The 56,868-nt window shown below is 71.7% G+C and carries 50 protein-coding genes and 3 pseudogenes (1 of these 53 only partly in view); 33 read left to right on the top strand and 20 right to left on the bottom strand.

All coding sequences use genetic code 11. The features are described 5' to 3' along the window. Window positions 1–749, bottom strand: the 5' portion of a protein-coding gene (locus OJ962_RS25510) for an RNA polymerase sigma factor (protein WP_202957017.1). It extends 442 nt beyond the left edge of the window; only the first 749 of its 1,191 coding nucleotides appear in the window; its start codon is at window positions 747–749; the stop codon falls past the left edge of the window. Then, window positions 728–1,135, bottom strand: a complete 408-nt coding sequence (locus OJ962_RS25505; RefSeq protein ID WP_202957016.1) for a YciI family protein — start codon at window positions 1,133–1,135, stop codon at window positions 728–730. Before OJ962_RS25505 ends, OJ962_RS25510 begins: the two co-directional genes overlap by 22 nt. Before the next feature lie 84 nt (window positions 1,136–1,219). On the opposite strand from OJ962_RS25505, the gene bla reads away from it, so the two are divergent. The 11 genes from bla to OJ962_RS25450 all read left to right on the top strand — a co-directional run bounded on the left by bla (window position 1,220) and on the right by OJ962_RS25450 (window position 10,363). After that, complete coding sequence (gene bla / locus OJ962_RS25500; protein ID WP_407697544.1) at window positions 1,220–2,149, top strand: class A beta-lactamase; 930 nt, start codon at window positions 1,220–1,222, stop codon at window positions 2,147–2,149. 14 nt (window positions 2,150–2,163) lie between these two features. Continuing rightward, window positions 2,164–2,490, top strand: coding sequence for a hypothetical protein (locus OJ962_RS25495; RefSeq protein WP_202957014.1), 327 nt, complete (start codon window positions 2,164–2,166; stop codon window positions 2,488–2,490). 109 nt (window positions 2,491–2,599) lie between these two features. Then, entirely contained in the window at window positions 2,600–2,893 is a 294-nt protein-coding gene (locus tag OJ962_RS25490) for a hypothetical protein (RefSeq protein ID WP_202957013.1), read from the top strand. A 210-nt stretch (window positions 2,894–3,103) separates the two neighbouring features. Then, entirely contained in the window at window positions 3,104–3,961 is an 858-nt protein-coding gene (locus OJ962_RS25485; protein ID WP_202957012.1) for an MbnP family copper-binding protein, read from the top strand. Continuing rightward, entirely contained in the window at window positions 3,958–5,109 is a 1,152-nt protein-coding gene (locus tag OJ962_RS25480) for a methanobactin export MATE transporter MbnM (protein ID WP_202957011.1), read from the top strand. The genes OJ962_RS25485 and OJ962_RS25480 overlap by 4 nt, the downstream gene beginning before the upstream one ends. 58 nt (window positions 5,110–5,167) lie before the next feature. Continuing rightward, complete coding sequence (locus OJ962_RS25475; RefSeq protein ID WP_202957010.1) at window positions 5,168–5,689, top strand: hypothetical protein; 522 nt, start codon at window positions 5,168–5,170, stop codon at window positions 5,687–5,689. Between the two features lie 35 nt (window positions 5,690–5,724). Next, on the top strand, window positions 5,725–6,303 hold the full coding sequence (locus OJ962_RS25470) for a rhomboid family intramembrane serine protease (protein WP_202957652.1): 579 nt from the start codon (window positions 5,725–5,727) through the stop codon (window positions 6,301–6,303). Then, complete coding sequence (locus OJ962_RS25465) at window positions 6,276–7,535, top strand: M20/M25/M40 family metallo-hydrolase (RefSeq protein WP_202957009.1); 1,260 nt, start codon at window positions 6,276–6,278, stop codon at window positions 7,533–7,535. The genes OJ962_RS25470 and OJ962_RS25465 overlap by 28 nt, the downstream gene beginning before the upstream one ends. Window positions 7,536–7,648: 113 nt before the next feature. Further along, a complete protein-coding gene (locus OJ962_RS25460) occupies window positions 7,649–8,290 on the top strand; it encodes an ERCC4 domain-containing protein (protein WP_202957008.1) in 642 nt (213 codons plus the stop codon). A gap of 198 nt (window positions 8,291–8,488) precedes the next feature. Continuing rightward, window positions 8,489–8,947 (top strand): hypothetical protein, encoded by a 459-nt coding sequence (locus tag OJ962_RS25455; RefSeq protein ID WP_202957007.1) that lies wholly within the window; start codon window positions 8,489–8,491, stop codon window positions 8,945–8,947. A gap of 825 nt (window positions 8,948–9,772) precedes the next feature. Beyond that, window positions 9,773–10,363, top strand: coding sequence for a gamma carbonic anhydrase family protein (locus OJ962_RS25450; RefSeq protein ID WP_202957006.1), 591 nt, complete (start codon window positions 9,773–9,775; stop codon window positions 10,361–10,363). 147 nt (window positions 10,364–10,510) lie between these two features. On the opposite strand, the gene OJ962_RS25445 is transcribed toward OJ962_RS25450, so the two are convergent. Both OJ962_RS25445 and OJ962_RS25440 read right to left on the bottom strand, forming a co-directional pair. After that, on the bottom strand, window positions 10,511–10,765 hold the full coding sequence (locus OJ962_RS25445) for a cupin domain-containing protein (RefSeq protein ID WP_202957005.1): 255 nt from the start codon (window positions 10,763–10,765) through the stop codon (window positions 10,511–10,513). A 560-nt stretch (window positions 10,766–11,325) separates the two neighbouring features. Continuing rightward, window positions 11,326–11,874 carry a PadR family transcriptional regulator gene (locus tag OJ962_RS25440; protein WP_202957004.1) on the bottom strand — a complete coding sequence of 183 codons (549 nt, stop codon included), beginning with the start codon at window positions 11,872–11,874 and terminating at the stop codon, window positions 11,326–11,328. Window positions 11,875–12,055: 181 nt separating this feature from the next. Here OJ962_RS25440 and OJ962_RS25435 point away from each other — a divergent pair, with 181 nt between their 5' ends. After that, window positions 12,056–12,601, top strand: a complete 546-nt coding sequence (locus OJ962_RS25435; protein ID WP_202957003.1) for a dihydrofolate reductase family protein — start codon at window positions 12,056–12,058, stop codon at window positions 12,599–12,601. Window positions 12,602–12,685: 84 nt separating this feature from the next. Here the strand turns inward: OJ962_RS25435 and OJ962_RS34535 are convergent, their stop codons facing one another. After that, a complete protein-coding gene (locus OJ962_RS34535; RefSeq protein WP_407697543.1) occupies window positions 12,686–12,859 on the bottom strand; it encodes an Imm1 family immunity protein in 174 nt (57 codons plus the stop codon). A 255-nt stretch (window positions 12,860–13,114) separates the two neighbouring features. On the opposite strand from OJ962_RS34535, the gene OJ962_RS25430 reads away from it, so the two are divergent. Next, a complete protein-coding gene (locus OJ962_RS25430) occupies window positions 13,115–13,678 on the top strand; it encodes an RNA polymerase sigma factor (protein WP_202957002.1) in 564 nt (187 codons plus the stop codon). A gap of 107 nt (window positions 13,679–13,785) precedes the next feature. Beyond that, window positions 13,786–14,568, top strand: coding sequence for a hypothetical protein (locus tag OJ962_RS25425; protein ID WP_270006692.1), 783 nt, complete (start codon window positions 13,786–13,788; stop codon window positions 14,566–14,568). Between the two features lie 282 nt (window positions 14,569–14,850). Here the strand turns inward: OJ962_RS25425 and OJ962_RS25420 are convergent, their stop codons facing one another. Next, complete coding sequence (locus OJ962_RS25420; protein WP_202956999.1) at window positions 14,851–16,146, bottom strand: PD40 domain-containing protein; 1,296 nt, start codon at window positions 16,144–16,146, stop codon at window positions 14,851–14,853. Between the two features lie 211 nt (window positions 16,147–16,357). Here OJ962_RS25420 and OJ962_RS25415 point away from each other — a divergent pair, with 211 nt between their 5' ends. The 3 genes from OJ962_RS25415 to OJ962_RS25405 all read left to right on the top strand — a co-directional run bounded on the left by OJ962_RS25415 (window position 16,358) and on the right by OJ962_RS25405 (window position 18,263). Then, a complete protein-coding gene (locus OJ962_RS25415; protein WP_202956998.1) occupies window positions 16,358–16,888 on the top strand; it encodes a hypothetical protein in 531 nt (176 codons plus the stop codon). A gap of 221 nt (window positions 16,889–17,109) precedes the next feature. Then, window positions 17,110–17,649 (top strand): hypothetical protein, encoded by a 540-nt coding sequence (locus tag OJ962_RS25410; protein ID WP_202956997.1) that lies wholly within the window; start codon window positions 17,110–17,112, stop codon window positions 17,647–17,649. 158 nt (window positions 17,650–17,807) lie between these two features. Beyond that, complete coding sequence (locus OJ962_RS25405; protein ID WP_202956996.1) at window positions 17,808–18,263, top strand: hypothetical protein; 456 nt, start codon at window positions 17,808–17,810, stop codon at window positions 18,261–18,263. 94 nt (window positions 18,264–18,357) lie between these two features. Here OJ962_RS25405 and OJ962_RS25400 read toward each other — a convergent pair whose 3' ends face one another. From OJ962_RS25400 to OJ962_RS25390, 3 genes are read right to left on the bottom strand one after another with little or no spacing between them, the layout of a single operon-like run. Further along, on the bottom strand, window positions 18,358–18,960 hold the full coding sequence (locus OJ962_RS25400) for a DUF3995 domain-containing protein (RefSeq protein WP_202956995.1): 603 nt from the start codon (window positions 18,958–18,960) through the stop codon (window positions 18,358–18,360). Window positions 18,961–19,010: 50 nt separating this feature from the next. After that, the gene (gene sigJ, locus OJ962_RS25395) at window positions 19,011–19,889 is read right to left on the bottom strand and encodes an RNA polymerase sigma factor SigJ (RefSeq protein WP_202956994.1); all 879 of its coding nucleotides are present in this window, start codon (window positions 19,887–19,889) and stop codon (window positions 19,011–19,013) included. Beyond that, a complete protein-coding gene (locus OJ962_RS25390; protein ID WP_202956993.1) occupies window positions 19,886–20,788 on the bottom strand; it encodes an NAD-dependent epimerase/dehydratase family protein in 903 nt (300 codons plus the stop codon). The genes sigJ and OJ962_RS25390 overlap by 4 nt, the downstream gene beginning before the upstream one ends. A 114-nt stretch (window positions 20,789–20,902) precedes the next feature. Here OJ962_RS25390 and OJ962_RS25385 point away from each other — a divergent pair, with 114 nt between their 5' ends. Beyond that, window positions 20,903–21,862, top strand: coding sequence for an NAD-dependent epimerase/dehydratase family protein (locus OJ962_RS25385; protein ID WP_202956992.1), 960 nt, complete (start codon window positions 20,903–20,905; stop codon window positions 21,860–21,862). A 31-nt stretch (window positions 21,863–21,893) separates the two neighbouring features. Here OJ962_RS25385 and OJ962_RS25380 read toward each other — a convergent pair. Beyond that, window positions 21,894–22,070, bottom strand: a pseudogene (locus tag OJ962_RS25380) (IS3-like element ISMyma3 family transposase); the annotation flags it as partial. A 299-nt stretch (window positions 22,071–22,369) separates the two neighbouring features. Next, window positions 22,370–22,624 (bottom strand): RICIN domain-containing protein, encoded by a 255-nt coding sequence (locus OJ962_RS25375; RefSeq protein ID WP_202956991.1) that lies wholly within the window; start codon window positions 22,622–22,624, stop codon window positions 22,370–22,372. Window positions 22,625–22,741: 117 nt separating this feature from the next. Here OJ962_RS25375 and OJ962_RS25370 point away from each other — a divergent pair, with 117 nt between their 5' ends. After that, complete coding sequence (locus tag OJ962_RS25370) at window positions 22,742–23,608, top strand: FkbM family methyltransferase (protein ID WP_202956990.1); 867 nt, start codon at window positions 22,742–22,744, stop codon at window positions 23,606–23,608. Window positions 23,609–23,794: 186 nt separating this feature from the next. Here the strand turns inward: OJ962_RS25370 and OJ962_RS25365 are convergent, their stop codons facing one another. Next, the gene (locus OJ962_RS25365; protein ID WP_202956989.1) at window positions 23,795–24,268 is read right to left on the bottom strand and encodes a cupin domain-containing protein; all 474 of its coding nucleotides are present in this window, start codon (window positions 24,266–24,268) and stop codon (window positions 23,795–23,797) included. 88 nt (window positions 24,269–24,356) lie between these two features. On the opposite strand from OJ962_RS25365, the gene OJ962_RS25360 reads away from it, so the two are divergent. Further along, a complete protein-coding gene (locus OJ962_RS25360) occupies window positions 24,357–25,424 on the top strand; it encodes a helix-turn-helix transcriptional regulator (RefSeq protein ID WP_202956988.1) in 1,068 nt (355 codons plus the stop codon). 172 nt (window positions 25,425–25,596) lie between these two features. Here the strand turns inward: OJ962_RS25360 and OJ962_RS25355 are convergent, their stop codons facing one another. After that, a complete protein-coding gene (locus OJ962_RS25355) occupies window positions 25,597–25,959 on the bottom strand; it encodes an ACT domain-containing protein (protein ID WP_202956987.1) in 363 nt (120 codons plus the stop codon). Window position 25,960: 1 nt separating this feature from the next. Continuing rightward, window positions 25,961–26,482 (bottom strand): MarR family winged helix-turn-helix transcriptional regulator, encoded by a 522-nt coding sequence (locus OJ962_RS25350; protein WP_202956986.1) that lies wholly within the window; start codon window positions 26,480–26,482, stop codon window positions 25,961–25,963. A gap of 37 nt (window positions 26,483–26,519) precedes the next feature. Between OJ962_RS25350 and OJ962_RS25345 the strand changes: the two genes are divergently transcribed. From OJ962_RS25345 to OJ962_RS25310, 8 genes are all read left to right on the top strand, one after another. Continuing rightward, window positions 26,520–27,401, top strand: a complete 882-nt coding sequence (locus tag OJ962_RS25345; RefSeq protein WP_238932261.1) for an EamA family transporter — start codon at window positions 26,520–26,522, stop codon at window positions 27,399–27,401. Between the two features lie 62 nt (window positions 27,402–27,463). After that, the gene (locus OJ962_RS25340) at window positions 27,464–28,021 is read left to right on the top strand and encodes a dihydrofolate reductase family protein (protein WP_202956984.1); all 558 of its coding nucleotides are present in this window, start codon (window positions 27,464–27,466) and stop codon (window positions 28,019–28,021) included. A gap of 45 nt (window positions 28,022–28,066) precedes the next feature. Continuing rightward, complete coding sequence (locus OJ962_RS25335) at window positions 28,067–29,122, top strand: SPL family radical SAM protein (protein WP_202956983.1); 1,056 nt, start codon at window positions 28,067–28,069, stop codon at window positions 29,120–29,122. Window positions 29,123–29,326: 204 nt separating this feature from the next. After that, complete coding sequence (locus OJ962_RS25330; RefSeq protein WP_270006691.1) at window positions 29,327–29,989, top strand: DUF7668 domain-containing protein; 663 nt, start codon at window positions 29,327–29,329, stop codon at window positions 29,987–29,989. Between the two features lie 45 nt (window positions 29,990–30,034). Then, on the top strand, window positions 30,035–32,206 hold the full coding sequence (locus tag OJ962_RS25325; protein ID WP_202956981.1) for a penicillin-binding transpeptidase domain-containing protein: 2,172 nt from the start codon (window positions 30,035–30,037) through the stop codon (window positions 32,204–32,206). 147 nt (window positions 32,207–32,353) lie between these two features. Continuing rightward, window positions 32,354–39,265, top strand: a complete 6,912-nt coding sequence (locus tag OJ962_RS25320; protein ID WP_202956980.1) for an OmpA family protein — start codon at window positions 32,354–32,356, stop codon at window positions 39,263–39,265. A 1-nt stretch (window position 39,266) separates the two neighbouring features. Beyond that, on the top strand, window positions 39,267–42,923 hold the full coding sequence (locus OJ962_RS25315; protein WP_202956979.1) for a hypothetical protein: 3,657 nt from the start codon (window positions 39,267–39,269) through the stop codon (window positions 42,921–42,923). Continuing rightward, window positions 42,920–46,012 carry a phospholipase D-like domain-containing protein gene (locus tag OJ962_RS25310; protein ID WP_202956978.1) on the top strand — a complete coding sequence of 1,031 codons (3,093 nt, stop codon included), beginning with the start codon at window positions 42,920–42,922 and terminating at the stop codon, window positions 46,010–46,012. The genes OJ962_RS25315 and OJ962_RS25310 overlap by 4 nt, the downstream gene beginning before the upstream one ends. On the opposite strand, the gene OJ962_RS25305 is transcribed toward OJ962_RS25310, so the two are convergent. The 3 genes from OJ962_RS25305 to OJ962_RS25295 form a co-directional block, all read right to left on the bottom strand. Next, window positions 46,009–47,286, bottom strand: coding sequence for a hypothetical protein (locus OJ962_RS25305; protein ID WP_202956977.1), 1,278 nt, complete (start codon window positions 47,284–47,286; stop codon window positions 46,009–46,011). The two genes, OJ962_RS25310 and OJ962_RS25305, sit on opposite strands and share 4 nt — an antisense overlap. After that, entirely contained in the window at window positions 47,283–47,852 is a 570-nt protein-coding gene (locus tag OJ962_RS25300; RefSeq protein WP_202956976.1) for an RNA polymerase sigma factor, read from the bottom strand. The genes OJ962_RS25305 and OJ962_RS25300 overlap by 4 nt, the downstream gene beginning before the upstream one ends. A 62-nt stretch (window positions 47,853–47,914) precedes the next feature. Beyond that, the gene (locus OJ962_RS25295) at window positions 47,915–50,680 is read right to left on the bottom strand and encodes a M14 family zinc carboxypeptidase (RefSeq protein WP_238932297.1); all 2,766 of its coding nucleotides are present in this window, start codon (window positions 50,678–50,680) and stop codon (window positions 47,915–47,917) included. A gap of 160 nt (window positions 50,681–50,840) precedes the next feature. Between OJ962_RS25295 and OJ962_RS25290 the strand changes: the two genes are divergently transcribed. Further along, on the top strand, window positions 50,841–51,518 hold the full coding sequence (locus tag OJ962_RS25290) for a sulfotransferase family protein (RefSeq protein WP_202956974.1): 678 nt from the start codon (window positions 50,841–50,843) through the stop codon (window positions 51,516–51,518). Here the strand turns inward: OJ962_RS25290 and cysC are convergent. Beyond that, a pseudogene (cysC, locus tag OJ962_RS25285) lies at window positions 51,503–52,102 on the bottom strand (adenylyl-sulfate kinase); the annotation flags it as partial. The gene OJ962_RS25290 and the pseudogene cysC sit on opposite strands and share 16 nt — an antisense overlap. 70 nt (window positions 52,103–52,172) lie before the next feature. On the opposite strand from cysC, the gene OJ962_RS25280 reads away from it, so the two are divergent. The 3 genes from OJ962_RS25280 to OJ962_RS25270 all read left to right on the top strand — a co-directional run bounded on the left by OJ962_RS25280 (window position 52,173) and on the right by OJ962_RS25270 (window position 54,997). After that, window positions 52,173–53,639, top strand: a complete 1,467-nt coding sequence (locus OJ962_RS25280; protein ID WP_202956973.1) for a glucoamylase family protein — start codon at window positions 52,173–52,175, stop codon at window positions 53,637–53,639. Window positions 53,640–53,732: 93 nt separating this feature from the next. Next, window positions 53,733–53,939: a hypothetical protein gene (locus tag OJ962_RS25275; protein WP_270006690.1), complete on the top strand. Its 207-nt coding sequence runs from the start codon at window positions 53,733–53,735 to the stop codon at window positions 53,937–53,939. Between the two features lie 80 nt (window positions 53,940–54,019). Continuing rightward, entirely contained in the window at window positions 54,020–54,997 is a 978-nt protein-coding gene (locus OJ962_RS25270) for a hypothetical protein (RefSeq protein ID WP_270006689.1), read from the top strand. Between the two features lie 7 nt (window positions 54,998–55,004). Here the strand turns inward: OJ962_RS25270 and OJ962_RS25265 are convergent, their stop codons facing one another. Continuing rightward, entirely contained in the window at window positions 55,005–55,625 is a 621-nt protein-coding gene (locus OJ962_RS25265) for a glycoside hydrolase family 16 protein (RefSeq protein ID WP_202956970.1), read from the bottom strand. Window positions 55,626–55,700: 75 nt separating this feature from the next. Beyond that, window positions 55,701–56,270, bottom strand: a complete 570-nt coding sequence (locus OJ962_RS25260) for a GIN domain-containing protein (protein WP_202956969.1) — start codon at window positions 56,268–56,270, stop codon at window positions 55,701–55,703. Window positions 56,271–56,485: 215 nt separating this feature from the next. Between OJ962_RS25260 and OJ962_RS25255 the strand changes: the two are divergent. After that, a pseudogene (locus OJ962_RS25255) lies at window positions 56,486–56,868 on the top strand (hypothetical protein); the annotation flags it as partial.

The raw sequence follows: 56,868 nt of genomic DNA, 5'->3' as shown, positions 1-56,868 counted from the left end.
GCGATCGCGCGCGTGTCCCATCGGCTGCGGTCCTGGCGGTCGAGCGTGACGACCCGGCCCTCGGCGTCGAAGCGCGCCGGCCACCGAGCGTGGTTGAGCAGCATCAGCGCGAGCAGCCCGCGCGCCTCCGGCTCCTCGGTGGCGAGCGTGAGCTGGCGGGCGAGCCGGATCGCCTCGGCCGCCAGGTCCACCCGCTCCGAGTGGCCGGTCGTGTAGATCAGGTAGAGCACGCGCAGCACCACGGCGAGGTCGCCGGGCTGGTCGAGGCGACGCCCGCGCAGCGTGCGCTTGGCGCGGCTGATCCGCTGCGCCATCGTCGCCTCCGGGACGTAGAAGGCGTCGGCGATCTCACGCGTGGTGAGGCCGCCGACCGCGCGCAGCGTGAGCGCCACCTGCGAGGTGGGGGCGAGGTCGGGATGGCAGCAGGTGAACAGCAGGAACAGCGTGTCGTCGCCGGCGTCGCTGACCGGGCCGGGCGGCGGCTCGGCCTGCACCTCCTCCTCGCGGCGCGCCCGTGCGGCCTCGCTGCGGCGGGCGTCGACGAGCCGCCGGGTCGCGACCGCCGCCAGCCACGCGCGCGGGTCGCGCGGCGGGTGCTCGGGCCACACCCGCAGCGCCTCGATCAGCGCCTCCTGCAGCGCGTCCTCGGCGGCGTCGAAGGCCTCGCCCCGCCGGACGAGGCTGGCGAGCACGCGCGGGACGAGGTCCCGCAGCGCGGCCCCGTCGGTCAGTCGGTGGGACGTTCCCACAGGATCTCCCGGACGTCGATCCACTCGTACAGCGGCTCACCGCCCGGGCCCGGCTCGGAGGAGACGTAGGCCGCCAGCTCCACCGCCCGCTCGTAGGAGTCGACGTCGATCATCCACCAGCCCGCGACCAGGTCGCTGGTCTCCGGATGCGGGCCGTCGGTGGTGACGGGCGCCGCGTCCGGGCCGCCGTAGCGCACCCACGTCTGCGCCGGCGTGAGCGCCCGCGCGTCGACGTACTCGCCGCTCTCCTCGAGCAGCCGGCTGACGTGATCCTGGAACGCCATGTGCGCCTCGACGTCCTCCGGCGCCCACTGGTCGATCGGCGGCACGGGACGGTGCGGCTCTGGGCCGCCGCGGTAGTGCTTGAGCAACAGGTACTTGGGCATCGTGTTCCTCCGGGGTGGTCGTGTGGCCCTTTCACCTGGTGAGCGGAGCCGATCCGGGTCTCTCGACACGAGGATGCGGTATCCCTGATCCGCGTGCTCCGGAGACTCTGTGCCGCCGCCGCGCTGCTCACCCTGACGGCCTGTGGCGAGACCGCCGCGCCCGCGCCGACACCGACCGCCACGGCCACCGCGACCGCCCCCACGCCGACTGCGACCGCCACACCCGACACGCGCGCGTTCCGGCAGCTGGAGCGCGAGTTCGACGCGCGGCTCGGGGTCTACGCGCTGGACACCGGCAGCGGGCGTGAGCTGGCGTTCCGCGCGAACGAGCGGTTCCCGCTCGCGTCCACCTTCAAAGCGCTCGCCGCGGCCGCGATGCTGCGCGAGTACGGGCTGGACGAGCTCGACGAGGAGGTCGAGATCACCGGCCTGGTGAACGCGTACTCGCCGATCACCGAACGCGAGCTCGGCGGCAGCATGACGCTCAAGGCGCTGTGCGACGCCGCGGTGCGCCACAGCGACAACACCGCGGCCAACCTGCTGCTCGAGCGCCTCGGCGGACCCAAGGGCCTGGACGCGATCCTCGAACAGGCGGCCGGCGACAAGGCGACGCGGCTGGAGCGTGCCGAGCCCGAGCTGAACTTCTGGACGCCGGGCCAGAAGCGCGACACGAGCACCCCGCGCGCGCTCGCACGCGACCTGAACGCGTTCGTGCTCGGCGACGTCCTGCCCGGCCCGGAGCGCCGGCAGCTCATCAAGTGGCTGCGCACGAACACCACCGGCGACGCGCTGATCCGCGCGGGGGTGCCGGACGGGTGGAAGGTGGGGGACAAGACCGGCACGGGTGCGACCTACGGCGCCCGCAACGACATCGCGGTGCTGTGGCCGCCGGACCGCGATCCGATCGTGCTCGCCGTCATGACCAACCGCCCGCGCGAGGACGACGAGCACGACGACGCGCTGATCGCCCAGGCGGCCGAGGCGGTCGTTGACGCGCTCGCCGCGAGTCGATAGAACTGCGGACGGTCATGCAGCGCGCCCTGGTCATGCCGCGTCGCACCGCGTTGGCGTTCGCCGCGCTGCTGGCGCTCGTACTCGCGGCCGGGGTGGCCGATCCCGGGCTCGCGCTCGCGTTCGCGCCCGCGCTGGTCCTGCTCGCGCTGTTCACGCTCGGCGTGCGGCCGGGCGAGGCGCTGATCGAGCGCCTGATCACGCGGGCCGCGGCGCCCACTCGTGCCCGCGCGGCCTCGTCGCCGCGTCCGCCGCTGCCGCTGTTCGTGCGCCCCGTGGGACGGTCGTTCGCGACCGCGCTCGCGATGCGCCCGCCGCCGCTCGCGCTCGCCCACGAGCACTGACTCTCACGCGCCGGCGGCGTGTCGATCGCCCCTGCCTTCAACCAGCGAAAGTCCTGCAAATTCGCCCCTTGACGGCGATGTCGACAGTGCGCTAAAGCTGGAAAAGGTCATGCGGTTCCGCCGTGCTCATCTCGCCGCCCTCGTGGTGCTCGCCGTGCTCTTCGCGGCCGGCCCGGGCGCTGCGCTGTTCGCGCTGCCGCTGGTCGCGATCTTCGCCCTGCTGGCGAGCGGCCGCTACGTCGGGGAGGAGCGCCTCATCGCCCTTCACGTGCGAGCGGCGCTGCGCAGCCGGCGAGCTCCGGCGCCACGCTGGCGTCCGGCGCGGCCCGCCCCGCACCGCTCGCTGTTCGCTCGTGCGCCGCGGACGTTCCGCGGCCCGCCCAGCTTCGCGGCGGCCGCCTAAGCGCCGCCCGTCCCCACGTGCCGCCGGCCTGTGCCCAAGCCGGCGGCGCGGAGATGCGTGAACTCCTCTCCTCACGCGCTCCACGGCCCGGCGGGGCCTCATCCCCGCCGGGCACCCCGATCGCTTGCCCGGCGATCGGTTCTCCTGCGTGTCCCGCGGCGGACCTCTCACCCGCCGCGGGACACGTGCCCACTCGCCTGAAGGACATCAATGCCTCACGTTCGCGTGTGCGGCGCGCTTGCGCTCGCACTGGCCCTGTCGGCTGCGCCCGCGCAGGCCCAGCAGCAGAAGGTCGACCTCAAGTTCACGGCGGTCGCGGGGGACGAGCCCATCGCGTGCGGGACGCCCATCCCGGGTCTCGGCTCGACCGCCCAGGCCGCGCAACTGCAGGACCTGCGCTTCTTCGTCTCCGAGGTCAAGTTGATCCGGCGCGGCGGCAAGCAGGTGCCGGTCAAGCTCGCCAAGAACTCGGCCTTCCGCGTCACGCGCGACGGCGTCGGCGTGACGCTGATCGACCTGGAGGACGGCACCGGCTCGTGCTCGGTCGACGGCTCCGCCGCGATGAACGACGTCGTGCGCGGGACCGTGCCGAAGGGCAAGTACGTGGGCGTGCGCTGGACGGTCGGCGTGCCGTTCGCGCTCAACCACACGGACGCGCCCGCGGTGCCCGCCCCGCTCAACAGCGCCGCGATGGCGTGGTCCTGGCAGGTCGGCCGCAAGTTCACCAAGATCGAGTTCGCCGACCCGGGCGGCGCGACCGGCGCGTGGAGCGCGAAGACGTTCTTCATCCACCTCGGCAGCGCGGGCTGTGAGGGCAACCCGGCGACGGGCGCGACCGTCAAGTGCGCGGCCTCCAACCGCCCGGCGGTCAAGCTCAAGACGTTCGATCCGGCTGGGCAGCAGGTCGCGGTGGACGTCGGCGCGATGCTCGCCGGCAACGACATCACGCTCAACCGCGGGAACGCGCCGGGCTGCATGTCGGGCCCGGACGACCCGGAGTGCGCTGGCATCTTCAGCGCCTTCGGCCTGTCGGGCAAGCAGACCGTCTTTCGCCCGATCGACCGATGAGCGCGGTGCGGCGCCGACTGCTCCTGCTGGCCGGGATTGCCGCGGCTTCCTTCGTCGTACACAGCATGGCCTCCGCGTCGGCGCCGCCCCAGTACCGCTGGGAGCTCCCGAAGGGCTTCCCGAAGCCGAACGTCCCGAAGAACAACCCGATGAGCGACGCGAAGGTCGCCGTCGGCCGGCGGCTGTTCTACGACGTGCGGCTGTCCGGCAACGGCACGCAGTCGTGCGGCTCCTGCCACCGCCAGGAGCTCGCGTTCACCGACGGCAAGGGACAGGCGGTGGGCTCCACCGGCCAGCTGCACCCGCGCGGGGCACAGTCGCTGATCAACGTCGTCTACAACTCGACGCTGACCTGGGCGAACCCTGCGCTGGTGAGCCTCGAGCGCCAGATGGAAGTGCCGCTGTTCAGCGCCGACCCGGTCGAGATGGGGGTGACGGACGCCAACAAGGACGCGGTCCTGCGGCGGATCACGAAGGACCCGTGGTACCGGGCGCGCTTCCGGAGGGCGTTCCCGGGCCAGCAGCGGCCGATCTCGTGGACCACGATCATCCGCTCGATCGCCGCCTTCCAGCGCAGCCTGATCTCAGCCGACTCGCGCTATGACCGCTACCTGCAGGGCAAGGTCAAGCTGACCGCCGCGGAGAAGCGCGGCATGGAGCTGTTCATGGGCGAGCGCGCCGAGTGCCATCACTGCCACGGCTCGTTCATCTTCAACGACCAGGTGACCTACCAGGGCTCGCCGGCCGAGAAGCCGCTGTTCCACAACACCGGCCTCTACAACGTGGCCGGCACGGGCGCGTTCCCGGAGCTCAACCGCGGCGTGTTCGAGCTGACCGGCGAGCCGAAGGACATGGGCGCGTTCAAGGCGCCGTCGCTGCGCAACGTCGAGGTCACCGCGCCCTACATGCACGACGGCTCGATCCCGACGCTGGAGGCCGCCGTCGACCACTACGCCAACGGCGGCCGGCTGATCACCGACGGCCCGCTCGCCGGCGACGGGCGGGCGAACCCGTACAAGGACCCGCTGATCTCCGAGATCGTGCTCGAGCCGGGGGACAAGGCCGATCTCGTCGCGTTCTTGAAGACGCTCACCGACAAGCGCGTATTGACCGACAAGCGCTTCTCGGACCCGTTCCGTCAGGAATAGTTGATCGTTGTGCCCTTCTCTGGGAGGTTCGTGTGGTCAACCGCGAGGAGGGGCAGTCATGCGCGCCACGTTGAAGGTCATTGTCGGAGCGCTCGTCGCCGTGCTGCTGGTCGGCGGCGCCGGCGCGACGGCGGCCACGCTGATCACCGGCAAGCAGGTCAAGGACTCCTCGCTCACCGGCGCGGACATCAAGGACCGGTCATTGACGGCGAAGGACTTCAAGGGCTCGGTGACCGGGCCGCGCGGCGCGGCGGGTCCGGCAGGCCCGGCGGGTCCCGCAGGGCCGACGGGCCCGGCCGGCCCGGCCGGTCCGGCACCGACCGTGGCCGTCGCGAGCGTTGACGGTGCCGACGTCCCCGCGGCCCCGGGCGCCACGTCCGTGGTGGCAACCGTCGACTGCCCCGCCGGCCACATGGCCACCGGCGGCGGTGGGATCACCGAAACGGAGGTCTCCACGCTGACCGATTCCTACCCCCGCATGACGGGGCAGACGCCGACGGGCTGGACCGTCATCTACCGCAACACCACGGCCACGGCGGACACCGTGTTCGCGACCGCGATCTGCGTGCGCATGGGTTGATCTGCGCGTAAGCGTGCGCGCCTATCGTGGCGCGCATGGTGAGCACGGGCGAGGTGGAGCCGCGGCGCGACGATCGGGTCCGCGGGCTCATGGTGGTCGCGGTGATGGCCGCGGTCATGTGGATGGTCGAGATCGTCGACGTGCTGGCCGGCGATCTCGACTCGGCCGGGATCCGCCCGCGCGATCCCGAGGGCCTGGTCGGGATCGTGGCCGCGCCGTTCCTGCACGGCGGCTTCGGACACCTGTTCGGCAACACGATCCCGTTCGTGGTGCTCGGCGCTGTGATCGCGCTGAGCGGGTTGGTGCGCGTCGTGTCGGTGACCGCGATCGTGGCGCTCGTCGGCGGGCTCGGCGTGTGGCTCGTCGCGCCTGCGACGACGCTCCACATCGGCGCCAGCGGCGTCGTCTTCGGCTTCATCACGTACCTGATCGCGCGCGGCCTCTGGAGCCGTCGCGCGCTGCACCTCGTCGTCGGCGTCGTGGTCCTGTTCGTCTACGGCGGCACGCTCGCGTTCGGGTTCGTGCCGACGCCGGGCGTGTCCTGGCAGGGGCACGCGTTCGGCGCGCTGGGCGGGGTGATCGCGGCGTGGGCTCTGGATCGTCGGCGCGACTGATCGCGGTCGCCGCGGCCGCGCTGCTGGTGGGCTGCGGCGGTGACGGCGACCACGAGCGGCCGCGGCCACGCCAGGCCCCGCTCCCGCTCGGCGGCGTCGAGCAGCGGATCACCACGGAGGGCCTGAACGAGCACCTGACCGCGCTGCAACGAATCGCGGCCGAGCACGGCGGCCACCGCTCCGTCGGCACCGCCGGAGAACGCGCGACGGCCGACTACCTCGCCGGGCGCCTGCGCGCCGCGGGGTACCGCGTGCGCGTGCAGGACGTGGCCGCGTCGTCGTTCCGGGAGCGCACGGCTCCGCGCGTGACCGTCGGTTCGCGCCGGATCGAGGTGACGACGCTGCGCTTCTCCGGCTCCGGCAACGTGTCCGGCCGCGTGCGCGCCGTCGGTTTGGGCTGCTCGCGCGCGGCGTTCGCGGGACTGCGCCGCGATGAGGTCGCGCTGGTCCGGCGCGGCACGTGCTCGTTCCGTTCGAAGGCGCTGGCCGCCCAGCGCGCCGGCGCGCGGGCCGTGCTCATCAGCGACCGCACGCCCGTGCGCGGCTCGCTGCAGGACACGGGTGTGCGCGTGCCCGTGGTCGCCGTGGGCGGGCGCGGCGCGGGGCTCGCGGGCGCGCGCGTCCGGGTGCGCGTGGACGCGTCATCGGCTGAGCGGCGCTCCGCGAACGTGATCGCCGAGGCCGGGTCCGGCCGGGTCGTGATGGCGGGCGCGCACCTGGACTCCGTGCCGGAAGGTCCTGGGCTCAACGACAACGGCAGCGGCGTCGCGGCGGTGCTCGAGATCGCCGAGGAGCTCGGCGGGCGGGCGCTGCCGGAGGGCGTCGCGCTGCGCTTCGGGTTCTGGGGCGCGGAGGAGATCGGCCTCGTGGGCTCGACGCAGTACGTCGAAGGCCTCTCGCGCGAGCAGCGGCGCGCGATCTCGGCGTACGTGAACCTCGACATGGTCGGCTCGCCGGGCGCGCGGCCCGCGATCTACGACGGCGACGCGACGATCGCCGCCGCGCTGCGTCGCCAACTCGGCCCGGACGCGCCGTCCGACGACCTCGGTTCCCGCTCCGACCACGCGCCGTTCGACCGCGCGGGCATCCCGGTCGGCGGGCTCTTCACCGGCCTGGACCGCTGCTACCACCGCGAGTGCGACACGATCGAGAACGTGGACCGCGAAGTGTTGACCGCGTCGGCGCGCGCGGCCGGAGCGGCGCTCGCGGAGCTGGCGCTCGACCGGCCCTGATGTCCGTCACGTCGCCGACGGCTCGTGGAGGCGAGCCGCGCCTCCAACCGCGCCGGTGGCGGGATCGCGTGCCCGCTGAGCAAGCGCCGCCGCGGGTACACCCTGAACACGGCATGGCAGCGGTGCTCTTCGATCACGGCGAGGTACGGTCGGGAATCCCGGCGGCACTCGACGCAGCCGGCCTGGAGGTCGCCCCGGCACGGTTGCCGGCCGGCGACTACCTCGTCTCCGACCGGCTCGTGGTCGAGCGCAAGACGGGTGCCGACCTCGCCGCCTCCATCAAAGACCGCCGGCTGTTCGAACAGATCGACCGCCTCCGTGACGCGTACGCCTCGGTCGTCCTGATCGTCGAAGGCAAGCCCGTGCACATCGCGGAGGCGAGCTGGAAGGGCGCGCTCGCGCGCGTGCTGACCACCGGCGTGTCCCTCCTGCAGACCACCGACCGCGCCGACAGCGCCGCATGGCTGGAGCGCCTGCACCGGCTCGAAGGCAAAGGCCCCAGCGAGCCTCGCGGGCTGCCGCGCATCCGCCGCCCGACCGACGATCTGCACCAAGTCGCCGGCGACGTCCTGAGCTGCCTGCCCGGGATCTCCACGGTCACCGCCGGCCGGCTGCTCGAGCACTTCGGCTCGCTCGCGGCCGTGTTCGCCGCCGACGAACGAGAACTTCGAGCGGTCGCCGGGATCGGACCAGTCCGCTCCGCCCGTCTCGCACGCCTGTTTCACCACAGCCGGAAGCTCTCGGCCTGCTGCTAGAGACGCATCGTGGCTAGACTGAGCAAATCGACGTATTGATCGCCACGCGCCCAATGCTTCTCAGCGAGGCGCGAGCCTGGTGACCCACCCGACTGTGATTCGTACTGTTTCGGGGCACGCGTGACGCTGGCCCGGGCTAGGCAGCGTCCGCGACGAGGAGCGCGGGAGCTGGCACGCGCAGTCGACGACGGTCGCCACGTGGGCGAGGCGCTTCGGCACCTGGACAGGTATGGGTCGCAACCCGGCGCGATCGTCGTAGCGGAGGCGCTCGCGCGCTTTCTGGTCGCCCGCTGCCAGTCCCACCACGCGGGCTGGCGCGTGGTCCGTCAGGTTGTGGTGGATTCCGCCGCGGACGCGCCATGGGAGAAGTGCGCGCGGCGCGCGGTGCCGCAGGTCGCCGCAGACCTCATGGAGCTCTCCGCCCAAGAGGGCAACACTCCCCTGCACCGTGCTCAGCACCTCGCGGCTCGTCGCCGCGCTGAGCAGATCGCCGACCATCTCGACCAGGCAGCGGTCCTAACCGATCTCGGCCTCGAGCCGATCGCGGTCACTGACGGTCGCTGGCGCGAAGCGCTTGGCGCAGCGGTCGTTGCTCGCTCGCGCGAGCAAGTCTCGCGAGCGATCGCGAACTCCCTGGGTGCGGCCTCAGCGAACTGAGGTCGCTCGGTCCGTACTGTCGACTCGCGCGCGAAGGAGTCCCCGCAGCGCGGGATTCAGCCTGCAAGCTGGGCGTGGCCGGCCGCTTGACGGCACGACGGTGTTCTCCCTGATGCCGACGTTGCGGAAGCCGGTGAACACGCTGTTCCGGGCGGCCGTGGCATGCCTGGCCACGCTTTCACAGTCGGAGCGCGCTCGAACACCCGTCCAGAGGCGTTTGGTCCACCTCGGGTTGCGGCAAAGCTTGCGCTGCGCCCGTGCGGTCGTCCCGTCGTCGCTGGCCCCCTGAACCGGCACACGACCCGCCCCGCGAGCTTCAGCGGCCTGACCACCGCTTCCGCCGGCAAAGACCGCACGGGCGCACCTTGTCTGTCGAGCGGCGCTGGATCGCGACGATCGCGAAGGGGGCCGAACTATGGGCGGTGAGCCCGTTCGCGCCGCACTGGTTCCCTACTGCTGTTCGTTTGAGGCGCCACTCGGTGCGTCGGCTGTCCGAACGCCTGGTTGATCCATCCGTCGTTGGGCACGAATCGCGACGACGTGCAGCGCGAAGAAGACGACCAACGCGACGAGCGGCCACGGCGGATCGACTTCTGCGCCTGCAGTATCCCGGCTGTTGCAGCCGCGGCACCCGCGGCCAGCGACCAGGCGAGCGCGGGGCCCCGCTTACCGCGTGCGAACGCGTCCCAGCCGAGCGCCAGCACGATGCCGACAAGGAGCACCGTAACGACCCACTGCATCACGGCGCCTATTCAATCAGGGGATCAAATGACGCCCAACGGCGAGTCTCCCTTTGCGGACCCGGCGCCTGGGAACATCACCAGCATGTTGATCGAGCACCGAGGGGCCAGCCCGACCGTTGATCCGTCCGCGTATGTGGCACCGAACGCGGTCTTGTGCGGTGACGTGCACGTCGGTGCTGGCGCTCGAATCCTCTTCGGCGCGGTCCTGAGTGCCGAGGACGGCCGGGTCGACGTTGGCGAGCGCACCGTGGTCATGGAGAACGCGCTCGTCCGTGGCCGGCGTCGCACCCCGGCCAAGCTCGGCGACGACGTGCTGGTCGGACCGCACGCGCACATCAACGGCGCCGTCGTCGAGGACGGGGCGTTCCTCGCCACAGGGGCCGCGGTCTTTCCCGGTTCGACCGTCGGCGCAGGCAGCGAAGTCCGCATCCATGCCGTAGTTCACGTCAACACGAAGCTTGCGCCCGGGACCACCGTGCCGATCGGCTGGATCGCAGCGGGCGACCCGGCCCAGCTCTTCTCGCCGGACCGGCATGAGGCCCTCTGGGCCGTGCAAGAGCCGCTTGACTTTCCGGGCACGGTCTACGGGCTTCCCCGCGAGGCCACGGCACGCGACCGCATGAGCCGGCAGAGCGCGTGGTTCGGTGCCCACCAGGACGACCGCGTTCTCTGAACACGCGCGTCGCACGCCCTCCGCCTGGTGTCGTGGACCGAAGGCCAGGTACTCGATGCCGTTGGGTCCCGTGGCGCGCGTCCGCACAAGTCGCTGGTGCCCCCATCACGCCTGCTCACTGTTGCATGGAGTCTGCAGCGCTCGTGTTCAGTGCGCAGGGACAGACACGCAGACCAGCGTGGTGTCGGCAAGCGCCTCGACGTGACCGGGCGTGTGCTCGGGGACATGCACGAACTCGCCGGCGTGCACGGTCACGGGGTCGGCGGCTGCGCCGATGCGGAGGGTGCCGCTCAGCACCACCCACAGCTCCGCGTAGGGAGCGGGGAGGTCAGCCCGTGCCCCGGCGCGCAGGAGCGCCGTGTACGCGCTCAGCGACTCGCCGTCTTCTTTGCTCAGCAGCAAGCTACAGCTTCAATCGCACTTGAAGTCAAGCCGGCTCGGCACTCGTAGGCGACAATGCGCGCCGAATGAAGCGCTACCGCGGTCCCCGCGCGGACAAGAATCGTCGGGTCGGCTTGCTTGTCGGGTGCGGAGTCTTGTGTAACGCCGCTGCACGCGTGCTCGAGCCGCCCGCCGCTTGGTTCTTCCTCGCTGTCGGCGTCTGCTTCTTGGTCGCTTCGGTGGTGACGCTGATACAGGGCTTCCGCACGCCAAGCGGCGGACCGGACGATGCCCGTGGCCCCATGTGGGGCCCAGCAAAGGATTCTCGGCGTAGCTGATCGCCGGTAGCGCGCGAGGGGTCGACTCGCCCGCGTCTGCTGGCCCGAACGGTGCGAGACGCGGTTTCGCCAAGAAGGTCCCTTCGTCGAAGCGCCACTCTGACGGCGTGCCCGATCCGCTCTCGTCGAGTCGGGCTCGAGCCCCGGCGCTTCGCAAGACGGCAGGTCGCGTGCGGAACCGCAAACCGCTCGGCGCCGTCGCCTTCCCACGACGGAGGAAACGCGGGCGGACAGTCGCTCAGGTCAGGGTGTTGTGCCGTCGAGCTCGCTCGCGAGCTCGGCCTCGATCCGGCGGAACCAGTCGGCCCGCCATGCGAAGTAGTCGGCGCCTTCCCGGGCCACGATCAGCGGGAAGCGACTGCCGGCCTGCCGCGCGAGCGGGAGGATCTCGGCTTGGAAGCGGGCGTCGATCTGCTCCGCTCGCGCGCGTAGGCGCCGCACGAGCTCGAGCGCGTCCTCGGGCGGCAGCGCGTCGGCGAAGAACAACCGCAGCAACCCTTCGTCGCGTTGCTCGAAGTCCGGCACCCGTTCGCTGCGCAGCCACTCTCCCAGCGCCGCCCGGCCCTTGTCGGTCAGGCGGTAGCTCTTGCGCGGCCGGTTGCCGTGCGGCTCCTCTGTCCCGGTCACGTAGCCGTCGGCCTCCAGCGCGGCGAGTTCCGGATAGACCTGGGCGAGCGACGCCGCCCAGAAGAAGCGCGTGCTGCGATCGACCGTGCGCTTGATCGAGTAGCCCGTCCGGACGCCCCGCTCGAGCATCCCCAGGATCAGGTACGCGCCGGGCCTGAGCCGCATCGTTCAGGTCGCTGTTCCACCGCGATGCATCGGCCCGGATTATGCAGACGGGGTCAATGGGTCTGCGCGAACCGGTGGTGCCGACCCCGTTGTGCCGACGCCGACCTTCTGTTCCGATACGTCACGCCAGAAGAACCCACACCGTCGGCGCCGCTGACCATTCGACCGGGAGAACCGTTCCGTGCGCAAGATCATCAGCTTCACCCACGCCACACTCGACGGCTACATCGACGAGCCGCACAAGTGGTCCTTCCGCTACTCCGGAGAGGAGTTCCAGGAGTACGGCCTCGAGATGACGCTGCCCGCCGACGCGCTGCTGCTCGGCCGCATCACCTACGAGGGGATGGCCCAAGCCTGGCCCACCCGGAGCGGCAACCCCTTCGCCGACCACGTCAACTCGATCACCAAGTACGTCGTCGCCTCCCGGCCAGTCGACACCTCCGCGTGGAACCCGACCGTCGTCATCCCCGGCCCCGACCTGCTCGACGAGGTCAGCCGCCTCAAGCAGGCCGAAGGCGGCGACATCATCATCTGGGGCACCGGCCAACTCACCGACGCCCTCGCCGCGGGCAGCCTGCTCGACGAATACCGGATCTGCACCTCCCCAATCATCAAGGGAGGCGGCGAGCCGCTGTTCCGCCCGGCCAGCGCCGCCACCCTCGAGCTCCTCGATCAGAAGCGCTTCGCCACCGGTGCGGTCATCCACGCCTACGGGCTCGCCAGCTGACGAAGCGCTACTCGCCGCAGCTTCGGGCGAGTGGTCAGCTGGCGCTCGAACTCAGCCAGCACCCGCGTCGACAACGCAGCTGGCTCAGCCTTCCCCCCAGGTCACGTCCGGCGACAACTCACCGGGGGCAACAAAATGCCGCATTGCGGCCCGCGCCGCCGAAGGCGTGATCGTATGCCGCCTCGGCACCTCCGTGTAATGGTCGCCGGCGACGTAGAAGACCACAGCCTCCTCGCTTCGATTCTGCCCGACGCTGATCGTGTACGGCGGGTCGAGATCCGCTGGTATGCCGCGCTTGATCGACTCGCCCCGCGAGGCGAATCTGCGCCTGCGGGAGCTTTCGCCGCATTCGATCCGCGCTTAGGCGGACTGACCGGTGGCCGGACTACACCTCGACGCGGGCGGCCGCGATATTGAGAGCCGCTACGCCTGCGGGCGTCGCGGCGCCGGGCGCCAGCCGTGGTTGCACGAGCTGCCCGGATACGGCGCGCTGCCTTAGCGTCATGAAGGGGTATGTGGAACGACGAGCGTGCCACGCGGACAGATGCCGAACTGCTCGCGGCGGCAGAGCAGGACGCCGCGGCCTTCGGCGAGCTGTATCGCCGCCATGTGCGCCGGGTGCACGTATGGTTCGAGCGCAGGATCGCCTGGGCGGCCGCCGACCTGACCGCCGAGACGTTCGCGCGCGCCTGGATGCGGCGCCATGGTTTCCGCGACGAGCACGACGGCTGGGCGCTGCCGTGGCTGTTGGGCATCGCCCACAACGTGCTGCGCGAGTCGGCGCGGCGCGACCGGATCGAGTCGCGGGCGCGTGAGCGGCTCGGCCTTCCGCTCGCGCTCGCGGAGGACGACGAGTACGCCGCGGTCGATGATCGGTTGTCACCACGTCTTGCCCTGGCCGCGGTGCTGGACGAGCTGCCCGACCATGAGCGTGACGCGGTCGAGCTGCGCATCATCGACGAGCTGCCCTACGGCGAGGTCGCGCGCCAGCTCTCGATCCGCCCGGCGGCGGCCCGGTTGCGCGTGTCGCGTGCCCTTCGCCGTCTCGCTCAACTGAGTCTGAGAGAGGAACGATGACCAAACCGCTGCCCGAATCCCTTGTTCACTTCGCCACGCAGCTCGAGCGGGCCATCGAGCGCGACCAGTTCGCGGATCGGCGTCGGCGCCGGAGGACCTTCGTGCGCATGGGGGCCGTGACGGTCGGCTCGGTCGCGATCGCGCTCGGCGCCTTCTCGCTGCCGATCGACGACACCAGTGTCGCTCCGCCTGGGGTGTCCACCGCGTCCGCCGCCGAACGCGCGGCGGCGGTGCTGAGCGCCCCGCCGGGATCAGTCGTGCACGAGATCGCCGTGTACCGTCAGGTGGCCGCGGACGGCAACGCGTCGAGCTGGCGCACCGAGACGTGGCGGCAGACCTCCCGCCCGTACGCGCGACGCGAGATCACCACACGCACGGACGGTGCCCGTGTCGAGACGGCGATAGTAGGAGACCGGCCGGCGCAGCTCTACGACCGTGCCACGAACACGATCTACACGAACGCGCCCGACGCCGGCCCGGCACTCGGCACGCCGATGCCCGCGGCCGACGGCGACCCCATGCGCGAGCAACTCGCGGACCTGCTGCGCTCCGGACGCGCCCGCGAGCAGCAGCGATCGACGGCTGACGGTCGCGACGTCATCCGCTTCGCGTACCGCAATCCCCTCCCAAGCGGCGCGGCGGAGCACTGGACCTACCTCGTCGACGCTCGCACGTACGAACCGATCCAGCTGACCGCCACCTCGCCCGACCGCTCACGCGTCACGACCCGGTTCGAGACCTACCGGACGCTCGACGCCACGGATGACACGACCGCTCAGCTGAGCCTCCAAGAGCAACATCCCGACGCCGCGGTCGATCGCACCGAGACGGGGTACGAGGCGGCGCGGTCACGGTTGTACTCAGTGCCCGGACCGGCAGGCGGCGGCTGAGTGAGCACCGTCGCTCGTGGCCGGCCCAGGGATCGCGGATGACGAGCCGCGCCGGCGCCTCGTGGGAGCGAGCACGACGACGTCCAGGGCGATCAGGACCAGCAGGACGAGAACCTCGAACGGCCCGATGATCGGCATGACAGTGCCGGTTCCCCGGATGCACGTGGCGGCACCGTCGAGACACGCCGCTTGCGTCATGTCCGTGGTGGTGCGCAGTCGACGGCGCCTATAGGCGGCAGCGGACGAGTCGGGGCACGCCCGCTGCGCATCACCGTGGGGGCGTCAGTCCCTGAGCAAGAGATCGACGCGCGAGACCTGCGTGCCGTCGTCGCGAGTGCCGCCGTCGTCGTCGGTGATCAGGCTGTCGGCCCCGTCGTCGCCGCTGATCAGGTCACGGGCCGCCCCGCCGGCGAGCACGTCGTCGCCGGCGTTCCCGTGCAGCGTGTCGCCTCCGCCGTCGCCGCAGAGGCGGTCCAGGCCCGGGCCTCCGGCGATCGAGTCGCGTCCGACCCCTCCCACGAGCAGGTCGTCGCCGTCCCCACCGAGCATCACGTCGCTGCCTCCGCCGCCGCAGATGACGTCGTCGCCCGCAGTGCCCACGAGCACGTCGTCTCGGCCCGTGCCGACGATCGCGCCCGGAGCACGGCAAGCGCCCGCCGGCGCGCTCTGCCGGAGCGGGCGCCAGTCAAGCGGGCCGGTCCCGTCCATCAGATGACGATCGCCGGTCCCGTCGACGTTGATCATGCGAACGTTGGAGCCCGTTCCGCCTGGTCCGCCCGTGAACGCCTGCGAGTAGGCGATCACACCGCCCTGCGGCGCCACCGCCGGCGAGGTGTTGTAGTACCACCGGCACGTCGGACCGATGGGCCCGCAGTCGTCTTTGTCCAGACGGACAAGGACGCGGCGATCGGGCCCGATGAGGCTCGATCCGAACGGCAATGGGCCGCAGTTGGCCCGCCCGTACGCGACTCCCGAGCCGTCCGGCGCCCAATCGGGATCCTCCGCGCGAGCCGGGATCACGACATCGACCGGCAGCGGCGCCGGGCCACCGTCCGTGCGAGCTCCGAGCAGCCCTCCGCATCCGCGCAGGTTCAACAGCGTGTACGCGATCGTGGCGCCGTCCGGGGACCAATCCGACATGACGCGGGATTCCGGGCTTGACGAACCGGGAGTCAACTGAGTGACCTGGCGCACATCGGAGCCGTCAGCGGCCGCCGTGAACACCTGCGTACTCGGCGGTCCGCCGAAGACCTGGCGGGAGAAGGCGATTCGCCCGCCGTCTGGCGACCAGGTCGGGTCGCGATCGACCACGGACGTACTGATGATCCGCACGTCGCTGCCGTCGCCCTTGGCCACTGCGATCCCGCCGGTTCTGGGGACATACACGATGCGCATGCCGTCGGGGGACCAGCGCACGCGAGAGCCGTCCACGAGCGGCCTCAAGCCCGTGCCGTCCGGGTTGACCACCTGTCCGCCAACCGCCAGCTGCCCGTTGCGGCCCGGGAACCCGGCTTGCGCGTACGCCGGGACAACCGCGGCGCCGACGATGACGAGTGCTGCAGCACGAGCGAATCGCACAGCCGCCACGATGTGCCATTTCACCGGTCAGCGGAAGCTGGCTGGTGATAAACCTGACCGCCCAGGACAAGGCTTCGCATGCCCGGCCGTGCAACGTTCGCCTCGCGCCCGCGCCGGACTCCTCGCTTTAGCGCAACCGTCGAGAAGCGCTACGTCAACCTGCGCTTCCTGCGCCTGCGTTTGCTCGACCTGGACGTACGATGGCGGCCTGATGACGCTGGATCGTCTCAAGCAGCATGTCGCGCCGGCCGCCAGCCCGGTGCCATCGGACGTGGTCATCGACACCGACGGGCGTACGCTCGCGCTTCCGCCCGACTACGCGGAGCTGATGGCGGTCTACGGACCCGGTGCGTTCGACGGCTACGTGTTCCTGCTGTCGGTCGACAATCCGCGGCGGCTCTACGACATGGTCGCTTCCACTCGGGAGTCCGCCGAGCAGATGGCGGGACATCGTGAGCGGCTTGCGAACGACTGGCCCCCATACCCGCTCTGGCCGGCCGAAGGCGCGCTCGTGAAGTGGGCGACCATTGCCAACGAGCACGACTTGTTCTGGCTGACGAAGGGCGAGCCCTCCCACTGGCCCGTAGTCGTCCTGCGAGAAGACGAGCAACTCCACGAGCTGGTCGCAATGACAGCGACCGAATTCCTGGTGCGCCTGATCGAGGGACCAGAGCCAAGCGACCTCGTCGGAACGCCACTCGCTAACGGCGTGGTCCGGTTCCTTCCGAGCGCGAACAACTAGGCGTCACGGCCGCTCGCCCGGTCGCCGAACAAGCGCGCAGCGCTGCCGAGGCCCTCGACCAGAAGTAGTGGAACCGTCGAAACTCGCGCTGCTGATCCCAAGCACGGAGCGCGCCCATCGAGGCTTCTCTAGCGTTCCGTCGATGCCGGTCCGCTGGATCTAGAATCCAGACTGTGCATCGTCTCGTCGCGGTAACGCTCGGGTGCGTAGCGTGCCTTTCGTTGTTCGCGGTCGCGGGAATCAGCTTGCGCATCACGGGCGCCGACTCAAACGATCCGAAGGACATCGCGAAGGAGTTCGGCCACCCTGGCGAGAGCGCTGTCCGGTGGGAGCCCGAAGCGCTCGCCGGAACGGGGATCAAGCTGGCCATCGGTCGTCGGGGTGACGGGAAGCCGATGATTCTCCACTATGGCGCCGGCGTGGGCGGTGGACGCACGTTCACTTCCGGCTGGGCCGTTGAATCCGAGCTGCTCCGAACCGAAACGGGCGATGCCCTCGTCGGCGTCACGATCCCTGAAGCCGCCGCGGTGCGGTTCGGCAAGGGGCGCGACGCGCTACGCGCTCCGACGGCCCCGATGCCCGGCGATTCCTCTAAACGCGTGTTCGCCGTTCACGTGCCTGTGGACGGTCTCAGCCTCGTACACGCCAACGACATCGTGGCACTTGACGCTCAGGGCCGTCTGCTTGGCCGCCAACACGTCAATGACGGTCGCGGTGGCTTCGGGGCCTACGACGGCATCTACGACCGCAAGTGGCGCTGACGCAACGCCTTCCTGACGCGCGACTTCGTCGAAAGTTGCTGCTTCGTCAACCGACGTCCAGTGAAGACTGCCAGCGTAGGAGACCGCGTATGGCCAGTCCGAACGACCGGGCAAGGTCTTGAGGCTGCCGACCTCCGTAGACGGGTACCTGCGGAGCGATGAGCGATGCGCCCGGGCGCCGAAAACGCAGAATTGCGATCACGGTCTTGACGTTCCCACTCATCGTGGCCGTGTCGAGCGTCGCTCTAGCGTTCATGGGCTCTGACGAGCTTGATGCTGTCGCGGCGGCCGTCTTTCTCATTCCCATCGCAATCTTCGGAGCTGTGATTGCACGGGCGTGGGTGCTGCTGCTGCCGACGATCTGGTCACTGCTGTTCTTGGCTGTCCTGCGCATCTACGACCTGCTCGCGGGAACCTGCTCAGTCTGCGGCTCCGACGAGGACTGGGGCAATTACCACTTCTTCTTCATCGCCTTCGCGCTGATTCCAATGACCGCGGCCTTGACGGCCGGTGTCGGCATCGGCGTGCTGGCGCGAGGGCTCAGCCGGGTAGCGAGCGACGAGCCTCCTCAGCGTGTCTCGCGACGAGCCCATTCATCGCGGCGCGGGCACTAGCGCGACACCACAACCACCGAAGCGACCAGATCGTCGACACACGCGACTTCTCGCGCTAGAGCGCACCCCGATGAACCGGTTCAGCGGTCGCCGCTCAGCGCCCTCGTACGACGACGAGCGTGCAGGCGATGGCGGTGAATGCGAGCGTCGCCAGCGCCGAAGCGAGGATCAGTTGCCTTGCGGCGCGTTCGGTGCCGCCGGAGCGGCGATGGTGGTGGAGCGCGGCGAGGGTGACGAGGACGCCGAGGCCGAGGAACCAGGGCTCATAGAACAACAGGTCCCAGAGGAATTGCGCCGTCTGGTCGCGCTTCGCCCAGCCGTCGAATCGCAATTCGATGACGCCCAGCGCATGGAGTGGCTTGGTCACGTATGCGGTCAGTGCGTGGGCCATGACGTATGCCGAGCCGGTGATCGCCGGAACGATGAGCAGTCGTCGCGGGATGCGCAGGCCCCACGGCCGCACCAGCGCGAGTGCCCCGAGGCCCACGAGCAGGATGCCTGCACCGGCGATGAGACTGGCCCGCCGCATGGTCGCTGGGTCATCAAACCTGCCGGCGATCCCGACAGTTCCGCCCAGCCCGTGGTAACCGCGCACCGCGATCGCGTAACCGGTCGCCCAGACGAACGCCGCGTAGCCGGCCCAGGTGAGCGAACGACCGGGCTCGGGGCTTGGGAGGGTCGGCGAGTTCGCCGCCATCGATCGCGCGGGTGTCGACGCCTGGAGGCCGCAGCGGTGGCGCTGCCGAGTCACGGTCGAGCTCGCGCCAGCGCATGCCGGACCTTGTCCGGGTTGCGGACGGCGTCGATGCGGGTGATCCGGCGCCGCTCGACGACGAACGACAGGACCATCGCGTGGCCGTCGGTGACGGCGATCGTCAGGCCAAGATGGCCATTGACGGCGACCGGCGTGGCCTCGGGAGCGATGGCCGGCTTACGACGGAGCGCCATCCACGCGCGTGCGACGCGATCGGCGCCCCGCAGCGGCTTGCGCGCGGCGGTCGCCTGACCACCGCCGTCGGTGGTCCAGATCACATCCGGGTCGAGCACCGCGATCAGCTCGGCGAGGTCGCCTTCGGCGATGGCGCTCGCGAACGCGCGCACGGCATCGTCGTGCTCGGCGCGGGTCGGCTGAAAGCGCGGCCGCTGGTGCTCGACGTGCCGGCGGGCCCGGGACGCGAGCTGGCGCACCGCTTGCGGCGTTCGACCGACGACGTCGGCGACTTCGTCGAACGGGACGTCGAAGACGTCGTGGAGCACGAAGGCCGTGCGTTCCGCGGGCGAGAGCTGCTCGAGCACGGCGAGCAGGGCGTAGCTGACGGTCTCGTCGAGCGTGACGCGGTCGGCGGGGTCCTCCGTCGCGTCCGGCGAGAGCAGCGGCTCCGGCAGCCACGGGCCGACATACGTCTCGCGCCGTGCCCGGGCCGAGCGCAGCGCGTCCAGGGCCAAGCGGGCCACGACGACGGTCAACCAGCGCTCGAGATCGCAGACCGAGTCGGCCCCGGCCCGCTCCAGCCGCAGCCACGCCTCCTGGACGACGTCCTCGGCTTCACTGAGATCGCCGAGCTCGCTGTAGGCGATGCGCACCAGGCGCGGGCGCAGCTCGGCGAAACGCTGCGCGGCCGTCATGCCGCCCTCCGCTGCCCGAGAATGAGCGACCAGCCCTCCGTTCCGCCGCGCACGGACGGCGTCCAGCCGGTCGCCTCGCGCAGCCGCGAGCTCGAGACGCGCTGCGAGCGCGCGATCACCTCGACTGCGGGCGGTACCTCGTCGAATGCCGGACGCAGAGATCCGCGACCGACGGTGGCGGCAAGTGCAGCGTCGATCTCGGCGCGCGTCGGTGGGTGCGTGTCGGCGACGTTGTAGATGCCGGGCGGTGCGGCGAGAGCGCTGATCACTGCCGCGGCGGCGTCGTCGAGCCAGACGGTCGGCCGGTGCGCCGACCGCCGTCCGAGGCTGGGCGAGAGACCGGCCCGTGCGGCGTCGATGTCCGAGCGCGTGAGCGCGCTGTCCGGCCCGATGAACAGGCCGAACCGCAGCACCACCGTCTCGCCCGCGAACAGCTGCGCGGCGTTCGCCTCGGCGACCAGCGCGGTCTCGGTCGGGCCGGTCGCGTGCACGGGCGCGTCTTCGTCGAGCCACTCGTCACCGCCGTCCGCGTAGACGAACGCCAGTGACTCCTGCACCAGCCGCGGGACGCCGGCGGCGTGGGCGGCGCGGGCGATGACGGCGGACGCCTCGCGCCGGAGCCGGTCGTTCTCGTGCCACGCTCCGGGCGTGCTCATGTGCTTGGCGTCCGGGATGCGCGTGAGCAGGTTCACGACGGCGTCGGCGGTGGAGAACACGACGGTCAGTGCGTCCTGGTCGAACACATCGACTTCCACGGCGCGCGCCCCGAGACCCTCGACGGCCCCGCGGCCCTGCGCCGACCGGGTCACGCCCACGACGTCGTGGCCCGCCGAGACGAGCCGTTGCACAACCCGGCGTCCTATCACGCCGGTCGCTCCGGTGATGACGATTTCGCTCATGCTCCCCTGACGAGGCAGCCGGCGCGAGCGTGACATCCGCACCCCGCGGGCTCCATGTCACATCGGCCGCCTCTGGCTCGTCTCAGACAGCAGAGACAACCACAGGAGCACGCGATGAAGATCTTCCTCGCCGGCGCCACGGGCGCCATCGGCAGAACGCTGGTCCCCGAGCTGGTGGCGCGAGGCCACGACGTGGTCGGCATGACCAGGAGCGCGTCCAAACAGGACCTCCTGCTCAACCTGGGCGCGCACCCGGTGGTGGCGGATGCCCTGGACCCTGAGGCGGTCATGCGGGCGGTGGCGTCCGCCGAGCCCGAGGTGATCGTGCATCAGCTCACGGCGTTGTCGGGTCCGATGAGCCTCCGCGATGCGCGGCACCCGGACCGCTCGCTCGCGGCGACGATGACCAACCGACTGCGCACGCAAGCAACGGACCACCTGGTCGCCGCCGGCCGCGCCGTGGGTGCGCGGCGCGTGGTCGCGCAGAGCTTCGGGGCGTTTCGCTACGCGCGGATGGGCGGGCCGGTCCTGACCGAGGCCGATCCGCTGGAGCCCGACCCTCCGGCTGCGCTTCGGGCGGTTCAAGCGGGATACCAGTACCTCGAGACGGCGGTCACGACGATCGATTGGGGAGCGGGCCTCGCGCTGCGCTTCGGCGGCTTCTACGGACCCGAGACCGGACTGAGCCTCGCGCCGGATGCCGTGATGGCAACGGCGATCCGCAAGCGCCGGCTTCCGATCATCGGGGATGGAGGCGGCGTCTGGTCGCACCTGCACATCCACGACGCTGCCGCGGCGACCGTCGCCGCGATCGAGCGCGGCGCGCCGGGCGTCTACAACATCGTCGACGACGAGCCCGTAGCCGTCCGCGAGTGGCTCCCCGCGGTGGCAAGCGCGCTGGACGCCAAGCCGCCTCGGCGCGTTCCCCGCTGGCTCGGGCGGATGGCGGCCGGCGAGATGGCCACCGTCATGATGACCGAGGTGCGGGGCGCCTCCAACGCAAAGGCCAAGCGCGAACTCGGCTGGCAGCCGCGCTACGCAACCTGGCGACAGGGCCTCGCACACGGCCTTTGACCGAGCGGCCAGCTCGATACCGGCGAGGGGTCTTCCAGCGGCTCTCGCGGCGGATCTTCTCGGTTCGAACAGGCCGATCGTGGTCTCGGCGAGGCGTTGTCGTAAGCGTCGCCGACGCGCCGACGGAGGCGTCGACGCGGGCGTCGATGAGCCGTTGGGTGAAGGCGAAGCTCAGGTACTGACTGCCGGCGTCGTTGTGGCAGATCAACTGCGCGCCAGCCGGTAGCCCGACTACGTGAAATCCGCCACCGCAAGCGATTGGGCGCAGACGCGGTGAAGTCACGCTCGGCCGAAAGCGGCCGGACGATCTGCGGCCTCATCGGGGCTCGTCGTGCGCCGCGATTTGCCGCAGACGACAACGCGTACTCGCGCTCATGTCCAACACCATCCGCACCGGCTCGCGGACCTCCGCCGGATACCGCCCTGCGTCTTGCCATCCCGACTCACCGCGAGCGTTGTTCCGATCAGGTGGTCGACGTCAGTGGGTGGAGGACTGCACGGGCGCGATCACGAGCCGCTCGTTTGTCGCCCGACGTCGGCGGCCATTGGATGACGACCGCCCGGCGCCGTCGTGGGGCCGGCCTGGTTGATGGCCAAGCCGGTGTAGACGTTCTTGATGACGCTGTAAAACGCCCCCGGCCCAACCTGATCGAACTCCCAGCGTTGGCCGAGGCCGCCGTAGCACGGCCACTGGAGCAGGGCGCCGGGGTTCTCGTCGCAGATGTCGGTCGCGCGTTGGTCGCGCTTGAAGACCTCATCCATTGCATCGAAACGCCCTTCCCGTTCGACCTGCGCCGCTGAGGACCCCTGCGACCGGACGGCGCACGCACCGGGGTTCGACCGTCCCCCGCGCCGCGCCCAAGCGGTTACGCTCCCGCCATGGGCGAGCACGTCTTCGAGGCGGTCATCCCGGTCGCGCTCGACCTGAGTGGGCTTTCGCCGATCATGCGATCGGAGGTCGCGTCCGCGGCACAAGACGTCTTCGGAGGCGAGTACGACGCTCCATACGCCGGCCGGGACCTGGCCATACTCGACCTGGGCGCCAACGTCGGTGCGTTCGCGCTGTGGGCGCAGCTGCGCTGGCCGGGCAGCACGATCACGTCCTACGAACCCGATCCGGAGACGTTCGCGCTGCTGAAGCGCAACACACGGGACCATCCGAAAATCCACCGCGTGCACGCCGCCGTCTACCCGATGGACGCGGCTTCGACCGGGCTCGTTCGCCGCGGCGGCGGCGACATCGAGGCGGCGCTGGCGCCGGTCGCGACGGAGTTCCTCTCCGGCGCAGACGCCGCGGAGAGCATCGAGGTCCCGGTCGTGCACCCGCGTGACCTGCCCCCCGCCGACATCATCAAGCTCGACGTCGAAGGGTGCGAGCTGGCCATTCTCGTTGCGCTCGACCTCACCGCGGTGTCGCTGATCATGCTCGAGTACCACGACCTCGAGCGGCGTCGCGAGATCGAGCGCGTGACGGCCGAGACGTTCGTCGTCGAGCGCTCGACGGCGTACCCCTGGGCTCCGTATCTGGGCGACGACCGCTACCGCGAGCGGGCGCAGACCGACGAGTACGGCGTGCTCGTGCTCGTCAACCGGCACCCGCGGCGGCTGCGGAAGGTGGAGGGCTCGCGGTACGCGCGCGCGGTCGCTGCCCCAGGCCTCCGCCAGGCATTGACCTCGCTGCCCGGCCTTGCCGAAACTGCCGTCGGCCGGCGCGTGGCCCAACTGCGCCGGCGCGCCGCCCGCTGACGAGCCGGGCCGCCTGGGCGTGCTCGTCAAGAGACCGCTCCAGCCGGTGGGATGCATGAGGGTCTCGACGGCGGAGTTCGCTTCGGCGATCGTCATCCGAGAGCGCGCGCTCGTTCAGGACGCAGCGGGCAAGCTTCCAATCAGCGTGCTGTCCGTAACCGACGCAGACGACAATCCGATCCTCGCCTAGCCCTCGAACGGCGGCGGCCCCAGGATCTCGAACCCCGATTCGGCGGCCGCGGCGGTCATGCGGGCGAAGTCCGGCGGGTCGGCGGTCGCGGCCGCGGCGGGCTCGAAGGTGTCGGCCGGGTCACCCGCGAGCCGAAAGAAGCGCTCGTGGTGGCCGGGCACCGAGAGCGCGAGGATGCGCGCCCGCTCGGAGTCGACCCGGAAGGCGTGGGGGACGCCACGCGGGAGGAGGACGACGTCGCCCGCGCCCGCCTCGGAGACCTCGCCGTCGAGGTGGACGGTGATGCGGCCGTCGAGGACGTAGAAGACCTCGTCCTCGTTGGGCTGGACGTGCAGGGGCGTGGCCATGCCCTGCGGTGCGAGGTGCTCGAGCATCGAGACGGCGCCGGCCGTGCGTTCGGCGGGAAGCCGGACGGCGACGACCTCGCCCATAAAGGCGAATGTTTCTGCGGTGGAGAGCGTCGTGGTCATGGCCAGGATGGTCCGTGGTCCTGGCCATCCGTCCAATCCCGCAGCTGAGGGATTCCACGCGCGGCGGTGGCGCCCGTACGATCCCGCCATGGGACCGCTCGGCCTCAAAGGTGACCTCGCCCGTGACGCAATCATTCGGACGTGTACGAGCGGGCTGCCCGCGCGTGAGCTGTTCGCGCAGGTCGGCGAGAAGCTGCGGCCACTGGTCCCCTACCAGTCGGCCGGGTGGCTGTCGACCGACCCGGCGACGATGCTGTACACGGACGCGATGGTCGAGAACGTCGACGGTGCGCTCCATCTCGACTTCTTCGAGAACGAGCTGACGGCCCCCGACTTTGCGAAGTTCGGCGAGATCGTCCGCCGGCCCGAGCGCGTCGCGATCCTCAGCGAGGCGACGGCCGGGGACCCCGAGCTGAGCGCCCGCCATCGCCGCCTGCACGTCCCGAACGGCTACAGCGGCGAGCTGCGCGCCGTGTTCTCGACCGGCGGCGCGTGCTGGGGCGTCGCCTGCCTCACCCGTCGCGAGGGCGACCCGGACTTCACGCGCGCGGAAGCTGAGTTCGTCGGCTCGCTGTGCGACCACGTCGCGCACGGACTGCGTACCGCGCTGCTGCTCGCGGCGGTCGACGAGTCGCGGCCGGCGGACGCTCCCGGCATGGTCGTCCTCGGGCCCGACGGCGCGGTCGAGTCGGTGAGCCTCGTGGCGGAGGAGCTGCTGGCGGAGATCGGCACGGGCGGGCTCGAGCTGCCCGACGCCGTGCACGCGGTGGCCCTGCGCGCCCGCCACGCCGCCGGTGGCGTCCCGCGCGCCCGCGTCGCCACCCGCACGGGTCGCTGGCTGGTCCTGCACGCCGCGTGCCTGCGCGACCGCGGCGGCTCCGGCGAACGCGTCGCCGTGATGATCGAGCCCGCGCGGCGCGCCGAGCTCGCGTCGCTCGTGGTCGAGCTCTACGAGCTGAGCGAACGCGAGCAGCAGGTCACCCAGCTGCTCGTGCGCGGCCTGGCCACGGACGAGATCGCCTCGGCGCTGTGGCTCTCACGCCACACCGTGCGCGATCACGTGAAGTCGATCTTCGCCAAGGTCGGTGTCGCCAGCCGGCCGGAGCTCACCGCGAAGCTGTTCGCGGAGCACTTCCTGCCGGCGCTCGAGGGCTGAGAGGGGTGGCCGCCGCGCTGGTCAGGCGCGGCGGCCGGAGAGGAAGGCGGCGGGTGTCGGGGGGAGGAGGGAACTGCCCGGGGCCTTGTCTGTCGTGCGGTGGTCAGCCGCTGTGAGGCACATCTTGGTGGCCGGCGGGCGGGGCTCCAACCGACCCTGGGGGTGAACCTGCTCACCCCTGGGCGAGCGCGACGCGGTGGCCGGCGGCGCGCAGCGCGGCGAGCGCGTCGTCCAGCCGGGCCGCGGGCACCAGGACGAGGTCGGCGTGAAAGGTCGAAGCGACCATCACCGGCGTGTCGGCGGCCGCCAACGGCGCCACGATGGCGCTGAGCATCCCCGTCGCCGAAGGGTCGTGAGGATGGTCCCCGCTCCACAGGGCCGCCCAGCCGTCCCGGGCAGCGTCGTCGCGGCGGATCGTCGTCTGGCCGTCCGGACCGAAGACGACGGCCAGGAGCTCCGCCCCGGCGGGTGGTGTCGAGGGCTCGATCACGTAGCGCCCGTCCAGCACGCGCAGGTCCTGCGTCCGGTCGCTCATGTCAGCGCTCGGGCACGCGCATCGCGGGGGAGGGGCGGTCGCCGAGCTCGAGCAGGAGCTTGCGCAGCACAGCCGCCAGCTGCTCGCGCTCGTCGCGGTCCAGGACCGCGAGGAGCCGGTCCTCGTGGTCGATGTGCGGGACGAGCACGTCCTCGACGATCGAGCGCCCCTGCTCGGTCAAGGTGATGATCACCGAGCGGCGGGAGTCCGGATCGGTATCCCGGGTCACGAGCCCCTTGCGGACGAGCCGGTCGATCCGGTTGGTGATCGCCCCGGCGGTGACCATCGAGCTCTCCGACAGCGCGCCGGGCGTGAGCCGGTACGGCGGCCCTGAGCGGCGCAGCGTGCCGAGGACGTCGAACTCCCACAACTCCAGGCCGTGGCGAGCGAAGTTCTCGGCCAGCGAGCGTTCGAGCAGGCGGCTGGCGCGCTGGATGCGGCCGACGACGCCCATCGACGCTGCTTGCAGGTCCGGACGCTCGGACCTCCACTGCGCAAGCACCCGGTCCAGGTGGTCGTCCATTGACGGAACCCTACCGCCCGGCCTAAAATGTTCAACGTTGAACTTTTCAGGTCTGAACCGAGGCGCCGTCGCGCTGGCCGCGATCGCGCCCTGCGTCTGGGGCACGACCTATCTCGTCACGACCGAGTTCCTGCCGCCGGACGCACCCTTGCTGTCCTGCGTGCTGCGGGCGCTGCCGGGCGGCCTGGTGCTGCTGGCGATCGCCCGCTGTCTGCCGCACGGCGAGTGGTGGTGGCGCTCGCTGATCCTGGGCCTGCTCAACATCGGGATCTTCAACGCACTGCTGTTCGTCGCCGCCTACCGGCTGCCGGGAGGCGTTGCCGCCACGGTGACCTCGACGCAGCCGCTGCTCGTGGCCGGGCTCGCCCTGCTGCTGCTCCACGAGCGACCGACCGGGTGGCGGCTCGGATGGGGCGCGGCCGGCGTCGCGGGGGTCTCGCTGCTGGTCCTGCGTGGGAACGCGACGTTCGACCTGGTCGGCATCCTCGCCGCCGCGGGCGCGGCGGTGTCGATGGCCACCGGCATCGTGCTCACGCGCCGCTGGGGCCGGCCGGAGCGCGTCGGGCTGCTCGCCTTCACCAGCTGGCAGCTCACGGCCGGCGGGCTGCTGTTCATCCCGCTCGTGCTGGTCTTCGAGCGGCCGCTGCCGTCCTTGGACGGTGCCGCGATCGGCGGCTACACGTGGCTCGCCGTGATGGGCGGCCTCGTCGCGTACGCGCTCTGGTTCCAGGGCCTCAGCCGGCTCCCCGTCACCGCCGTGTCGTTTCTCGTGTTGCTGTCGCCCGTCGTGGCCACGGCGCTCGGATGGCTCGTGCTCGACCAGCCGCTCACGGCGCTGCAGACGCTTGGGTTCGTCGTCGCGCTGGCCTCGATCCTCGCCGCGCAGCTGCACCCCTCGCGCCGTCGCACTGCCGCCTGAAAGCACGCGGTACCCGGCGACCTCAGCGATGAGTTCTGAGCCGCGGCGGCGTCCTTGCCCGCATGAGCGAGCGCAAAGTGGTTCTCAAGATGGTCATGTCCCTGGACGGCTTCGTCACCAGCCCTGACGGGACGCACGAGTGGATGTTCGAGTTCTTCGGCGAGGACTCGGGCACGTGGAACCGGCGCGCGCTCGACGCGGCCGGCGTGCACGCGATGGGGCGCCGCAGCTACGAGATCATGGGTCCGCACTGGGCCGCGTCCGAGGGGCCGATCGCGACGGCGATGAACGAGAAGCCGAAGGCCGTGTTCTCCCGCACCGTGGCGCAGGGCGATTGGGGACCGGTCGAGTTCTTCGGCGCAGACCTGGCCGCGGCGATCGCGGACCTCAAGGCCCGCGACGATGCGGGCACGGTCCTCGTTCACGGCGGCCCCGGCTTCGCCCAGTCGCTGACCCGTCTCGACCTCGTCGACGAGTACCAGCTGATGACGGTCCCGATCGCCATCGGCGCGGGACGCAGCCCGTTCGCCGACCTCGGGTCGCACCTGAAGTTCGAGGTCGTCGAAGAGGAGCGCTTCAAGAGCGGCGCCCTCGCGCAGATCCTCGTGCCGAAGCGCTGAACGGCCGAAGTAAGCGCGGCCGCGCCCACGGCCGTACCAACTGGGATGGCGAAGCTGTGGACGCCGAAGCACGTGCTGGTCACGCGCGCCGCGCTGGACTTCGAGCACGGGCACGCGATCGCGGCGCGCTGCGAGCGGCTCGGCATCCCCGTCGAGCGGCTGGCGTCCGACCGGCTGCCGAGCCTCAGACAGGGCAATGAACGCGACCGGTACCGGCGCGCGAAGTCGACGCTCGCGGTCGTCGTCGCTCCGCCGAGCGCGCGGCGCCCGCAGCCGATCCCGCCGAGCGCCGACTGGCAGTTCCACATCGCGCGCGGGTGTCCGGCGCACTGCCAATACTGCTATCTGGCCGGCTCGCTGCCGGGCGCCCCGGTCACCCGCGCCTTCGCGAACCTCGACGAGATCCTCGGCGAGCTCGCGGCCTATGAGGGACGGGGGACGGTGACGTCCAAGCAGGACGCACGCGCGCATGAGGGCACGACCTTCGAGGCCTCCTGCTACACGGACCCGCTGGGCATCGAGCACCTCACGGGCTCGCTCGCGGCGACGATCGAGCACTTCGCCGACCGGCCCGGCACGCAGCTGCGGTTCACGACCAAGTTCGATGCCGTGGACGAGCTCCTGCGCCTCGACCACGGCGGCCGCACGCGGGCGCGCATGTCCGTCAACGCGCCGCTCGTGGCCAAGCGCTACGAGGGCGGAACGGCGCCGCTCGACGCCCGCCTGCAGGCGCTGCGCCGGCTGGCCGCGGCGGGCTATCCGGTGGGCCTGACGATCGCACCGATCATGCCGCTCGAGGACTGGGACGCTGGTTATCAGGAGCTGCTGGACCGCGTCGCGGCCGCGCTCGAGGGACTCGACGCCGACCTGACCGTCGAATGCATCACGCACCGCTTCACCGACACCTCGCGGGCGGTGCTGCGGAGCTGGTATCCCGCCTCGACACTCGAGATGGACGACGACCTGCGCGCCCAGAAGCGCACGAAGTTCGGCGGTGTCAAGCACGTCTATCCCAAGCCCGTGATGGCCGCGCTCAAGGCCTTCTTCGAGCGCGCGCTCGCCGCCACGCTTCCGAACGCGCGGCTGCTCTACTGGACCTGAAACGGGCCCTTAAACGCGGAAAGCCCACCCGTGGGTGGACTCTCGGCCATCGGAAGATCAGGCGGCTTTCGCTGGCAAGGGGACGTTCAGAAGAAGGTCTCGCCCTCTGGTTGCCTTCGCTATCCGACGCCATTGAGAGTAGCGAAGCGGGCCGACGAGTCCACCCCACCAGTGATCGACGTCACGCTCGTAGGATGGAGCGGCGTGGGAGACCATCTGATCGTCCAGCACGCCGCGGTGCGTGCCTGCCCGGGCTATGACCGGCACGAGGCGCCCTCCATGCTCATGGACGGGACCTCGCTGGCCACCGACACCGAGCACGGGCGCGCCGTCGCGGCCCAGCTGACGCGCCGTCACGACACGCTCGAGGACGCGATCGAAGCGGGCAACTTCGCGCTGGCCCAGGCCGGCGTGCCCAAGGCCATCCGGCGCCAGGCGCGCGCCGCGTGCGAGGACTACTTCTACAACCGGCTCGAACTGCAGCCGGATCTCGCGCTCACGCCGCTGCAGAACATCCCGCCGGGCCTGGAGCCGATGCCCGAGCCGATGATCAAGGTGCTCGAGGACCTCGTGGAGCTGATCGTCGACGGCGACTACGAAGAGGTCCGCGAGCTGTCCGGCGACACGCTCGAGATCGAGGACATCCGCCGGCGCGTGGACGACGACTGCCCGGCCGCGTACGTGATGCCGCCGCGCGAGGTCTATCGGGTCGAGGCGTTGACGGTGATCGACGAGCCCGACCAGGAGGGCTGGACGTTCTTCCTGGAGCTGTGGGCCGAGGACGGCCCTGCGCAGCTGCACATCGAGGGCGAGCTGCAGGAGAGCAGCGGCCGCTACGAAGTCACGCTGCGCGACATCCTCCCGTAGCCGGCCGGTCACAAAATCGCGGCCCGCGCGAACTAGACAGATGAAATGCCCCCGCGTATGGAGGATCGCCTGCGGCCGATCACGCCCCAGCTCGCGTGGCGCGTCGCCGTGCTCGGGGGCCTCGCGTTCGTGCTGTTCGCGATCATCTTCTTCCGGCTCTGGTACCTGCAGGTGCTCACGGGCGACGTACAGCGGGCCGCGGCCAATCGCAACGGCGTCCGCACGGAGCGGATCGAGGCGCCGCGTGGCGACATCGTGGACCGCGAGCGCCGCCAGCTCGTGCGCACCCGCAAGGCGGCGGTCGTCCAGCTCGTGCCCGCGACGCTCCCCGAGGCGGTCCTCGACCAGGCCGACGAGTTCCGTCAACGCCTCGCGGCGGCCGAGACGGAGCGCCTGCGCCACAAGGCCCGTTACGACGCGCTGAGCCGCCGGCTGCGAGACGACGGCCGCGCCTCGACCACCGCTGAGAAGCGCGAGCGCCGCCGCCTGAGCGCGCTCGCCGACACGGCCCGCGAGGTCCCGATCCCGCCGCTCCCCGCCTCCGAGACCGAGCTCGCCACCCGCTACGCCCGCATCGGCGACACGCTCCGAATCTCCCCGAAGTCCATCCACGAACGGGTCATCCGCAGCGTCGCCGATCGTCCGTTCGCCAACGTCACCGTCCGCACGAACGTCCCGCTCGCGCAGTTCAACTACATGCGCGAGCGGCCGGAGGAGTTCACCGGCGTCGTGGTGACCAACCGCTTCATCCGCGAGTATCCGCGCGGCCGGCTCGCGGCGCAGCTGTTCGGGACGATCTCCGAGATCACCGACGCGCAGCTCGGCGAGCCCCGCTTCAAGGACGTGGAGCCGGGCACGCGGATCGGGCAGTCCGGCCTGGAGGCGCGGTACGACAAGTTCCTGCGCGGCGCGGACGGCACCGCGCGCTACACGGTCGATGCGCACGGCGTCCGCGACGACCAGGGCGCCGTCGTCACCGAGCGGCCCGCGCAGGGATCGCGGCTGCGGCTCACGCTGGACCTCGACCTCCAGCGCGCTGGGGAGCAGGCGCTCGAGCAAGCCATCCAGGCCTCCAAGCACCAGGCCCGCGCGGGCGCGTTCATCGCGCTCGACCCGCGCAACGGCGAGGTGCTCGCGATGGGCTCGGCGCCCTCGTTCGACGCCAACCTCTTCGCGCGGCCGTTCACCGAGCGGACCTGGCGCTACCTCACGTCCGACCGCACCGCCGCGCCGCTCATCAACCGCGCCACCCAATATCCATATCCGTCCGCCTCCACGTTCAAGCCCGTCACGGCCTTCGCCGCGCTCGCCGACGGCCTGATCACGCCGACGCGCAAGCTCCAGGACGACGGTCACTGGAAGTTCGGCGGCCGCGACTACCAGAACGCGCGCGAGGCGCGGTTCGGCTCGATCGACGTGGCGGACGCGCTGAAGGTGTCGTCCGACATCTTCTTCTTCAAGCTGGGCGCGCAGGCCGACGACCGCGGCCGGCTGATCCAGAGCTGGGCGGAGCGCTTCGGCTACGGCCGCCGCACCGGCATCGACCTGCCCAACGAGGCGCCGGGGCGGGTGCCGGACCGCAGGTGGCGCCAAGCCGGCCACGCCCGCTACCTCGCGTGCACCGAGCGCGAGAACGTGCCGCGCGGCACCGAGCGGGCCCTGGTGACCTGCGGCGGGATGGAGAAGCCGTGGACGCCCGGCGACAACGTCAACCTCGCCGTCGGCCAGGGCGACCTGGAGGCGACCCCGACGCAGGTGGCGGTGGCCTACGCGGCGCTCGCGAACGGCGGCACGGTCGTCCGCCCGCACCTGGCCCAGTCCGTCGACGACGGCCAGGGCATCCCGATCCAGTCCTTCCGTCCCGAGCCGCGCCGCAGGATCCGCTTCAACGCCGCGCACCACCGGGCGGTCCTGGACGGCCTACGCCGCGCCGCGCGCGAGGAGGACGGCACGTCCGCCGAGGTGTTCGCCGGCTGGCCCATGCGCCGCTACCCCGTGTTCGGCAAGACCGGCACCGCGGAGCGCGGGATCGACCATCCCGACCAGGCCTGGTACGCGGCCTTCGTCAACGATCGCAAGCGCCCGATCGTGGTCGTGGTGACGGTCGAGCGCGGCGGCTTCGGCGCCGCCACCGCCGCGCCCGCCGCGCGCCGCCTCCTCGCGCACTGGTTCGGCGTCGCCGACCGCGGCTTCCGCGCCGGCGCTGGCGCCGACTGAGATGTGAATTGTCCGGGTCCTTACAGACCGGAGAGCAGCGCTTCACGCCGTAGCGTCCCACCACTGAGTTAGTTCCCCCGGGCCGCCCATGCCGGGAAAGGTCGCCGAAACCAGCCGAGGGGGTTCGTCGATGTCGTTGGTCGGGTCATGCCGGACGTAGCGCTGTGGGACCTCGTCAGCCCGTACTTCCTGCTCGGCAACGCCGCGGGGAACTTCCACGCCGCGCTCGCCACGCTCGCCGTGGACGAGTACGAGGAGGGCGCTGACCCGTCGGCGAGCGTGCTCCGCGGCCGCGCCCGCATCCACGCCGACGTCGACGTCTACTTCGACCCGATGACGTTCAGCTTCGGCGTCCGCGCCGAGAACACGGAGGGCCACCCGCAGGACGACCCGTCGCGCCGGCAGCCGTGGATCGACCTGCGCGACACGACGATCGACTTCCAGCTGCTCGCGCCCCGGGCGAGCTCGGCGATCATCGTGCAGGGCGCAGGGCCGCTCAACGGCACGCCGGTCGACGCGGTGCTCGACGCGTTCGACCCGCCGCCGATCGGTGCGGTCTCGGACTACCCGAGCACCGAGTTCGTGCTCGACCTGGTGATCACGTCCGCGGTGCTGCGCCCGCCGTTCCTCAAGCCCGCCCAGCTGCGCCCGACCGACCAGGTGCTCGAGCCGCACGACACGGCCACCGAGGTCAAACTGACGCTGCCGAAGGTCAAGCTGCGGATCACGCAGGGCTCCGCGCTCGGCTCGCAGCCGACCATCCAGCTGCTGTCGTTCGGCGCTTCCGGGCTGGACGACCCCGGGGACATCGGCGTCGCGCAGATGGTCACGATGGACCCGCCGTACGCGTTCATCGGCACGGGCCGCGTGGTCGGCTTCGGCTTCCGCTCGGCCGTGCTCGACCTCTCGCAGGGCTCGACGCCGCCGGCCGTGCTCGAGCAGTTCGGCTACGACCAGGACTGGACCGGCGTCTACTTCCCGGAGATCCGCCTGTTCGTCTCGCCGCAGGGCGCGGAGGGCTGGGCGGTCAGCGCGGGCGCGACGAACCTGCTGATCGGCATCGGCAACACGCCCGGCGTGACCGGCGACTTCATGCTCGACGTCGTCAACCAGGGCGGCGAGCTGCACCTGGGCGCGCGCTTCTACACGTTGTTCGGCGAGCCGATCAACGTCCGCCGCATCGACGACCTGCACCTGTCCGTGGTGCTGCCCGACGAGTCCACGATGGTGGTCGACATCGAGGGCCGCAGGCCGCCGTACCTCTCCAGGATCCGCATCGACGGCGGCGCGTGGGAGACCGAGCGGATCAAGACGATCGACGCTTGGGGCCAGACCGACGAGATCAAGATCGAGGTCGAGGTCACCGCGCAGGGCGACGAGCCGGTCATCCTCACGATCGACGCGCAGCGCAACGCGCCCGGCGGCAGCTCGGGCACCATCACCATCCCGGGCGCGATCCCGTCCGCGCACGTCGAGTCGTCGACGACCATGCGCGGCGGCGCGACGGTCACCAACCCGCGGCTCGTCATCCGCAGCCAGACCGACACGACGGTCACGGTCGCGCTCGAGGACAACTCGGCCGCCACCTGGGAGGTCGGCGGCGTGACCGTCCCCGGCGGCCCGGCCACCTCCGCCACGTTCCCGCTCGCGCCCGACAGCCAGCAGACGGTCGAGGCCACGGTGCCCGGCACGACGACCAAGGCGCCCGTCTACTTCCACTACGACGAGCCGGACCAGCTCACCGACGCCCAGCTCAACGAGTACGCCAACAACGCCGATCTCACGCACACGACCGAGTCGCTGGACCAGACGATCGACAGCGGCTGGACGCCCGGCGGCATGTCGGTGCTCGCGTCCTCCGAGTACGGCGACGCGCTGCGCTCGCTCGCGGCGCAGGACGAGATCACCGTCGTCGGCCACGCCTCCTGGGAGGGCGACGACGCCAAGGCCGGCTACAACCAGGCGCTGTCCGAGCGCCGGGCCAAGGTCGCGCGCCGGCTCTACGACCAGCTCGCTGGCGCCGGGCGCCTGATCATCGAGACCGACCCGCGCGGGTTCACCCAGGCCAAGCCCGCGCAGATCGGCGACCCGGCCAACAACCCGCGCCGGCGCTGGTGGCGCGCCGAGCTGCTGACGCCGATCGCGTTCGCCGGCCCGGTCACGACCGCCGTCGTCAAGCGCCCGCCGGTCATCAACGAAGAGATCACGATCGACCTGCCCGACCCGCCGCCGACCGACGACCCGCCGGAGCCGCCCGACTTCCTGCGCTCGATCGGCGCAAAGGTGCGGATCGTCCGCGACGACTTCGTGGCGGTCGAGCTGCACGGCGAGATCGACGTCGACACCGCGGCCGAGCGCACGCTGCGTGAAAGCGGCGTGCAGGCGGGGGAGGGGCCGGAGTTCCAGGGCCTCGGCCACCAGAACCCGGGCGACGGCATCGTCGCCTTCCGCGGCGTGTACACGCAGAACCCGGGCAGCGACGAGTGGCAGCTGAGCGTGCTCTTCGGCGCCGATCCGTCCGACGTGGACGGGCTCGCGGCCACCGGCTCGTTGCCCGGCCAGCCGCTCGCGGAGCCGTCCACCGCGCGCAACCTGCTCGGCCTGTACCTGCTGTTCTGGCCGCTGCTGGCGGAGCTCGCGCCGGAGAAGCCCGGCAGCGCGGAAGTCACCGACCTGGTCCTCGGCGCCGCGGCGGCGGGGCTGCCCGCGCTGCTGACCGCGACCGACTGGTTCACCGTCGAGCGCGTCGTCTGGTACGGCGGCGAGCTGGTCGTGCGCCAGCACGCGGGCGCGTGGTCGACGGCGATCCTCGCCGACATCGAGACCGCGGTCAGCGCGGACATCAAGATCGGCCCGCTGCGGCTGCTGACGATCGCGCGCGACAAGCCGCTCGTCGCCCGCTACAAGGCGATCGGGGTGCGCTTCGGCGCCGGCCCGACGGGCGAGCCGATCTTCCACCCGGTCTTCGACTCCTCCAAGGGCTACACGCTCGACGTCTCCAAGCCCGGCTCGCTGACCGTCGCCGACCCGCTCGGCCAGGTGCTGCGCGTGGACGGCGCGAAGATCTCGCGCACCAACCCGACCTACCTCGAGGTCAACCTCGCCTCGGCCGTGGACCTCGGCGTGGTCGCGCTCGAGCGCGCCGGGGTGCGGATCACGCTCGGCGACCCGTTCGGCGTCGAGCTCACCGCACTCGGCGTCGGCGTCGACATTCCGGGCGTGCTGGCCGGCTCGGGCTACCTCGCCTTCGACGAGACGGGCTTCGCGGGCCGCATCGACATCACGCTCGTCCCGCTCAGCCTGCGCATCGCCGCGTCGCTCGCGATCCGCAACATCCCCGAGGACCAGGGCGGCCCGGCCACGGGCGTCGCCGTGGGCATCGAGGTCAACTTCCCGGTCGCGATCCCGCTGTGGTCCTCCGGGCTGGGCATCTACGGCTTCATCGGCCTGTTTGCGATGCACTTCGCGCGCAACGAGGAGCCCGACGCCGGTTCGACCACGAAGGCGCTGTCCTGGCTCAAGCGCGCGGGCGGTGACATCACCAAGGTCGAGGACCCGGCGCTGTGGAAGCCGCAGATCGACCGCTGGGCGTTCGGCGTCGGCGCGCTCGTCGGCACGATGGGCAGCTCGATCGTCTTCAACATGAAGGGCATGGTCCTGCTGGAGCTGCCGGGACCGCGCCTGCTGTTGATGATGAAGGCGAACCTGCTCGTGCCGATGCCCGAGCTCGAGACCGAGGCGGAGGGCACGCTGCTCGCCGTCGTCGACCTCGACGTCGGGCGTGAGACGCTCACGATCGGGCTGGTCATCGACTACACGATCGACCCGATCCTGAAGCTGCGGATCCCGGTCGAGGCGTTCTTCGACGGCAAGGAGCCGCAGAACTGGCACCTGTACCTCGGCCAGTACCCGGACCCGATCCGCGCCGAGATCTTCGAGGTCTTCAAGGGCTCGGGCTACCTCATGCTCGTCGGGGACGGGAAGAACAGCGCGGACGACTTCATGCCCGAGCTGCCCGTGCCGCACGGGTTCGCGATCTCCGCCGGCCTGCACGTCTCGATGGTCTGGGGCTCGAAGTCGGTCGGCCTGTACGCCGAGCTGGCCGCGGGCTTCGACGCCATCCTCGGCTTCTCGCCCCTGCTGGTGGCCGGCATCCTCTACGGCCGCGGCGAGCTGCGCCTGTTCATCGTCTCGATCTCGGCCAGCGCCGAGCTGAACGTGCGGCTGGGCGAGCTGCCCGACGACCCGGACTCCACCGGTTACCGCATCCACGGCGAGGTGTGCGGGTCGATCGACCTGTTCTTCTTCGAGATCGAGGGCTGCGTCGACTTCACGCTCGAGGAGGACCAGCCGCCGGACATCGCGATCCCGGCCCTGGTGGGCGGCGTGACCCTCGTCAGCCGCACGCCTGCGCTGGTGCACGGCACGGCTTCCGACGAGCCCGTCGACGGGGGCCTGGGCAAGGCCACGGCGACCCAGGACGACCCGAAGATCCCGGTCGTTCCGATCAACGCCATCCCGGTCATCGAGTTCACCGCGCCGCCGTTCGAGAAGAACGACCTCAAGTTCCGCGGTGACGCGCTCGGCGGCTCGGGCGGCGGTCGCGAGATCCAGCGCAGCTCGGACAAGCTCTCCTACACGCTGACCGCGGTCGACATCGCCGGCCCGCTGTCCAAGCCGGGCGGCCCGGCCACGTGGTGGACGCTGCGCCCGCCGACCGAGGCCAACGAGGCGGCGCAGCTCGCGCTGCTGTCGTGGGTGCCGAACCCGACGCCGAAGGCGCTGCAGGCGTCCGAGCAGCTGACCGAGACGGTCAAGGACCGCTGGGGCACCGTGTGTTACCAGGCCGCGCCACCGACGCCCGTGCTGTGGACGTTCCGCTACGAGCCGCTCGGCCCGTCCGAGGACGGCTGGATCGTGTTCGGTGAGGCGTGGCCGGACCCGCCGGAGACCGTACGGTCGCTGCCGACGCCGACCCGGCTGGACGTGGAGGAGCGCTGGCGCTGCGGCGACCCGATGGTCGACCCGTTCCGCGGCATCCTGCCCGCGGAGGTCGTCGGCGCGATCGTCGCCTGCCCGCAGCCCGAGCCCGGCAAGCCGGCGCTCGCCCGCCCCGGCACCGAACGCGTGAAGGGCCTCAAGACCCCCGACGTGCTCGACGAGCGCGGGCTCTCGATCACCGACATCCAGCGCCGGCTCAAGCTCGGCGTGCCGATGAGCAACGCGGCGCTGCGCGGCGTCGTGGCCGAAGCCCAGGCGCCCGCGCGCACGTGCCCGAGCCGCATCCTCGCCGCGCCGCGCTTCGACACGCTCAAGCCGCCGACCGGCGATCCGGCGCGCGAGCAGGACATCCAGAAGCGCTGGGACGCACTGAAGTTCAAGCCCGGTGACCTCGCCGACGCCGTCATCCTCGAGCCGGGCGTGTTCGACCGCGCGCGGCTGCTGCTGTTCGTGCACAAGCGCGTGCTCAACAAGCGGATCGTGGTGCGCGCCGTCACCCCCGACGACGACATCGTGTTCGCCGAGCAGGTGGACGCTTCGATGGCCGTGAGCTGGGTGACGCTCCCGAGCCCGTGGGTCGACGCCGCCGGGCCGTGGGACGACGACGTCACGCTCGTGATGAACCACCTGCTCGCCCTGCCCGACAGCGAGCAGTACGTCGCCGTGCTGGTGGACGTCGGCGGCGCGCTGAAGGCCGACCGGATCGTCGTCGGCATGCCGCCGGAGGGCAAGCAGGAGGAGACGCTGAGCGGCCCGATCTACTACGTCGCCGCGCTCGAGGCCCTGCTCGAGGCCGAGATCGCGCGCTCGGACCACGACGAGCACACGGTCACCAAGAACCACGAGGTGCTGGAGGCCGCGCTCGGGGCCGAGAGCGCGGACGTGCCGCTGATGACGCCGGGCACGGCCTACCGGGTCGACGTGACGTGGTCGGCGGACGCGTCCAACGCCGCGGGGGAGATCGCGAGCGACGGCGCGACGCAGAGCTTCTGGTTCAGGACCCAGGAGGACGCGCCGCTGCGGCTGGACCCGTGGGTGCTGGCGTGTCTGCCCTATGAGGGCGAGCGGCACGTGTTCGGCGGCGAGCCGCTGCAGATCGCGTTCGCCACGCACGACCTGTTCGACCTGTTCAAGGCGCACGGCTACACGCTCGAGCTGCGGCTGCTGGCGGCCTCGGCACGCCATCCGGACCCGGACGAGCTTCCGTTCCCGTACCCGATCGTGCTCGCCACCGAGGGCGTCAACGCCAACGTCGAGCAGATCCCGGGCGACATCTTCTCGCCCTGGGAGTCGACCGTGCTCGACGTGATCGACCCGGACTGCGTGGACGTCGACGAGGACCGTCAGCGCCACTCGGTGACGAAGATCCCGATCCCGCTCGACCCGGCGACGGACTACCTGCTCGACATCTGGCGCGTCCCGGACGAGGGCACGACCGGCAAGACCGAGGAGCGGGTGTTCCGGCGCGCGTTCGCGACCTCCGGCTTCGCGTCGCTGGAGGCGATGGCGGCGTTCGTGCGCGGCTCGCGCGTGACGCATCGCGCCGTGCCGAACGGGCTGGCGAACGCGGTCAAGCTCGCGTTCACGTCCCACCAGCCCGAGGGTGAGGAGCTCGATCAGGTGCTCGCCGGGCAAGGGCTGGAGCCGATGCCGGTGCCGGACAAGCCGCGCGTGATCGTGTGGTGGGAGGGCGCGGGCACGCCGCAGCCGACCGCGGTCGTGATCGATTCCACCGAGCCCCTGTGGCGCGAGCGCGAGCGCGCCACGCTCGAGACGCTCACCGGCACCGACGTCAAGCACTACGAGCTCACGCGCGACGACTGGATCTTCCCGGAGGAGGGCTCGGGCTCCGACGACGTGGTGCAGCGGATCGTCCGCGCGCCCGGCGGGCAGCGCGCGATCGTGCTGCTCAAGCCGGGCTCGCGCGGCAAGACGCTCTCGCTCGTGCTCAAACGGCTCGCGTTCAAGGAGGGCTACCTGGACGGGCCCGGCGCGAGCGACCATCTGCCCAAGCTCGTCGACGTGGCGTTCACCAAGGCTCCGTGGGAGGAGGACTGAGATGGCCGTCACGCGGATCGTCGATCCCCGGCTGTTCATCGTCGAGGCGGCCATGATCGACTGGAACGTCGAGGCGCGCCGGCGCAAGCTCGACGTCAAGCCGCGCGGGTTCCCGCGCGTGGTCGCCCTGCGCTGGCACATCAACGGCGCCGCCGGCAACCTCGGGCCGGACGGCAAGGACCGCGGGGTGGGCCTCCCGACCGGACCGTTCACGGTCTGGCGGCGGCCGTCGTTCTCCGGCGGCGCCGAGGTGCCGATCGGCTACTCGCTGACGGCGACGTTCCTGCTGAGCGGGCGGCTCGTGCTCTTCCACCAGCCCGTGGCGTGGGCGCGGCTGAGCATCAACAGCGCGAGCGGCGGAGCGATCCACGGCCTCTCGAACGCGCCGTCGCTGTACTCGCTGGTCACGACGAGCCACGCGCCCGGCGGCGCGACGTCGGTCGAGATCCACGGCGGCTACATGAACGGCCTGCTGATCCCGAGCGGGATGAGCGTCACGGGCGTGACCGGCATCCCCGTGGCCAAGTACGAGGCGCTGCCGAACTGGCAGCCGGTCGAGATCGTCGGAATGCCGGTCGACACCTCCTGGAGCGGGATCGGCACGCACTTCTCGCCGCAGGGGCCGGTCGGGCCGCCGCTCATGAGCCCGCGCGACGCCGCGATCAGCCGCATCGACCGCGGCACGCCCGGGTTCGGGTGGGACGCGCAGGTGATGGCCGGCGTCGCGGCGCCGGTGTGGAAGCCGCCGGTCCCGGCCAAGCTGGTGGACGAGGTCAACGAGGACGTCGTGCCCGCGCTGCGGACGGTGCTGACCCGCCCGCAACGCGATCAGGCGGCGACGCTGATGGACGTCGAGGTGCCGCCGCCCGCGACGCTGGACGGCGACGCGATGAACGCCAACCCGACGAAGGCGAAGGTCTCGCCGCTGATGCTGCTGCGGGTGGCCACGGCGGCCGACCCGTTCCTGAGCCTCGCGCTCGGCTACGGCACCAACCTGCCCGAGATCACCCAGCCGGAGGGCAAGGCCTACCACGACGGCTCGCGCTGGGACTGGATGATCACCGCGCCGTACGCGAAGGGCCTCGACGGCAACTCGGCGCCGGTCGAGCTCGTGGCCTACGCGCTGCGGCCGATCGCCGCGCTGCCGCCGTTCCCGCCCGCGCAGCTCGCGAGCGAGCACTCGGCGTTCATCGCCCCGGCGGCGCGCGACGCGGACTGGGCGGCGAGCGCGATCGTGCGCTGGAACCGGCCGCCGTCGAACACGCTGATCCGGGTCGCGAGCTACGCCGCGGCGCGCAACGACACGGCGGCGGCCGTGGCCGCGCCGCTGATGGAGCCGCGGCCGAGCGGCGGCCACAAGCCGATCGCGCCCGGGCAGGCCGAGAAGGACCCGCAGTCCAACTTCGTCCACCTCGCCGACCGCCGGCTGATGATCCCGAACAACCCGGGCGAGCGCAACGTGCGCTACTCCGTGGCGACCCAGTCGATCTTCTCGCTCTGGAGCCCGTGGCTGGGCGTCGGGTTCGACGCCCAGCAGCCGCTCACGCCCGCGCCGCGGATCGTCGCTGCGACGCTGGCGGTCACGGCGCCCGCCAGCGGCAAGCTGTGCACGGGCGAGCTGACCGTCGACGTCACGTGGGACTGGACGGACCGCCGGCCGAAGGAGCTGCGGCTCGTCGGCCGCATGTACGCGGCCGCCGACCGGGCCGCGCCGCCGCCCAGCACCGTTGCACCCGCGGTCCTGCAGCGGGCGATCGGGGGCGCCGCCGGGGACCAGGCGGTCACGCTGACGTTCTCCGGCGGGGACGCGGCCGTCCAGAGCGAGGGCGATCTCGTCTACCTGAACCCGGAGGGTGACGAGGCCGTCGACCCGGGCGAGCAGGGCGAGGACGTGCGGCGCTACCGGCTCACGATCGAGGGCCTGCAGGCGAACTTCACCGCGACCCCGCACATCGGGCTCGTGCTGTGGCTCTCGGGCACCGAGCTGATCGCGCCGGAACATCCGGCCGCTGCGAGCGCGCCGGTGATCGCGTACGCGTCGGACCCGGTCGCGCCGCCCGTGCCGCCGGAGCTCGTCCCGCTCGCGTCGCTGCCCGACGCCGAGGGGCGCTCGCACGCGCGGATCTCCTGGCCGGTGGCCCACGGCGCGGCGGGCTACGTCGTCTACACCTCCGACGAGCTGACGATGCTCGCGCACTACGGCGCGCCCGAGCCGGACCTGTCGGCAACGCTGTCGGACCGCGCGACGGCGCTGCTGGACCTGTGGGAGGCCAGCCCGGACCGGCGGCCGTTCACGCGCGTGAACACGAAGCCGCTGACCGGGACGAGCCTGGATGTCGCGCTCCCGGCCGGTTCCACGGCGATCCACGCCTACGCGGTCGTCTCCCTCTCGCCGGGCGGGGTGGAAGGGCCGTGGCCGGCCGGGCCGGACGTGCGCGAAGCAGTGATCCTGCGCGCCGCGCCGCGGATCGCGACGCCCGCGCCGCCGATGCTCGAGGCGCTCGCGAAGGCCGACGGCAGCGTCAAGCTGACGGTCACCGCGCGCGACGGGCACCGCGTGGGGGAGGTCGACCTCTACCGCGTGCGGGTCGACGACGCCGCGCGCTCGCTGGACACCATGGGCCCGCCGCTGAACCCGGCCTGGAACGTCAACGGCGACACGTTCACGTGCACCGACGTGCCCGGCGGTAGCTGGAAGCGCGTCTGGTACCGGGCGGTCGCGTGGGCCGACGAGGAGTTCGACACGGGCGGGCCGTTGCCGTACAAGATCGCCGAGCGCGGGCTGGTCCGCGGGCGCTCGGCGCCGTCGAACCCGGTGTCGGTGGTGACGCCGCCCGCCGGAGACCCGAACCTGTCGGCGATCACCACCTCGTGGCCGGGCAGCGCCGCCGCCGACGTGCAGCTGGACTGGACGACCACCGCACCGCTCGCGCCGACGGCGCTCGGGCCCCACAAACTGGAAGTGGTGGTGCGCTCGGTCGGCGCGGCCGACCCGCTGTTCTCGTACTTCGGGGAGCTCGGGCGCGCGCCCACCGACCCGCCGGGGGCAAGCGAGAACGGGTTCTTCCGCGTGGGCGGCGGGTCGTTCCGCGCGCTGGTGCGACGGGCCGTGAACGACCCGGCGATCGACGTCTCCGTGCGCGTCATCGACCCGCTCGGCCGGTCGCGCACGCGCACGCTGCACGTGCCCGCGGGGTCCGTCCTGCCCGCGCCGGAGCTGCTGTCGCCGCAGCTGTCGAAGACGCCGGGCGGGATCGTGCTCCAGTTCGCGTGCGACGCGCCGCTGGAGCGCTACCACGGGCTCGCGTACATGCTGCGCGTGCAGGCGACGCCCGAGAGCGCGGCGGTGGTCAAGCCGTTCCCGGTCGTCGAGCGCCCGGGCGCGCTGGTGCCGTCGCGGGACCGAGGGACGGCGGTCGTGGTCAAGCCGCCGTTCGGCCCGCCGCTCGCCAAGACGCTGCTGCTCGAGATCGCGCTGCCGGACATCCCGCGCGACCAGGGCCAGCCGCCGGGCAACGAGCCGCTGCAGGTGCGGCGCGGAGCGGGTGGGCGCAAGCGCGCCTACGCCGTGCTCGCGCGCGTGCCGGTGAAGGCGTTCAAGCTCCGGCTCACGGCGCCGGACGGGCGCTCCCACACGATCGACGTGGAGGTGTCATGACCGCCCTGCCGCCCGTGATCACGCCCAACGACGCGCAGCAGCGGCTGACGGACGACGGGCTGCTCGCGCTGGGCCTGACGGTGCCGCTGCTGGGGCCGTCGTGGTCGAACGCGGACGCGACGTTCGACAATGCCGCGCTGACGCTCACGATGACGCCCGGCGGCGGCGCGCGCCCGCCGTTCCTCGGCATCCGGACGTGGGTCGCCGACCTGCGGCGCGCGGGGGTCTATGACGTGAGCGGCTTGCCGCTGACCGGGATCGGCGCCGTGCTGCGGCTGCACCCGCAGGCGGCGACGCGGCTGGACCAGCTCGTGGCGACGCGGCTGGGCGCCGCCGGACCGATCCGGCCGGTGCCGCACACGATGGTCGTGCGCTGCGCCACCAACCCGGCGCTGACCGCGCGCTGGTTCGCGCCCGGCGAGTCGATCGACATCGACCCGGCCGACACGCCGGTGATGAGCTTCCACGACGCGCGCGGGTTGATCGTCGACCCCGTCGCGGTCGCGGCGCTGTTCAACGACCTGGCGACGGCGTTCCCCGCGCTCGCGCCGCTGGGCGTGCTCAACACGCCGGGCGGCGTCACGAGCATCGCCGGGAAGGCGACCGGGATCGTCGTGCAGGTCGTCGATCCGCACGGCGCGCCGTTCCGGGCCGTCGATTCGCTCGCGCCGCGCAAGTTCGTGTCGGGCACCGACTCCGGCGACGCGGTCGGGCTCGTCGCGCTCAACGCGGCCGATGGCATCGGCATCCCGGCTTCCGGCGACGGCGCCGCGCGGATCCGGGTGGGGTGGACGCACAACGGCGTGCTCGACCGCACGACGCTGACCGTTCCCGCCGGCGTGCCCGCGGGGATCGCGCGCCAGTTCCTGCGCGTGACCGCGGTCGACCTCAAGTGGCACCTGCTGGGCAACCGCTCCAACACGGTCGTCTACGGGATCGACGGCGCGGACCAGGCGATCCCGGAGGAGTTCCGGCCCGCGGTGCGTGACCGCGTGCGGCTCGACTTCCTGGTCGACGGAGTCGACGTGCTGAGCGCGTCGGGCAGCGTGCTGGGGGCGATCGGGGCGGGCTGGCAGGGGCTCGCGTTCGCGTCCTCGCCGGTGATCGACGACGGCGTCGGGTTGCCGGGCGGGCACTGGCCGGCGTTCCCGGTGGCGCTGGGCGGCGGGGCGCCGCCGTCCGGGCAGCCCGACACGGGGCTGGTGGCGTCCTGGTCGGGCGACCAGGACGTGCTGCTGACCTTCCCGGGCGGGACCATCCCGCTCGACTGGCACGTGCGCGTGTACCCCCAGGTGTTCAAGCGCATCGAGTCGATCGGGCCGGCGCCGAGCTTCCTGCGCGGCGACGGCGCCGCGCACGTCGTGGCTGACAACAACGCGTTCTCGCTGCTGCTGACGAACCCGCTCGACCTGCCCGTCGGCGCCGTGCAGCCGCCCGGCCGCCGGCTGATCTTCGACCTCGTCGTGACGGACCGGATGAACGCGACGCGCACGTTCGGCAACGTGATCGTGCCGATCGGGGCGCCGAGCGGCGCGACGCCGGTCGACGCCTTCGGCACGCCCGACCCGATGGCGGGGAACGGGGCGGTGCTGAAGGCGGTCGCGGCGGCGCCCGTGTTCGGCATCCCGGCGCCGGAGGTGGACCCGGCGCTGCCGACGTCGATCCTGGAGATGCTGCGCCGGCTCGGGGGCGAGAGCGACCCGCGGGAAGGGCCGCGGCTGCCGACCCAGGCTCGCTTTGCGTCGCTGCTGACGGTCGGCACGGGGGACACGGCCGCGCCGATGACCTGGGACGCCGTCGTCAGCGGCGGGCGCTGGGCGCGCGAGACGCGCAGCGCGATGCACGCGCTGGGCAACCCCGGGAACCCGGCCGGGCCGGACGTGCACGCCGCCGGGGTGCGCGTGGACGGGGCGGCGGCGTTCGACGTCGCGCAGATCGCGGCGCGGCGCGCGCAGCCCTTGCTGCCCTTCCTGGCGAGCGCCGGCGTCGGCTGGCTGCCCGTGGTGGCCAACACGGGTTGGGCGGCGCCCGCCGAGCCCGCGAACGACACCGCGCCCGCGGGTCAGACGGCGCCGCGCTCGTGTGCCGCCGCCGTGCTGCGCACGATCGCGGTCAAGTGCGAGTCGCCCGAGCTCGCCCTGATCGACGACATCCCGGCCGCCGACGCGTCGATCAACGACCTGATCGACGTGATCGTGCAGAAGTTCGGCTTCGACCCCGACGACGTGGACGACGTCGACCTCACCAACGAGGCGCAGATCGTCCGCGAGATCCGGCGCGAGTTCCACACCCAGCGCTTCGGCTCGCGCGACGCCCAGTGGGCGCTGCGGCGCGCCGTCCGCCAGGCGCGCGACCTCGTGTTCATCAGCTCGCCCGCGTTCTCGGCCACCAAGCACGAGAAGGACCCGCCCGGGCCCGCCGCGCCACACGAGCTCGACCTCGTGGCCGAGCTCGCGCTGCGCATGAACGAGCAGCAGTCACTGCTCGTGCTCGTGTGCGTCCCGCGCTGGCCCGACGCCGACCCGCTCTACGGCGGCTGGGTGCGGCAGGCGTTCAAGGCCCGCAACGCGGCGCTGCAGGTGCTCAAAGACGTCGACCCGGCGCGCGTGGTCGCGTTCCACCCAAACGGCTTCCCGGGCCGCGCCGTCGCGATCCGCTCCACGACCGTGGTCGTCGACGACGCGTGGGCGCTGGTCGGCACCTCCCACTGGCGCCGGCGCGGCATGACGTTCGACGACGGCGTGGACATCGTCGGCTTCGACCGTACGACCGACGGCGGCGGCGCGAGCGCCCGCATCCGCACCTTCCGCCAGGCGCTGCTCGCGTCCTTGACCGGGGTGACGGCGCCGGTCGCCCCGGCGACGGACGCGGACTGGTCGCGCTTGGGCGGAACGCGCTCATGCGTCGACCTCGTGGGCGACCTCGTCGCGCAGGGCGGGCTGGGGCGGCTCGCGCCGTTCTGGGAAGGCCCGACCGACACGGATGTGGCGGTTCAGAGCGACCACGTCGCCGACCCGGACGGAGGCACCTCCGACGAGTACCTGCTGCGCTTCGCGACCCTGATCGGCGAGAACCCGGGCGGCAACTAGGGGATCCGCACGCGGGCCGTCCCGACCTTCGCGTTGGGCGGCCCGTCGCCGTGGAACGGCATCTGGGACGGAGCGGTCTGCTGCTCGTAGCCGATGCGGATCGTCATCGTGCCCGAGCAGCGGTGCGCGACCCACAGGGTCTCGGTGACCGTCTCGCCGGCGGCGATGTCGCGCGCGATCGGGCTGCCGAGGCCGACGCCGCAGTTCGGGGGACGGCCCGGGATCTCGGCGGTCAGCTTGTAGAAGGACCGGGCGTCTGCGGCGCGGCGGGCGCGGAAGCTGATCGTGACGCGACGCTGCCACTCCATGCGCTCCAGCGACTTGCGGTCCATCTCGGGGTAGGGCTTCTCGCGCGCGGTGCCCACGCGGACGGTGATCGGGGTGGCGAGCTCGGCGCGCGTGGCGATGTCGAGCCGCGGCTTCACGTAGCCCTTGAGCGGGCACTCGTGGCGGCCGTGGCGGCGCGGCCGCTCGTCGGGGCGGCAGACGGTGCCGTCGCGGAACTCGATCGACTCGACCCAGCTCGGGGTGACGCTGGGGGACCACCAGCCGACGTCGCGGCGGTCCGGGTCGGTGGCGCGCACGACGAGGTAGGCGCCGGCGGGGCGCTCGACCGCCTGGCGCACGGTCTTCCCACCCTCGCGGTAGGTGATCGCCGCCGCCTCCGGCCCGAGCAGGCCGTAGAAGACGTCGCGCAGCGAGCCGCGCGGACACGCCGGGCGCTTGTCCTCGCCGCGCGGGCGGACGGCGCAGCTCGCGGGGTCGGCGCTGGCCGGCTGCCCGATCGACGTCATCGCGAAGAAGACGTTCCCGGCGCCGTCGGGCTGCTGGCACTCGCTGGAGGTCTCCAGGATCTCGGGGCCGAGCTCGTGGAACTTGCCGTCGTTGCCGAACGCGCCGTCCTGCCCGAGGCGTCCGAGCCGACCGTCGACGACGCGGCCGACCTGCAGGCAGCCCAGCCCGCGCGAGGTCTTGACCAGTCGCAGGCCCCACTCCGGGCCGCCGGCCGGATCGGCGGCGCGGACCGCCAGCAGCTTGCCCGGACCGGCGTTGACGCCGATCCCGGCGTTCGGGTCCCGCGGCGCGTGCGGGTCGCTGGAGACCGGCTCGCCGGACAGGATCCCGGTCGTCGCCGCCACCGCGACGGTGCCGGCCAGCAGCGGCGCCAGCACGAGCAGCGCGCCCGAACGCCACCAGCGGCGGCGCGGCCGCGCTTCTCCCGCCGCGTGCGCCACCCGCTCGATCTCGCGTTCCAGCTCGTCGAGGATCCTCATGGGCGCTCGCCCTCCCATCGCAGTTCCAACGACGCGGCGAGCGTCCGCAGCCCGCGTGACACCCGCGCTCGTGCCGTCGCCTCCGTCACGCCGAGCGACCGTGCCACCTCGGGGTACGGCTGCTCCTCGACCACGCGCAGGCGCAGCGCCTCGCGCTGGTCGCCGCCCAGCCGAGCCAGCTCCTCGGCCAGCGCCGCCCGCAGCGGCGCGAGCCCGGCGAGCCGCTCGATCTCCTCCGCCTCGCCCTCCTGCAGCACGGGCGTGACGATCCCGAGCGCCTCGCGCGCACGGCGGTCCAACGCGCCCCTCTTCAGGTAGCGGGCGACCTGGCGGCGGGCGATCGTGAGCAACCACGCGCGCGCCTCGGCCTGCGTCGCGCCGCGGAACGAGCGCCGCGAGCGGAACGCCTGGGCGAACGTCTCGGCGCACAGGTCCACGCCGGTCTCGGCGTCGAGCACCCGGCGGGTGCAGAAGCGCAGGACGAGCTCCGCCTCGCGGCGGTAGAGGGCGACGAAGCCGTCGGGCGTCGTCAGCGGCGCGCCGAGGGGTGTCGTGTCGTCCGGCATCCACCCCCAGAGTGCGCGGGGGCGGCGATCCTGTGACGGATCGCCGCCCACCTACATGCGAACTACGGCTGGGTGGTGCTGAGCGTGAAGGTCAGCGTCTTGGAGTACGTGCCCGTGCGGAGCGGGTCGTTCGCCTTGATCAGCTGCTTGAACGCGACGTCCACCTCGTCGTTGGAGACGGGGCCGTCCCACGTCGACTTCGAGAACTCGACGCGCAGCGGCTCGGCGAGCTGGAACGCGCCGTTGGTCAGGTGGCCCGGCTCGCTCACGGAGAGCGTCGCGTTGCCCGCGGTCGAGATGACCTTGGCGGTCGTCTCGGCCGTGTAGTCCTGCAGCACGCCCGGGATGAACGGCTGGAACGCCGCCGGAGCGCCGAGCGCGAGCGACAGCGTCGCCGGGACGGTGCCGCCGACCGTGCCGGGGACGCTGGTCTTCGAGACCGGATCGGCGGCGAACAGGATCGCGCGGCCGAACGTCGCGTTCAGGCCCTTGGCGTGGAGGCGCGTGACGACGCTCGTGCCGATCAGGACCACGCCGTTGCCGCCCGCGGACACGCCGCGCACGACGCTCGCCTTGCCGGCCGCGTTGGTCTGACCCTGGTTGCCGTCCACCGGCCACCAGCCCGCGAGCAGCGGGTCGGCGGCGAACGACTGCTCGACGACGGCGTTCGGGCCGAGGTTCGAGTACCACGAGGGCTGGAAGATCCACGCGGTCGACTGGGCGCTGTTGACCACCGGGCCGCCATGGTTGACCACGTTGGCAACACCCGACGTGAGGCTCGCGCCCGCCTGGCCGGTCGCGGTCAGCAGGCCCGCGTTGGTGGTGTACGTCGCGGCGCGGTCGCCGAGGCCGACGACGCCGCCGTCGCGCGCGATGAACGCGTCGTAGGCGGCCTTGTTCGCTCCGGTGAGCGCGGCCGGGTCGAGTGTGTCGCGGACGACGAGCACGTCGACGTCGTCGGTCAGCGTCGTGCCCAGGGTCGCGGCCGTGAAGGCCTTGGCCTCGAAGCCGAGGGCCTTGAGCACGTCACGCACCTCGGCGCCGCCGTTGTAGGCGACGACGATCTTGTCCTCGAGCGTCGCGCCCGCGAACGAGGCGGGCGCGGACGTGAGCGTGAGGCCGCGCGTCTGCGCCTCCTCGAGCGCGTCGGCGCGGGCGCTCGCCGGGATCAGCACGGAACCGTCGCTCAGGCGCGTGAGCTTGATGCCTTTGGCCAGTAGCGCGTTGATCGCGAGCAGGTCCTGCGCGTCGCGCGGGTCGAGCACGAGGTTCGTCTGCGCGGTCGGGACCGACGACACGGCCGGGGCCGAGAAGATGCGCTCGGTCTGGACGGTCGGCAGCTCGCTGGTGAGCGTGTCGACGGTCGCGCCCCACGTCAGCGCGTGGCTCCAGCCGGCCGGGCCGGCGTAGAGGTCGTCGACGCGGTCGGTGATGTCCAGACCCGGCTCCAGCAGCGTGTTCACGATGCCGCGCAGCGGCTGGTGCATGTCGATCACGTAGGAGCCCGCGGCGTAGGACTTGCCGCCGGCGGTGAACGCGGCCTTGGCCTGCGTGACGCGGCCGTTGCTCTCGATGATCAGGTCGACGAGGCGCTTGGCGGCCGCGTTGGAGCGCTGGCCCGCGCCGACCGGGATCACGTACGAGCGCGGGAACGTCGTCTTGTAGTTGTCCTCCGGACCCCAGCCCGGGACGAAGTTGTCCGGGATGTCCTTGGTCGGCTCGCCCGCCCAGCCGCGGCGGAACAGCTCCGCCTGGTCGAAGATCAGCTGGTTGCGGTTGGTCTGCATGTACGCGAGCGCCTTGTTGATGGCGACCTCGTGCACGTCGGTGTTGATGCCCGAGCGGCGCTTGCGCTCCTCGAGCGAGAGGCTGCCGCCGCGCGGGTTCAGCGGCGCCTCGATCGTGTACGGGATCGTGCCCTGGTAGAGCGCGAACGACGGCACGTAGATCGGCGGGTAGTCGTCCCACACGCCGGCCTCGTCGTCACGGAACGGGATGCGGGCGCGCTGGGTCTCGGGGTAGCCGAGGTCCTTGAGGCCCTGCTCCATGTCCAGCGCGGCGGGCAGGCCGTGCTTGATGTAGAGGTCGTAGTCGTTGTTCGGGTTGTGCGGCGGCGTGCTCGGCCACAGCAGCGTCGGGGAGACGTAGCCGTGCAGGTCGAGCAGGAACAGCGACTGCGTCTGCACCGTCAGGTCGCGGATCAGGCGCGACTCCGGCTGCGAGATGATCGTCAGGTCGCGGTTGAGGTCGTAGCCCGCCTCGTTCGGGCGCGTGCCGAGCACGCGGCCGTCCGGGTTGGACGTGACGTTGAGCGTGATCCGGTTGCGCTTGAGCAGCGTCTCGGTGGCGGCGTCGGTGGCCGTCGCCCACTTCTCGATCACGCGCAGGATGGCGTCGGTGCCCTCCCACTCGTTGCCGTGGATGTTGCCGTTGACGAACAGCGGCGTCTTGTAGCCCGCGAGCAGCGCCTCGTCGGTGCGCGCGGCGACCGGGTCGTCCTCGATCTTGTCCTTCCACGCCTCCTGCTGCGCAGACTCGGCGTCGGTCTCCGGCCACGTGACCGTGACGACGTAGAGGTCGCGGCCACCGGAGGACTTGCCCGCTACTCGCGCCGACACGCGGTTGCTGGCGGCCTGAAGAGCGTTCAGCTTCGGGGCGATCTCGTCGTACGGGATGACGCCGATCGGGATCGAGGCGTCGTTCGGATTGTCCGGATAGACCGGCAGCACGTTCTGCTGCGGCCACGCGGCCGAGGCGGCGGCCGGCGCGAGCAGCAGCGAGGCTGCGGCGGCGACGGCAGCCGCGGCCTTCGCGAGCCGCACGGGCATGACATGGGGCACTGAGAGGAGGACCTCCACTGGGATGGACCGGAGAAAGGGCGCAACCGCCGCCCTCTAACACGCGTCTCATCCTTACTCGCGTCCCAGACGAATGTCAAATACCCGACTGGGTTTAGGACCTTTTGGGTGTCCGAGTAAGGTCCGCGACATGAAGGTCATCGGAGCCGGACTGCCGCGCACCGGCACGCTGTCGCAGAAGGTCGCGCTCGAGATGCTCGGGTTCGCGCCGTGTTACCACATGGTCAGCGTGTTCGCGGACCTGCCCGTCGCGCGGCGCTGGCGCGCGGCACTGGACGGTGAGCTGCGCGCGTCGGAGATCCTGCGGGAGTTCCCGGCGACCGTGGACTGGCCAGGCTCGTACTTCACGCACGAGCTGATGGAGGACTTCCCGGACGCGAAGGTGCTGCTGAGCGCCCGCGACGGCGCGGCGTGGGCCAAGAGTATGCGCGCGACGATCTGGCAGGCGCTTTACGGCGAGGACCTCGTCGGCCTGATGGCGCGGGCGCGCACGAAGGTGGACCCGCTGTGGGCCGAGTACTCGGACACGATGCGCGAGATGTGGGCGCGCAGCGAGCTGATGACCCAGGACTCCAGCGACGAGGAGATGGCCGCCGCGTGTGAGCGCTACACGCAGGACATGCGGCGCCTGGTGCCCGCCGACCGGCTGCTCGTGTGGTTGCCCAAGGACGGCTGGGAGCCGCTGTGCGCGTTCCTGGAGGTGCCGGTGCCCGACGCGCCGTTCCCACACGTCAACGACAGCGAGTCCTTCGGCGACATGCTCGTCGACGGGGCGCTGGACGCGATCCGGGACTACCGCGCCGCGTAGAGGCCGGTCCGCGCCAGGTGGTCGAGGATCACCTGGGCGGCGGCCTCAGGGCTCAGCCGCGCCGTGTCCACGCGCAGCTCGGGCGCTTGCGGTGGCTCGTACGGCGCGTCGATGCCGGTGAAGCCATTCAGCTCGCCGGCGCGCGCCTTGCGGTAGAGCCCTTTCGGGTCGCGCGCCTCGGCCACGTCCAGCGGCGCGTCGACGAAGACCTCGACGAACTCGTCCGGTTCGAACAGCGCGCGGGCGGCCTCGCGCTCGGCTCGGAACGGGGAGATGAACGCGACGATCACGACCAGGCCGCTCTCGACCATCAGCTTCGCGACCTCAGCGACGCGGCGGATGTTCTCGTCGCGATCCGCGTCGCTGAACCCGAGGTCGCCGCACAGGCCGTGGCGCACGTTGTCGCCGTCGAGCACGCACGTGTGCACGCCGGCGGCGAACAGCTCGTGTTCCAGCCGGTTCGCGATCGTCGACTTGCCCGCGCCGGACAACCCGGTGAGCCACAGCACCCGCGGCCGGTGGCCGTTGAGCGCGGCGTGGGCGTCCTTGTCGACCTCGAGTGCTTGCCAACGGAGATGCGGCGCGGGCATCGTTGAAGTGCGCATACCCGGGATCGGGGTACATGTGGCCTCGTCCGACTCTCAGGGGGAGCTCATGCGAAGCAAATTCGTGGTCGCGCTCGTAGCGGCCTTCGTGCTGGTGCCGGCGGGCCAGGCCGCCGCGGACGGTCGCCACGGGGGTGGTGATCGGCAACTGCGTGAGTACGCGCGCACGACGTGGTCCTCGTTCGTCGCGATGACCGACGAGCGGTCCGGGCTGCCGGCCGACATCCTGGAGGCCGACGGCTCGCGCAGCGTCCAGACGAGCACGACCAACATCGGCGCCTACATGTGGAGCGCGATCGTCGCCGAGCGGCTCGGGTTCATCCACAAGCGCGAGCTCGTGCGCCGGCTCGACCGGACGCTCTCGACGCTCGAGGTCATGGAGCGCGGGACCGGCGGCCAGTTCTACAACTGGTACGACCACCGGACGGGGGCCAAGCTGACGGTCTGGCCGCCTTCCGGGGAGCCGCGGAACCCGATCCTGTCCTCGGTCGACAACGGCTGGCTCGCCGTCGGGCTGCGGATCGTGCAGAACGCCGTCCCGCAGTTGTCACGGCGTGCGGGCGCGCTCTACGAGTCGATGAACTTCGGCGTCTACTACCGGGCCGACGTCAACCGGATCCTGTTCCACATCGAGCCGGACACCGGCGCGGCGCCGTGCTGCTACGACACCGTGGTCAGCGAGAGCCGCATCGCCACGTACATCGGGATCGTGCGCGGTCAGCTGCCGGCCAAGAGCTACTACGGGACGTGGCGCACGTTCCCCGACACCTGCGAGTGGAGCTGGCAGGAGACCAAGCCGATCGGCAAGTGGCGCAAGTACTACGGCGTGGACGTGTTCGAGGGTGCGTACCCGTACGCCGGGACGCTCGTGACGCCGTCGTGGGGCGGATCGATGTTCGAGGCGCTGATGCCTGACCTGTTCGTGCCCGAGGCCCAGTGGGCGCCGCGCTCCTGGGGCGTCAACCACCCGCTGACGGTGCGCGCGCAGATCCACCACGGGCTCGTGGAGGCCGGCTACGGCTACTGGGGCTTTTCGCCGTCGAACGTGCCTGAGGGCGGCTACTCGGTCTACGGCGTCGACGGCACCGGCATGGACCCGAACGGCAACCCGTCCAACAACGACCGCACGCTGATCGACCGCGGCTTCCCGGGCTGCCCTGACCGGCCGGCCCTCCCGGACCCGCCGCAATCCGCCTACACCAACGGCGTCGTCACGCCGCACGCCGCCTTCCTCGGCCTGCGCTACGCGCCCGAGGCGACGCTGCGCAACCTGACGAAGCTGCAGCGGGACTTCCCGGGCCTGTACACGAAGTGGGGCTTCCGCGACGCCGTCAACGTCGACAGCGGGGTGGTCTCGAACTCGTACCTGTCGTTGGACCAGGGGATGATCATGGCCGCGCTGGGCAACGCGCTCGAGCGCGACGTCCTGCGCCACGCGTTCGCCGATCGCGCGCTGGAACGCGGCCTGCGGCCCGTGATCGGCGTCGAGGAGTTCGGCGCGCGGTCTTCTGGATGACAGACCCCGCGTGAGCTTTTGATCGCTCAGGGAAGGTTGGTCGGTTTCCCGGCTCGGAGGTCGGGACATGTACGGCTCCGAATGCAGTACGAGGTGCACGTTTCTGGCCTCCCGCCGTACATCGTCCCGATCGCCTTCCCTGAGTCGATCATCGTCCGGACCGGCGATGTTTCCGTGGTCTCGGGCCCGTTCGACCTGATCGATCTCGGCCATCGCGTCAACGCGCTGGGCGGCCAGGTGCTGGCCGTCTTCACCGCTGACGAGTCGAGAACCGGCGGACCGTCGAGTCCACTCGCCTAGGATTCCCTGGCTTCACAAGTCAGAAATCCAGCAGGAGGCAGTACGTGCAGGTAGGGGGAAGGACTCTCGCCACGGTCGCCGTGGCTCTGGGGCTGTTCGCGCCGGCGAGCGCGAGCGCGGCGACGGTGACCGTCACGGGCGACGACGGCAACCCGGTGGCGTTGACCCCGGGGGTGGCCACGCCGCTGCGCACCATCAACCAGACGGTCGCGCTGGACGTGCCGCAGGGCGACGGCGCGTCGTACAAGTGGATCGCCACGGGGCCCTCGGGCACCACGGCCACGTCGATCTCCACCGACAACTGCTGGTCGACGATCCGCAAGGACAGCGGCCGCATCGTGTACGCCGGCAACGGCCCGTACACGTTGACGCTGTCCACCTACACGGACACGCGCTGCACCAGCGGGGCGAAGAGCACCGCCTACAGCTGGTCGGTCAACGCCGGCGTCTCGCTCGGCCAGCCCGGCGGTCCGCTGCTGCTGCGCCCGGCGAACAGCCTCACGACCAATACGCACCTGATCGACTTCGCGGGCAACCCCGGCACGTCGGTCTACGAGGTCCGCTACGCCAAGGGCGGCACGATCGGCCCGGACGGCGCGATCGCCGGCCCGAGCAACCCGGCTCGCGTGGACGACGCGACGGGCAAGGTCGCGTTCTCGCCCTACGACGGGCCGGGCGCCTACGTGATGGTCGCGCGCGCGACCTACCTCGGGGCTGCGACCCCGTGGAGCGCGCCGATCACGATCAACATGCAGTCCCCGTTCGACATCTCGAGCGTCTCGTTCCCGGACTCGCGCGGGCCGAGCTACCAGCTGGCTGCCACCGTGCGCGAGAAGGCGATCGCCGGCGGCCGCGTCACCGTCGCCGTGGCCAAGGGCAAGAAGGGCAAGCGCTTCCGCACGCTCGGCAAGGCGCGCGTGAACAGCCAGGGCGTGCTCAAGCTGCGTTTCCGGCTCGCGCGCGGCACCTACCGCGTGCGTTTCTCCTACAGCGGCGGTCCCGCCGTCACCCGCGGCACCCAGTACGGGAGCATGCGGATCACGCGCCGGATCTTCTAGCGGCCGGTCAGCGCCGCCGGTACTCGATGCGATCGATCACGGTCGTGCGGGTGCCGGCGGGCGCGAGCCCGTCGAGCCACTTGGGGAACCACGCGTTGGCGTAGAGGTTCATCGGGGCGGTGGGCACGCCGTCCGTCCAGACGCGGCGGACCACGCCGTCGACGGTGAACTGCACGCGGCCCGCGCCCCACGCGATCTCGTAGGTGTGCGCGGCGGCCGTGGGATCGAAGCCGAGGTTGGTGGTCTCGGTGTGCGTCTGGCTGCCGCCGGAGTAGGTCGAGAACAGCACGGTGCCCGTACGGTCATTCATGATCTCGATGTCGATCTCGCTGGCGTAGTCCGGCGCCGCATAGAGGAAGAAGCCGGTCAGCGAGGACGGCGCGTTGGCCACGCGGATGCGCGAGCGCACGACGCCGGACGCGTACTGCTGGGCGCTGCGGATCTCGGCGCCGTCGGTCGTCCCGGCCGGCAGGTTGAGCCGGAACGTGCTGCCGCGCTTGGCGACGTTGGCCGGGCTCAGCTGGCTACGGCCGAGCGGATGGTCGCCGGGCGCCCACTCCACGGGAGCGGCTTGAGCGGCGGCGGGGAGGAGTAGAACGGCGAGCGCGGCGACCATCAGGAACTTCATGCAGTGTGCATCGGGTCCCGGCGGACCTCGAGTGGCCGCGACTGGACAACTCTCCTAGAGCGGAAAGCCTTTGCTTCAGTGGGCGCGTTCGACCTCGCCGGAGCCGTCGTCGTGCTGGGTCAGGCGCGGCTCGCCGTGGTAGCGAACGTCGCCGGAGCCGTCGAGCGACACGTCGAGCGTGTCGGCGGCGCGCACCTCGACGTTGCCAGAGCCGTCGGCGTTCACCTTGGCCGCGTCCGCCTCAAGGTCCGCGAGCTTCGCGTCGCCCGACCCGTCGGACACGACCTGCAGGCGCGGGGTGCTGCCGCGGGCCTCGACGTTGCCGGAGCCGTCGACGGTGATCGCGTCCAGCGTGGGCGTCCAGGCCTCGACCTGGACGTCGTCTCCGCCCCAGCCGTCGTGGTCGAACGCGATGTGCAGCGTGCCGTCGCGGACCTCGGTGCGGACGTCGTCGATCACGTTCTCGCCCGCACGGACCCGGAGTGGTTGCGGCTCGCCGCCGACGTGGAGGCGCACGTCCACCGACGTGTCGTTGACGAGCTTGGTGAAGGGCGCGACGTCGCGGCTCTGCGCGGTGCGCGGGCCGTCGTCGCCGCACGCGGCGAAAGACAGGGCGAGGAGCGGCAGGGCGAGCAGGGAGCGCATGCGATGCAAGCTACGGCCGGGCCGGCGCCGTGTCGGTGGAGCGGACGACCGTCTCGCCCTGAGGCGGTCCGGCGTCGCGGGGGTGGGGGACACCCGAGGTCGAGCCTGCTCCCGCACCTGCGTGCGGTTAGCCGCCGCCGGGTGGCGGCGCGGCGCCATGCGGCCGCGCGTTAGGCGCATCGGAACGGGATGGTCCGGTCGGGAGAGTCCCGGACATGAAGTCGACCTCGTGCTCGTTGACCCTGATCCTGCTCGCGCTCGTCCCGTCCACCGCCGACGCCGCCGCTCGCCCCGACCTGCGCGTGCCGGCCGCCTCGGCGACGTCCACGACGGTCAAGGTGACCGTCCGCAACGTCGGCCGGGCGCGAGCGGCGCGCTCGACGGTGCGCCTCGTCCTCTCCGCCGACGCCAAGCGCGATCGCCGCGACAAGGTGGTCGCCCGCGCGACGACGCGCGCGCTGGCGCGCGGCAAGTCCGCGGTGGTCAAGGTCCGCGTCCCCGCGGCGGCGATGAAGGCCGCGGGCGTGGCGCGCGGCGCGGCGGCGGGCGCGACGACGGCGGCGGGTGCGCCGCATGGCGGTGCGGCGACGGCCGCCGG

This window comes from Solirubrobacter deserti (assembly GCF_027587175.1).
GTDB lineage: Bacteria > Actinomycetota > Thermoleophilia > Solirubrobacterales > Solirubrobacteraceae > Solirubrobacter > Solirubrobacter deserti.
Note: the sequence above shows the minus strand (reverse complement) of the source record. Positions and strands in the feature narration are given on the sequence as shown.

Coding starts and splice junctions, on each gene's coding strand:
- OJ962_RS25300 (WP_202956976.1), bottom strand. CDS start 47,852: ATGCCGGACGACACGACACCCCTCGGCGCGCCGCTGACGACGCCCGAC.
- OJ962_RS25495 (WP_202957014.1), top strand. CDS start 2,164: ATGCAGCGCGCCCTGGTCATGCCGCGTCGCACCGCGTTGGCGTTCGCC.
- OJ962_RS25325 (WP_202956981.1), top strand. CDS start 30,035: ATGCCCCCGCGTATGGAGGATCGCCTGCGGCCGATCACGCCCCAGCTC.
- OJ962_RS25405 (WP_202956996.1), top strand. CDS start 17,808: ATGAGCGATGCGCCCGGGCGCCGAAAACGCAGAATTGCGATCACGGTC.
- OJ962_RS25485 (WP_202957012.1), top strand. CDS start 3,104: ATGCCTCACGTTCGCGTGTGCGGCGCGCTTGCGCTCGCACTGGCCCTG.
- OJ962_RS25390 (WP_202956993.1), bottom strand. CDS start 20,788: ATGAGCGAAATCGTCATCACCGGAGCGACCGGCGTGATAGGACGCCGG.
- OJ962_RS25335 (WP_202956983.1), top strand. CDS start 28,067: ATGGCGAAGCTGTGGACGCCGAAGCACGTGCTGGTCACGCGCGCCGCG.
- OJ962_RS25320 (WP_202956980.1), top strand. CDS start 32,354: ATGCCGGACGTAGCGCTGTGGGACCTCGTCAGCCCGTACTTCCTGCTC.
- OJ962_RS25340 (WP_202956984.1), top strand. CDS start 27,464: ATGAGCGAGCGCAAAGTGGTTCTCAAGATGGTCATGTCCCTGGACGGC.
- OJ962_RS25440 (WP_202957004.1), bottom strand. CDS start 11,874: ATGCGGCTCAGGCCCGGCGCGTACCTGATCCTGGGGATGCTCGAGCGG.
- OJ962_RS25260 (WP_202956969.1), bottom strand. CDS start 56,270: ATGCGCTCCCTGCTCGCCCTGCCGCTCCTCGCCCTGTCTTTCGCCGCG.
- OJ962_RS25470 (WP_202957652.1), top strand. CDS start 5,725: ATGGTGAGCACGGGCGAGGTGGAGCCGCGGCGCGACGATCGGGTCCGC.
- OJ962_RS25430 (WP_202957002.1), top strand. CDS start 13,115: ATGTGGAACGACGAGCGTGCCACGCGGACAGATGCCGAACTGCTCGCG.
- OJ962_RS25400 (WP_202956995.1), bottom strand. CDS start 18,960: ATGGCGGCGAACTCGCCGACCCTCCCAAGCCCCGAGCCCGGTCGTTCG.
- OJ962_RS25290 (WP_202956974.1), top strand. CDS start 50,841: ATGAAGGTCATCGGAGCCGGACTGCCGCGCACCGGCACGCTGTCGCAG.
- OJ962_RS25355 (WP_202956987.1), bottom strand. CDS start 25,959: ATGAGCGACCGGACGCAGGACCTGCGCGTGCTGGACGGGCGCTACGTG.
- OJ962_RS25350 (WP_202956986.1), bottom strand. CDS start 26,482: ATGGACGACCACCTGGACCGGGTGCTTGCGCAGTGGAGGTCCGAGCGT.
- OJ962_RS25375 (WP_202956991.1), bottom strand. CDS start 22,624: ATGGATGAGGTCTTCAAGCGCGACCAACGCGCGACCGACATCTGCGAC.
- sigJ (WP_202956994.1), bottom strand. CDS start 19,889: ATGACGGCCGCGCAGCGTTTCGCCGAGCTGCGCCCGCGCCTGGTGCGC.
- OJ962_RS25370 (WP_202956990.1), top strand. CDS start 22,742: ATGGGCGAGCACGTCTTCGAGGCGGTCATCCCGGTCGCGCTCGACCTG.
- OJ962_RS25265 (WP_202956970.1), bottom strand. CDS start 55,625: ATGAAGTTCCTGATGGTCGCCGCGCTCGCCGTTCTACTCCTCCCCGCC.
- OJ962_RS25305 (WP_202956977.1), bottom strand. CDS start 47,286: ATGAGGATCCTCGACGAGCTGGAACGCGAGATCGAGCGGGTGGCGCAC.
- OJ962_RS25315 (WP_202956979.1), top strand. CDS start 39,267: ATGGCCGTCACGCGGATCGTCGATCCCCGGCTGTTCATCGTCGAGGCG.
- OJ962_RS25425 (WP_270006692.1), top strand. CDS start 13,786: ATGGGGGCCGTGACGGTCGGCTCGGTCGCGATCGCGCTCGGCGCCTTC.
- OJ962_RS25310 (WP_202956978.1), top strand. CDS start 42,920: ATGACCGCCCTGCCGCCCGTGATCACGCCCAACGACGCGCAGCAGCGG.
- OJ962_RS25475 (WP_202957010.1), top strand. CDS start 5,168: ATGCGCGCCACGTTGAAGGTCATTGTCGGAGCGCTCGTCGCCGTGCTG.
- OJ962_RS25360 (WP_202956988.1), top strand. CDS start 24,357: ATGGGACCGCTCGGCCTCAAAGGTGACCTCGCCCGTGACGCAATCATT.
- OJ962_RS25365 (WP_202956989.1), bottom strand. CDS start 24,268: ATGACCACGACGCTCTCCACCGCAGAAACATTCGCCTTTATGGGCGAG.
- OJ962_RS25385 (WP_202956992.1), top strand. CDS start 20,903: ATGAAGATCTTCCTCGCCGGCGCCACGGGCGCCATCGGCAGAACGCTG.
- OJ962_RS25280 (WP_202956973.1), top strand. CDS start 52,173: ATGCGAAGCAAATTCGTGGTCGCGCTCGTAGCGGCCTTCGTGCTGGTG.
- OJ962_RS25480 (WP_202957011.1), top strand. CDS start 3,958: ATGAGCGCGGTGCGGCGCCGACTGCTCCTGCTGGCCGGGATTGCCGCG.
- OJ962_RS25490 (WP_202957013.1), top strand. CDS start 2,600: ATGCGGTTCCGCCGTGCTCATCTCGCCGCCCTCGTGGTGCTCGCCGTG.
- OJ962_RS25505 (WP_202957016.1), bottom strand. CDS start 1,135: ATGCCCAAGTACCTGTTGCTCAAGCACTACCGCGGCGGCCCAGAGCCG.
- OJ962_RS25295 (WP_238932297.1), bottom strand. CDS start 50,680: ATGCCCGTGCGGCTCGCGAAGGCCGCGGCTGCCGTCGCCGCCGCAGCC.
- OJ962_RS25450 (WP_202957006.1), top strand. CDS start 9,773: ATGTTGATCGAGCACCGAGGGGCCAGCCCGACCGTTGATCCGTCCGCG.
- OJ962_RS25460 (WP_202957008.1), top strand. CDS start 7,649: ATGGCAGCGGTGCTCTTCGATCACGGCGAGGTACGGTCGGGAATCCCG.
- OJ962_RS25415 (WP_202956998.1), top strand. CDS start 16,358: ATGACGCTGGATCGTCTCAAGCAGCATGTCGCGCCGGCCGCCAGCCCG.